Genomic DNA, 55,134 nt, shown 5'->3' on the forward strand with positions numbered 1-55,134 from the left:
AAGGGCGAGATCATCGAGGCAATCCTGCTCGACAAACGTCTGCCGCGTTCGGGCGATGCCTATCTGCGTTTCATTCCTCGCACGGAGATGGACATCGCGGTGGTAAGCGCCGGCGTGAACCTGATGCTCGATGAGCAAGGTCGCGTCAAATTCGCCCGCCTGGCGCTGGGCGCCGTGGCGCCGACGGTGATTCTGGTCGAGGAGGCCGCCGAGGTTCTCATCGGCTCCAAGCTGGACGAAGCCACGCTGGAGAGGCTCGCCAAGGTCTGCTCGGGGGCCTGTCGTCCGATCGACGACAAGCGAGGCACTATCGAATTCAGACGGAAAGTTGCGGGTGTGCTGGCCAAGCGGGCCGCCACGACCGCCTATGCACGTGCAGGAGGCAAATGATGGCTGGTGTGGCAGTATCAACGACAATCAATGGCGACAATGTCGAGTACCTTTGCCAGCCGGACGAGACGCTGCTCGATGTCCTGCGCGATCGCCTGGGGCTGACGGGCGCCAAGGAAGGCTGCGGCACCGGCGACTGCGGCGCCTGCAGCATCATCCTCGACGACCGGCTGGTGTGCTCGTGCCTGGTGCTCGGCGCGGAGGCTGAAGGGCGGCGCATCGAAACCATCGAGGGCATGGCGCATGGCGACAAGCTGCATCCGCTGCAGCAGAAATTCCTGGAACACGCCGCGCTTCAATGCGGCATCTGCACGCCGGGCTTCCTCATGGCGGCCAAGGACCTGTTGGCCAAGAACCCCGATCCGACCGAGGAGGAGATCCGCTTCGGCCTCGCCGGGAACCTCTGCCGCTGCACCGGCTATGACAAGATCGTGCGTGCCGTTCAGGACGCCGCGAGCGTGATGAAGGGAGCATGACGATGAATTTCGATCCACGTTACTCCGGACGCAATTTCACCTCTGTCGGCACGCGCCCCATCCGTCCCGACGGCGTCGACAAGGTGACGGGCCGCGCACGCTATGGCGCCGACTTCAACATGGCCGGGCAACTGGTCGGGCGCGTTCTCAGAAGCCCCCATGCGCATGCCACGATCAGGAAGATCGACACGTCGAAGGCGGAGAAGCTCGCCGGCGTCAAGGCGGTGATCACCGCGGCCGACCTGCCCGACCTCACCGACGGCGATGCCGCCATGTACGACATCCTCGACAACTGCATGGCGCGCAAGAAAGCGCTCTACGACGGCCATGCTGTGGCCGCGGTCGCTGCAGTCGATGCCCGCACGGCGAGGCAGGCACTGAAGCTGATCGAGGTCGACTACGAGGTGCTGCCGCATGTCACCGACGTCGACGAGGCGATGAAGCACTCCTCACCCGTGCTCAACGACGCCATCTTCACCGAGGGCCTTGAGCAAAAGCCCGTCAAGCCTTCCAACGTCACCAAGCGCACCCAGTACGGCCATGGCGACATCCATGAAGGTTTCGGCCAGGCCGATTTCGTCGTCGAACGCTCCTTCAAGACCGAGCAGACGCACCAGGGTTATATCGAGCCGCATGCCTGCGTCGCCAATTTCAGCTCCGACGGCACCGCCGATCTTTGGGTCTGCACGCAAGGGCATTTCGTCTATCGCCAGCACTGCGCCCAGCTGCTTGGCATGGAGGCCTCGAAGCTGCGCGTCACCTCGTCGGAGATCGGCGGTGGTTTCGGCGGCAAGACCCATGTCTGGGCCGAGCCGGTGGCGCTGGCGCTGTCGCGCAAAGCCGGCCGGCCGGTCAAGCTGGTCATGACGCGCGACGAGGTGTTCCGCGCCTCCGGCCCGACTAGCGCCACCTCGATCGACGTCAGGATCGGCGCCCGTAAGGACGGCACGATCACGGCGGCCGAGGCCACGCTGCGCTATTCCTGCGGCCCCTATGCCGGCATGTGGGCTGAGATCGGCGCCATGACCGCCTTTGCCTGCTACAAGCTCGAGAACGTCAGGACGGTCGGCTACGAAGTGCTGGTCAACCGGCCCAAGACGGCGGCCTATCGCGCGCCGTCGGCACCGATGGCGGCGTTTGCGGTGGAAAGCGCGGTCGACGAGCTGGCCAAGGAGATCGGCATGGACCCGGTCGAGTTCCGGATCAGGAACGCGGCGCAGGAAGGCACCAGATCGTCCTACGGCCCGGTATACGGCCCGATCGGCATCGGCCCAACGCTGGAGGCGGCGAAGAGCCATCCGCACATGAAGGCGCCGCTCGGCAAGAACCAGGGCCGCGGCATGGCCTGCGGCTTCTGGTTCAACTTCGGTGGCCAGACCTGCACCGACCTCAACATCGGCATGGACGGTTCGGTCTCGCTTGCCGTCGGAACCGTTGACGTGGGTGGCTCGCGCGCCTCGCTTTCGCTGGTGGCGGCAGAGGAGCTCGGTATCCCCTATGAGCAGGTCAAGGCGGTGGTCGCCGATACCTCCAGCCTCGGCTACAACGATATGACGGACGGCAGCCGCGGCACCTTCTCGTCTTCGATGGCGACGATCTCCGCCGCTCGCAACGCCATCAAGATCCTGCGGGATCGCGCCGCGCAGACGTGGGACATCCCGGTCGACGACGTGGTCTGGGAAAAGGGCCACGCGATCGCTAGGGGCGAGAAGTACGGCAACCTTGCTGCGCTGTCGCTGAAGGAGATCGCGGCCGCTTCCGGAAAGACGGGCGGACCGATCGCCGGCCACAGCGAGCTCGTCGCCGACGGCGCCGGCGTCTCCTTCGCCACCCATATCTGCGATATCGAGGTGGATCCGGAGACCGGCTTCACCAGGGTGCTGCGCTACACCGTCGTTCAGGACGCCGGCAAGGCGGTGCATCCGACCTACGTCGAGGGGCAGTACCAGGGGGGTGCCGCGCAAGGCATCGGCTGGGCGCTCAACGAAGAGTACATCTACGGCAAGGACGGGCGGCTGCAGAACCCTGGCTTCCTGGACTACCGCATCCCGGTCTGCTCGGACCTGCCGATGATCGACACACAGATCCTCGAGATCCCCAACCCTAACCATCCCTACGGGGTGCGCGGCGTCGGCGAGACCTCGATCGTGCCGCCGCTGGCGGCGATCGCCAATGCAGTCTCGAACGCGGTCGGCGTGCGCATGGCGCATATACCGATGTCGCCGCCGCGCATCCTGGCGGCGATCGAGGCGGAACGGGAAGGCTGATGGTTGAAGTAACGCTCTGGGGATCGCTCGGCGCGATCGCCGGAGGCAAGAGCAAGGTCGAGATCGAGGCGAAGGATATTCGGGAGCTGTTCAGGAAGCTGGCTGAACAGTATCCCGGCCTCGAGCCCTACATCGATCGCGGCATCGCCGTCGCCATCGACGGGACGATCTATCGCGACACCTGGTCGAAGGAACTGCCGGAAGGGGCGGAGATATTCCTGCTGCCGCGTCTTGCCGGGGGATAACTGGACAACCGTGTCCCTACCATCGACGACCAAGACTTGGCCTAGGCTCGAGAAAAACCTTGGCTATCCACGAGAATTCTTGGCCAGTTCAGCCGGCGAGTTTGGCTCCTTTTCGATGACTGCTTCTGTGTCAATCACAGACATAGAGGCGAGCGAGCTACACGTCTGCTTTGAGGCGAAAGCAGCCGCCCGCAGCGTAGAAGTCAAATGGCTTGGATCAGAACCTACCATTTACCAATGTCAGCTTCATGATTCATAGGCACAGTCTTGGGAGTCAGATGCGATGGCGGAGCGCCTCAATGATCACCGCCATCGCAGGCGAGAGCTGTCGCCTGCTCGGGTAGTAGAGGTGATAGCCCGCAAATGGCGGACTCCAGTCGTCAAGCACGAGCCTAAGGCATCCCTTGGCGATGTGGTGGCTGACGAGGTTTTCCGGGACATAGGCGATCCCGAAACCGCTTATCGCAGCCTCGATCATGGGAATGGACGAATTGAAGGTGAGCTGGCCTTCCACGCGCACACGAAGGTCGCGGCCATCCCTGGCGAATTCCCAGGCATATAATCCGCCGAACGTCGCCTGCCGCATATTAATGCAGTCATGATCGACCAGATCCTGCGGTGCGGTCGGAACCGGATGGCGGGAAAAGTACTCCGGCGAAGCCACGGCCACGAGCCTCCAATCCGGCCCGATGCGCACTGCGATCATATCCCTGTCGATGCTCTCACCAAGCCGCACGCCTGCGTCGAAGCGCTCCTCCACAATGTTCTTCATGCCGTTGTCGCTGTAGAGTTCGACGCACACGTCAGGATAGTCGCTGAGCAAGGGCTGCAGCTTCGGCCAGACGGTCGTCTGGAGCGCATGGTCGGAAAGCGTGATACGGACCGTTCCGGAGGGCTTGTCGCGAAAGGCCACCAGGCTTGCGAGGTCCGCTTCGATTTCCTCGAAGCGGGGAACAAGAGATTGGAAAAGTCGCTCGCCGGCCTCGGTCGGTGCGACGCTCCGCGTCGTACGTGTCAGCAGGCGGACGCCGAGACGAGCTTCAAGCTCCTTGATTGTCGAACTCAGGGTCGACTGCGAGGTTCCGAGCTTGGCCGCCGCCTTGGTGAAGCTCCGTTCCCGCGCGACCGCCACGAACCATAGCAGATCCTTCATGCCATCGCGCTGCATAGGGTACCTCCCGTCGGATATTTATATCATGAGCAGATAAGTCCATGCGAATTACTTAGTCTAATAGAATGGGTTCCTCTGCAATATCTTCTGGCATCGCGACGGCGTTGGCGGCTGATCCGCCCGGTCGCCCTGCAAGGATGCCAATTATGGAAACGACGTACGACACAAGGCTTGTCGGTGACCGCGCCGCATGGGGCGCGGTTTTGGCGATGGCGCTGTGTGTTTTCGTGCTCATCGCGTCGGAATTCATGCCGGTCAGCCTGCTGTCGCCGCTAGCGGCCGATCTCGGCATCACCGAGGGCCGCGCGGGACAGGCGATCTCGATTTCGGGCGTTTTCGCCGTCGTGACCAGCCTGCTGGTCGCCGGCCTCACGCGCCATATCGACCGCCGACTGGTCGTGACCGGCTTCACCCTCCTCCTCATCGTGTCCGGTTTGGCTGTCACCTTCGCGCCGAACTACGCGTTCCTCATGGTCGGCCGGGCGCTGCTCGGCATCGCGATCGGCGGGTTCTGGTCGATGTCGACCGCGATCGTCATGCGCCTCGTGCCGCAAGACATGGTTCCGAAGGGTCTCGCCATGCTGAACGCCGGCAATGCCATTGCGGCCACCATCGCCGCGCCGCTGGGCAGTTTTCTTGGCGCCTATGTCGGCTGGCGCGGCGCTTTCTTCCTCGTCGTGCCGTTTGGGCTTCTGGCGCTGGCCTGGCAGTGGACAAGCCTGCCGGCGCTGCCCCCGCGCCGGGGGAAGCGTTCAGGCAATCCACTGGCGCTCCTCGGCCGTCTTCCCGTCGCCATCGGCATGGCGTCGATCATGATGCTGTTCATGGGCCAGTTCGCGCTCTTCACCTATCTGCGGCCCTTCCTCGAGGGCGTCACCCGGCTCGACATCGCTGCTCTCTCTGCGATCCTGCTGGCGATGGGGCTGGCGGGGGTGCTCGGCACATGGTGCGTCGGCCGGCTTTTGTCCACGCGTCTGTTCAGCATCCTCATCGTCATCCCGCTGGTCATGGCGGCCTTGGCCGCTGCGCTCATCGCCCTTGGTGCCCTCCCCGTTCCCACAGCGCTGCTGCTCGTTGCCTGGGGCTTCTTCGGCACGGCCGCGCCCGTTGGCTGGGGCACGTGGCTCAGCCGGACGTTGCCGAACGACGCAGAGGCCGGCGGCGGGCTGCAGGTGGCAGTCATCCAGCTCGCCATCACCGGCGGCGCCGCGATCGGCGGCACGCTCTTCGATACGGTCGGCTGGTGGGGAGTGTTCACTCTAGGTGCAGTGCTGCTCTGCGGATCGGCGCTCGCCGCCCTTGCCGCATCGCATATGGCCCGGAGATCTTTGCCATGATCATCGAGCGTGCGCCGCTTAACCGCCGGACATTGCTCGGCGCCGCGCTCGCGGTGGCGGCCCTGCCTCGAGCAGCCGCCAGCCAAGAAGGCGAAGCCCCAGTCAGCCATGAGTCAACCAACATGAAGATCAGGATGATTTTCAACGGCCGCATCATGACCGCCACGCTCTACGACAATCCGTCGGCGCGCGATTTCTTTTCCATGCTGCCGCTCGATCTCAAGATCGAGGACTACGCGCATAACGAGAAGATCGCCTATCTGCCGCGCAAGCTGACAGAGAAGGGAAGTGGTCCGTTCGCCAACGAGCAGCCCTACGACCTCTGCTATTTCACGTCCTGGGGTAACCTGGCCATGTTCTACGCCGACTATCGCCATCCCGGGCTGATCAGGCTCGGCCGCTTCGACGAGGGCGAGCAGGCCCTGCACATTCGCGGCGAGTTCCCGCTTCGCATCGAACGCACTTGAGGACACAAAGGAGATCACCATGGACATTCTTCGCGCTGGCACGAGGCCTTCCGGCAAGGGACCACCTGACTGGTTCACCGGAACGGTGCGGATCGATCCGCTCTTCAATCCCTTCGATGCCGGGCGGGTTCAAGGCGCACAGGTGACCTTCGAGCCCGGCGCCCGCACCGCTTGGCACACGCATCCGCTCGGCCAGACGCTGATCGTCGTCTCGGGCCTGGGCCGCGTGCAGCGCGAGGCTGGCCCGGTCGAGGAAATCCGTGCCGGCGACGTCGTCTGGTTCGCGCCCGGCGAAAAGCACTGGCACGGCGCGTCGGCTCAGATTGCCATGACCCACATTGCTCTCCAGGAGGTCAAGGACGGCAAGGTCGTGGACTGGCTGGAACATGTCAGCGACGCCGACTACCGCGCTTGATCTTCTCCACTCGAAAGGAACCAAAATGCTCGCAACCGTTCTTCACAAACCGGGCGACATCCGCTGCGAGGAGATCGCTGATCCGAAAATCATGCGGCCGACGGACGCCATCATCAAGCTCTCGGCAAGCTGCATCTGCGGCTCGGATCTGTGGCCCTATCGCGGGCTGCAGCGGGTCGACGGCCCGATGCATATGGGCCACGAATATTGTGGCATCGTCGTCGAGGTCGGCGCAGAGGTGCGCACGGTGCGCCCCGGCCAGTTCGTCGTCGGCTCGTTCTGCCTCTCCGACAATACCTGCCCGCATTGCCGCTTCGGCTTCCAGTCGTCCTGTGTGCAGCGCGAGTTCATGTCGGGCGCGCAGGCGCCTTACGCCCGCGTGCCGTTGGCGGATGGCACACTGGTCGCCACCGCCGAGGTGCCGCCGGCCGAACTCATCCCTGACCTGCTGGCTGTGTCCGATGTGCTCGGCACCGGCTGGTATGCGGCCGACGCAGCCGAGGTCCGAGAAGGATCGACGGTGGTGGTGGTCGGCGACGGTGCGGTCGGCCTGATGGGCGTGCTTGCGGCCAAGGAGATGGGCGCCGAGCGCATCATCGCCATGAGCCGGCACGCCAGCCGCCAAAAACTCGCCCGCGAGTTCGGCGCGACCGACATCGTCGCCGAGCGCGGCGAGGAAGGTGTGGCCCGGATCAAAGAGCTCACCAAGGACGTCGGCGCGGACTCGGTGCTGGAATGCGTCGGCACGGCGGAATCCTTCGACCAGGCGCTGGCCTGCTCTCGCCCCGGCGGCACCATCGGCTATGTCGGCGTGCCGCACGGCGTGAACTTCGACGGCCAAAAACTGTTCTTCGGCCAGAAGCGCATGCTGGGCGGCCCGGCGCCGGTGCGCCGCTTCCTGCCCGACCTTATGGGCCGTGTGCTGCAAGGTCGGATCAAGCCCGGCAAGGTCTTCGACCTCAAGCTGCCGTTGGCCGAGGTCGCTGAAGGCTACCGCGCCATGGACGAGCGGCGCGCCATCAAGGTCATGCTTTCGGTGTGAGCGAAGATTGGGCGGACGGCCTGTCCGCACCCACAAATCAGAAAAGGAACAACGACATATGACGATGAGATTGAAGATTGCCGCCCTTGCGCTTTCGGTCGCCACGCCGGCTTTCTCGCAAGAGTCGCCGATCATCGGCGCATGGCGCATGAGGTCGCTCGAGGCCGGTGCCGAGGGAAGCCTCAAGCCCGTGCCATATTCCGGCCAGGTCATCTTCACCGAGGCCGGCACCCTGTCGGTGCAGGCGCAGAACCCCGACGCCAAGGCACCGGACACGCCTTACACAGAGAATGGCTACGAAGCCTATTACGGGCCGGTCGCTATCGACGACCAGGACAAGACCTTCGTCATCACGATCGAGTCCTCCCTGGTCCGCAACCTTGTCGGGAAGAGCATGAAACGCAAATTCGAAGTCTCGGACAACAAACTGGTCCTGACGCCGGACAATCCGGCCGAAGGCTGGCGCGTGACCTACGAACGTTACTGATCGGAACAGCCCGACTGTCAAAGTTTTATCGGTGGCCACAATGGCGCGGACTTCAGACCGAAATGGCGCGATAGCGGAACTGGTGCCAATCATGGCGGCTGTCTTCGCCGGCTTCCTCCTGATCGGCTTGGCGCTACCCGTCCTGCCGCTGCATCTTCACCAGCAGCTCGGCTTCGGCCCCTTCGCGGTCGGGCTGGTCACTGGCAGCCAGTTCGTCGCCTCGATGCTGTCGCGCATTGGGGCTGGAAACTATGCCGATGGGCGCGGCGGCAAGAGGGCCGTCGTCGTCGGCCTCATTGCCGCTGCCGTGGCAGGGCTATTTTACCTCGGCTCACTGACATTGCTCGACCGGCCGGTGGCGTCCGCATCGGCGCTGTTCGCCGGCCGGGCGGTACTGGGCGCGTCTGAGAGCTTCATCATCACCGGTGGCGTCGCCTGGGGCCTCTCCCTTGCGGGCGGACAGAACTCCGGAAAGGTCATAGCCTGGGTGGGCACGGCGATGTTCGCAGCACTCGCGCTAGGCGCGCCGATCGGATCTGCGCTTTATGCGGCGAGCGGCTTCACCGCGATCGCACTGGCGACGATCGTCCTGCCGCTTGCAACGCTGCTTGCCATCCTGCCGATGCGCGGCGCCAGCGCCGCCGCGAGCAGCGTGCCGCAGTCATGGAGGAGCGTGGCGCAAGCGGTCTGGCTTCCCGGAGTGGGAGCAGCTTTCAGCAGTCTCGGCTATGGTGCGATTCTGGCCTTCGGCGCGCTGCTCTTTGCCGAGCGGGGCTGGCAGCCGGTCTGGCTTCCCTTCACGGCCTATGCCGCGTCGCTGATCGTGGCAAGGCTATGCTTCGGCCACCTGCCTGACAGGTTAGGGGGCGCACGGGTCGCCATGATCTTCGTGGCTGTCGAGGCCGCAGGGCTGATGCTGATCTGGCTTGCGCCCGGGCCCGTTCTAGCCGCCATCGGAGCGGGCCTGACTGGCCTTGGCTACTCGCTGGTCTATCCCGGCCTCGGTGCCGAGGCCGTGAGCCGTCTTCCGCCACGCAGCCGCGGCCTGGCCATGGGACTCTACACCGTCTTCCTCGACGTGGCGCTCGGCTTCGGCAGTCCGGCGCTCGGCTTGGTCGCCGCATCGGCCGGGCTGCAATTCGTCTTCTTCGCCGTCGCGATGGCGACGCTTCCGGCGTTGGGCATCGCTCTGCTGCTGGGTCGCCGTAACGCTCCACTATAGAGCCGGATAGTCTGGGCTCGAGATGTCGCGCAACTACGATCGCTCCCGCTTCGCGGGAAGCTGAGGCATCAGCCGAACCTGCTTTTGGTGGCGATAGAGGCCGATCAGGTCGTCGGATCGATCATGGCCGGGTATGACGGCCATCGAGGGTAGATATCGCGCATCGCTACCCTGCAGTCCCATCGCCAAAAAGGGATCGGCGAGGCCCTCATCCACGAAGCGGAAAGGCGGCTCGCCGGCCTTGGTTGCATAAAGATCAACCTCCAAATTGTCGCTTCCAATTCGACGGTTCTTGGGTTCTACCGAAAGTGCGGATACGAGGTCGAGGAGCGCATAAGCATGAGCAAACTGTTATCGAAAGTTTGAGGTGCTCCGCCGATTAACTCCTCGTCGCGGCTCGACGGCTCAGGTCCATTGGAATCTTGCTGCCGATGATTATTGTGGCAGGCGAATCTCTCCGGGAATCGCGTTGCGGGACACGGCCGACAGCCGAAGCCGGGCGAAGTTCAGCCAACCGGTGGGGCACAAAACGCCCTCCATATGGTCCAATTGCTGGTGCAGTGAGAACATGCATGCAGATCGCATCCAAGCCACGCGTCCGCCTGGCAAGCCGTCAGGAACTGGATGAAATTGGCGGGCTCGTCTCCGACGCCTTCGCATCGTTACGGCCCGTTCTGGCACCGCACATCTTCGAGCCCTACGTCAAGGATGCGCGGGATGTCGCGGGGCGTTGGGCGAAAGCCAGCGTCGCGGTGCTCGAAGTCGAGGGACGCCTCGTCGGGACGGTCACCTACTACGCCGATGCCGCCTTTGACGGCATGGGCTGGCCGCCCGGGCTGGCAGGCCTCAGGACCCTCGCGGTTGCTCCCTCGGCACAGGGCCGCGGATATGGCCGCGCGCTTTGCGAATGGTGCGTCTTGCAAGCGCGTCGGCAGGGCTCGAGCGGCCTTGCGCTTCACACTGCCTCGTTCATGCCGTCTGCATGCAAGCTGTACGAGAGCCTTGGCTTCGAGAGACGCCCTGCTCACGACCTTTTCGCATCCGACATTATTGGCTTTGATCCAGCTCTCGGCGATCAGCAGATCATCGCCTACCTGCTGCCGCTCAAGCAGGTCGAGAGCAGCCACGATCGATAATGTTTGACCGCCGTTTGAACGGACGGGGGTATCATCTCGCTTCCGGACGCTGTCCTCAGCTTCCGCCGTTTGTCTCGATGCGAGCAGATCCTAGTCTTTCGTATAGTCAGGCCCAAAACGGGTCGGCAGGTTGTCGGCGAGTTTCAACCAAGCGAGCTTCTCCTCAAAGGCGACATGCAGCGTAGGTGCAAATTTTTCTGGCTCCTCCATCGCTGCCGCAAAAAAATGCATGACATCAGACATGTTCTTTGAGCGGAAGGACAGCGGCGTGCCACAGTGATCGCAAAATGTTCTTTCCACACCGGGAGAAGAGTTGAATACCTTCGGTAGCTTGCTCAGCCATCGCCATTGGCCGTTCAAGACGCCAATATAGGAGGTCATCGGCGCAGAACATTGCCGCCGACAACTTTCACAATGACAGACCACGCAGGCCTGTGCCGGGCCATCGACTTCAAAAGCAATAGCGCCACATAAGCAATGACCACGCATGCAAATTCTCCTTGAGTCAACAAGGACAGCTTCATGCCTGGGCGTGAGGGAGGCGCCATGAAATGCGTCGAGCTGGCGCCCAATTCCGACATTCGGCGCCAGCGATTGTCCTAGCGTGCGCTAGGCGTTCCTTCACTACCGCCTTTGCGGCATATTGAAAGTTCGTAAAGTTTCTTCGCCGGGCCGCTGAATTCACGGCCTAGCAGGTCTATCGCAACCCGAACACTACAGTGGAATTGCGGTCACTTCTTTGGCCGTTCGGATCACGAACATCGTTTGGTATCGCGCGACGTTGCTTCGGTCTCGGAACAGTCGCTCGCATAGCGCATCGAACTCTTCCATATCCGTCAGGCGGAGCATAAGGACGGCGTCGGTTTCGCCGCTCACGCTGTAGGCCTGAGTGACGGCCGGTTCCTGAGCGGCCAACTCGAGAAAGTCCCGCATATACTGCTCGCCATGACGCTCCAGTTCGACGGTGACGATCGCTTTCAAGCCCCGGCCAGCCTTTGCAGGTGCGAGAAGCGCGACAACGCGGCTGATGACGCCGCTTTTCTTCAGTCGTCGTATGCGGCGCAGGCAGCTCGAAGGGGAAAGCCCGACTAACCCCGCCAGTTTGGCGTTCGTTCGTGAGGCATCATCCTGGAGCAGGTTGAGAAGCCTTCTGTCGATCTTGTCCATCTCGGTCGCGCTCATCGTCGGTGTATTGCAATTTTATTGCACGAAATCGCAAACTTTGACCACAAATGCGAAGCGTCTCAGGTTACGCAGATGGCTCCAGGGATGATGGAGCAGCATGATGGCAATTTGCGCCGCCTTCTATCGCAAGACATTGGAAACGCTTGAAATCTATTGGGAACTGGTTCGCGTGATCGTTCCGGTTGCGATAGCCACGCGGCTCCTGCAGGACCTTGGCGTCATCCAGGCGATTTCTCCGTTCTTCTCCCCGCTCATGTTGCAGGTGGGGTTGCCACCTGAACTCGCCTTTGCCTGGCTGACGGGATTGCTGGTCGGGATCTGGGGCGCGCTTGTGATCGTATTCACCTTGGTCCCGGTTTCGGCGCTCAGCACTGCCGAGATGACGGTTCTTTCGGCTCTCTTGCTGTTTGCACATGCCATTCCGATCGAGCAACGCATCATTCAGAGGGCCGGGCCGAGCTTCCTGGTCACCGCGGCGCTTCGTATTGGCGGGGGTTTGGTCTTTGCTATCCTTCTGCATCAGATATTCGCCATGACCGGATGGCTGTCAGGACCGGTGGCGCCGGCGTGGATGCCGACGAATGAAAGCACCGACTGGGGCGGCTTTCTCCTGGGCACAGTCAAAACCCTGGGCATCATGCTCATCGTTTTGCTTGCGCTAAGCTGGGTTATCGAGCTTCTCAAGATGGCGGGCATTTTGGAGTGGATGAACAGAGGACTTGCACCGCTCTTTCGGCTCGCCGGCATCGAAAAGCAGACGGTACCTTTCGCCGCTGTCGGCCTGTTTCTCGGGATTTCCTATGGCGCAGGACTGCTGATCCGCGAGGCGCGCACGCCTAGCGCGGAGCCGCGTCAGATATTCCTCGCCTGCGTGTTCATGGGTTTTGCCCATAGCCTCATTGAGGACACGTTGGTCGTTGTCGCACTTGGCGCCGATGTCACGAGCGTGCTTCTCGGTCGCCTAGCGTTTGCCGTGCTCGCGACCGCCGTGATCGCAAAAGTAATCAATGCGGTTCCCGACGCTCTTTTCTTCAAGACACTCTTCCACAAGGAAGAAGGCAGTTCGCGCAATCGGATTTCTGAGCCGGCGATTAGCGGACCGTTGACGTGAGCCGTCCTTACGCAGCAGCCGACATGTGTGTCGCATCACTATCGCGAGAGGACGCGAATCCGGCTCTGGAACTCACCACGATCGACATAGCATCCGCGCAGATGTCGCCGCCCGGTGTTCGGGTTGAACGATTGGCGGCCATGCAACACCCGGCGATTGTCGAAGACCGCCATTTCGCCGGCCTTCAGGCGGTAGGCTATTTGGAAACGCGGCCCGCGGATCATCATCATCAGCTTGCGATAAGCCGCATAAAAGGGCGCGCATAGGTCGGAGGGAAGGTCGATGACATCGACAAGATGGGCGTTGAACCGCAACTCCGTCACTTCCCCGTCGCGTTGCGTTACAATCACAGGAAACCGACCGCGCAGATCGTAGTTTTCATCGTGAAAACGATAGGGGATCTCGATCTCGCACAATAGGCGGTAGGCTTCCGGATCTTCCGCCTGTAGCGCGGCGACGACCGCAAACCCGTCGGCAAAGATCGATCCACCGCCCTCAGCGTCATTGGCGATACAATGCAGGAACTGGTAGCCGGGCGGCACCTCCTGGTTCGCGAGATCGGTGTGTAGCGGCAAGGCGACCGGCGTATAGGCCAGATTGTTCGGGTTCGGCATCGACACGACTTCGAACATCGTGCCGAAATTTGTCTGGCGCAGGAAACCAATCCGCTCGGCCGAACGCCGCCCCGCATCGGGATCATCGTCAAGCCCATCGACGATGGAGAGCCCGTATGCAGCCGTTGCCTTCAGCCAGGCGAGCAGATCGGCATCGCTTTGCAAGATGTCCCCGGCGGCGTGACGCGGCATGGTTTCAAGATTGATTGAGGCGTCCCAGAGTTTCGGAGCGATGTCGGCCGGATCGTCCCGCTTTCTGCCGGGACGGTAGGACTCAAAGAACTGGCTCGGGAATTCCTCCTCAGCCTGGTCGTTCTGCCAGACAATGCCCACAGCGCTGCCCCTGTCCCGCACGCTGATGGGTCTGAGCGAGGGGTCTACGCTGGTCAGGTCGAAAGTTCGTTCTTCGGTCTGCGGGTGAAACGCCGATGGTGCATTGTCCTTTAGCCAAAGCCAGGGGTAGCAGACTGTTTCGCCCGACACGAAAGTCACGGCAAGCGCGGTCTCCCGGGCCTCCACGGAAAGCAGGGTATTCATGATGATGTCTCTCTGAACACAGAATTTGATTTTCAGCTTGGATCAGGCCCGCAGGCCGTCAACCCAACGGTGGTGGCCACCACAAGCTCGGCTTCCCATAGCGATGGGATCCGGGATTTCTGTTCGGTTCTTCGAGCACGCCATCTCCAGGCGGAATCTGGCTCCAGATGAAATCTGGTTCAAAGCCACCGCGATGGTAGCGGTCATTCGCCGGCGGTGTCCAGCTAAATGCAGCGGGATCGCCATCCCCTCTCGGCTACCCCTCGCCCGACAGATCGCGCCGCGCCTTGTCGAGTTCCTCGGCATAGCGGCGCATCAGGTGGCCTTCGGTCAGCAAACCGACCACCTTGCGGTCGGTGAAATCCTCAACCACTGCCAATTCCTCGGCGCCGGCGCGCTGGAAGGTCTCGGCCGCCGACTGCACGTTCATGCTCGGCACCAGCACCGCATCCCTAAATTTGGCGAAGGACAGCACCGGCATCTCGTCATCCGACAAATGGCTGTGCAATTCGGCGACGATCAGCACGCCGACATAGTGCAGTTCGGCATCCACCGCGATGACGCGCTGCGAGGCACCGAGCGGCACCTGCTTGCGGAATGTTGCAAGCGTCGTTGAGGCGTCGATGGTGCGGACATCCTTGCGCATCATCGAGCCGACCGTCAGGCTGCGCATCCAGCCTACATCATGGGCGCTGCGGATGGTTTCGCCGCGCAGGTGAAAGCGCCATGTCGAGAAGGAATAGCCAAACGTTTCTCGCACCAGGATCGCCGCCATGAGCGAGGCGGCCAGCACCACGCCGGTCAGCGTCAGGTCGCGGGTCGATTCCAGCGCCAGGAAGGTCATCGTCAACGGGCCACCGACGACGCCGACGGCGAGCGAGGTCATGCCGACGACGGCGGCGACGGCGGGGTCGATGCCGGTCGCCGGCGAGACGAACGCCATCGCGCCGGCGAACATCTTGCCGAGCAGGGCACCGAGGAACAAAGAGGCAAAGAACAGCCCGCCGCGGAAGCCGGAGCCGAGCGAGATCGCCGACGCCGACAGCTTCAGCACGAAGACGCTGGCCACCACGGCCAGCCCGTAATTCATCGCGAATTCGCGGTGCAGCGCGCCATGGCCGCTGGACAGGACCTGCGGCGTGATCAGCCCCAGCAGCCCGACCATCACGCCGCCGATGGCTGGGCGCAACGAGGCGTCGATCGACAGCCGCGCAAAGATGCGCTCGATCAGGCTCACCAGATGCATGATGGCGATCGAAGCACCGCCACCCAAAAGCCCGAGCAGCATGAACGGCAAATACTGGCTGACGGTGAGCGCCGGCAGACCCGCGAGCTCCAGCGGAAACGGCACGCCGCCGAACATTTCGGCGGTCAGCGAGGCCGAGATCGCGGCGGCCATCACCGGCGCGACATTGGCGACCGAATAGATGCCGATGACCAGCTCGAAACCGTAGAAGGCGCCGGTCAGCGGCGCATCGAAGGCGGCGGCGATCGCGCCGGCTGCACCGCAGCCGACGAGGATGCGGACATCGTTGCGGCGCAGCCTGAACAAGCGCGCCAGCCGCGACGCCACGCCGGAACCCACCTGCGTGTAGCCGGCCTCGAGCCCGACCGAAGCGCCGAAGCCGCTCGAGATCATCGTCTGCCCGGCGATGATGAAAGTGTCGGTCAGCGACATGCGGCCGCCGTAAAGGGCGTTGGCTTCGATCGGATCGACCGGCGTGCGGAACTTCCGCTTTCTCAGCCAGATCACCGTCAGCCCGAGCAGGATGCCGCCGATCGCCGGTATCAGCGCTTGCTCCGGCCTTTGCAGCGAAAACATCGCCGAAAGCCGACCACCGGGCTGAACGCCGAACATAAGCCCATGCAGGACCTGCACCAGTTCGCTCATGCCGGTGACCAGCGCACCCGCTATCACCCCGACCAAAGCCGCCAGAATGACGACGGCGATGCCGCGCGCCTCGAGCAGCGGGATCGATCGGATCAGCACCGCGCGCAGTCGGCGGGCATAGACTTGCGGTTCGTTTCTGGAAAGCACCGGGGCGGCTCGCCGATATCAAAAGGGGAGTGGTGCCTGATACGCCCGGCGGCTTTGCATGGCAACAATGCCGGCCGCCAAGGTGTCATGCCCGCGTGATGCTGCGGCGATAAAGCCCATCTTCAGCTCGGGGAACCGCGTTGACGTAAACGTCAACCCGAAGCTATATGCGCCGACCGTGGCTGTAAAACCAGGCAAGCGGCTTCGGCCGGGTCGAAGCGCCAAGGCGCGACAAACGCAACCAGACGAGGAGAACCGCCATGAGCGTTCAGGAGATTGCCGACAAGATCAGGTCGCGCGTGGCGAGCGCCGGGTTCGATCGCTCCGTGAAATTCGACACCGGCAGCGACGGCGTCATCGTCATCGACGGCGCCGATGTCTCGACCACCGATGCACCGGCAGATTGCACCATACAGCTGTCGCTCGACGATTTGGACTCGCTGATATCAGGCGATCTCAACCCGACCATGGCCTTCATGTCCGGCAAGATAAAGGTCGAAGGCGACATGAGCGTCGCCATGGCGCTCAGCCAGCTGATCGGCTGATCGCTTAAGGTGAGACAAGCCGCCGCGCGCGACGACGGCGGCTTCGAACCATCAGGCAGCGAGCGACAGCCGCTGCGCCTTCAGCTTGCGCCCGGCCGCCTTCAACGTGCCCTGCGCGCCGTCGAGCGCGCCGACCACCAGTTCCCGCGCCAGCAGGCGGTGCCGCTCGTAAGGCCCCGGCATGGCCAGCGAGCCGGTCTTTGCGGCCGAAAACCCGAAGCGCTCGTAATAGGGTGCGTCGCCGACCAGCAGGATCGCCGCATGGCCAAGCCGCTCGGCCTCAGTCACTGCATGGCGCATCAGCGCCGAGCCGATGCCGGCATTTTTCAGCGCCGGGTCGACCGCAAGCGGGCCGAGCAGCAGCGCTGCCTTGCCGCCCTCGCCCAGCACCACGTCCCACAGCCGCACGGTGCCGGCAACAGCGCCCGACGCATCGCGCGCGACAAAGGCAAGGCCCTCCGAAGGCCGGCGGCCGCGCCGCAGCTTTTCCGACGACTTCTTCCGGCGCTTCGGTCCCATGGCGCGATCGAGCAAAGCCTCGCGCGCACCGATATCGGCAGCGGTTTCGGCAGTGATGACAAAAGCGCCGGCATTCTCCCCCCTCGAGGGGGACATCCCCGCGGCGCCTTCAACAATGAAATCCAAAACGTCCATTTCCGCGATCCTTCACGAGCGGATTGTTCCACAGGCGAGCCCGGGCGGGCGACAGGCGCCCACCTCGGGATGATCTGATCGGTTCTTTCGAACCGTCAGATCACGTAGGATCGGAGAGGCTCGAAGCCGTTGAAGGCAACCGACGCGTAGGTCGTCGTGTAGGCACCGGTGCCCTCGATCAGCACCTCGTCGCCGATGGTCAGCGACAAGGGCAGCGGATACGGCGTCTTCTCGTACATCACGTCGGCCGAATCGCAGGTCGGGCCGGCGAGCACGCAAGGCGCGGTCTCGGTGCCGTCATGCGCGGTGACGATCGGGTAGCGGATCGCCTCGTCCATCGTCTCGGCGAGACCGCCGAACTTGCCGATGTCGAGGAACACCCAGCGCACATTGTCGTTGTCGGCCTTCTTCGAGATCAGCACGACCTCCGACTTGATGACGCCGGCATTGCCGACCATGCCGCGGCCCGGCTCGATGATCGTCTCGGGGATCGCGTTGCCGAAGTGCTTCCTGAGCGCCGAGAAGATCGCCTGGCCATAGGCCTGCGCCACCGGCACATCCCTGAGATAGCGGGTCGGGAAGCCGCCGCCCATATTGACCATCTTCAGCACGATGCCTTCGTCGGCGAGCGTCGCGAACACCTTCTTGGCGTCGCCCAGCGCGCGGTCCCAGGCGGTCAGGTCGGTCTGCTGCGAGCCGACATGGAACGACACACCATAAGCATCGAGGCCGAGCGCCCTGGCATGGCGCAGCACGTCGACCGCCATCGCCGGCACACAGCCGAACTTGCGCGACAGCGGCCATTCGGCGCCCTCGCCGTCGGTCAGGACGCGGCAGAACACGCGAGCGCCGGGAGCGACACGGGCGATCTTCTCGACCTCCTCGACGCAGTCCACCGCAAACAGCTTAATGCCGAGCTGGTAGGCGCGCTGGATGTCGCGCTCCTTCTTGATGGTGTTGCCGAAGGAGATGCGGTCCGCCGGCGCACCGGCGTCCATCGCCATCTCGACTTCGGCAACGGAAGCGGTGTCGAAGGACGAGCCCATCGCAGCAAGCAGGCGCAGGATTTCCGGCGCCGGGTTTGCTTTCACCGCATAGTAGATCTTGGAATCGGGAAGCGCCTTCTCGAAGGCGCGGAAATTGTCGCGCACGACATCGAGGTCGACGACGAGGCACGGGCCGTTCGGACGTCGGGTAGCGAGGAAATCAAGGATGCGCTGGGTAGCCATCGGGGTCTCTCCATCAGCGCCTTTCGGCGCGCACAAAGGCTTGCGGACGCGGGCTCTCGGCCTCGCGAACACGCGGTGGACAAAGGCGGGACGGAAATCCAAGGAACCAGCCGGTGGAGACCCCGGAACCATGAAGCGCCGTCTCGCGGCGGTGAACCTTGGCCTTGCCCGGCCTCGGTTCGCTTTGTCTGCCTTGGCTTGGATGGGAGACCCCGTCCGCACTGCCGGCAATGAAGGTGTGCCTCTTCAGTAACCCCGGTCTTTGGACGACCGGCAGAACACCAGAAAGGCCCGCACCGTCGTTGCTTCAAGGTGTCCTCGGTTGGCGGTTGGCCGCTAAACCGACTGGAGGGGTTGGCTCCAGTTACCTTACCGATTGCCCTCACCATTCGAGGATCGGCGGACACCCACAGGCACGTGCGACTTTGGGCAAGCGCGATATAAGAGCGAAAGATTTCACAATCAATAAAAATCGTATGGCAGGTTGTAAAATTTGTGGCATCGAACAATGCTGCGGCAACCAGAAGAACAATGCTGCGGCAAGCACATCCGGATATCGAACGCATGACAGGCACTCGCGGCCCGCTGAACGCTTTTCTCGACCTTGATCAAGCCCCTGTTACCAATGCGCAATCCGGCCCGCTTGTCGGCTTGCGGCTGGCCGTCAAGGATATCTTCGACGTCGCCGGCTACCGCACCGGCTGCGGCAATCCGCAGAAATACCGGGAAGCTTCACCGGCCACGGCGACCGCGCCGGCCGTCCAGGCGCTGCTTGATTCGGGCGCACGCTTCGTCGGCAAGACGCAGACCGACGAACTCGCCTTTTCCCTGCTGGGGCTGAACGCGCATTTCCCGTCGCCGATCAATCCGGCGGCACCCGACCGCGTCACCGGCGGCTCATCCTCCGGTTCTGCCGCGGCGGTAGCCGGCGGGCTCGCCGACATCGCCACCGGGTCCGACACCGGCGGCTCGATCCGTGCGCCGGCAAGCTTCTGCGGCCTGATCGGCCTCAGGACGACGCATGGCCGCATCCCGCTCGACGGCACCATGCCGCTGGCGCCTTCGCTGGACACGTTCGGCTGGTTCGCCAGGGATATCGTCACTTACGAAAAGGTCGGCACGGTGCTGCTCGGCGACGATCCGCATCGCCACGAACTGGTACGCCCTTTTGCCCTCGACGCGCTGGACAGCCTCGTGCTCGGCCCGCTGGAGGCGGATGAATATCGCGCCATGGTCCGCAGTGTCGCGTCGGTGCTGGGCGCGCCGCGCAGCGTTGGCCCGCTGTCGCATTCAATCGACGATCTTTATTGGTGCTTCCGTAAGCTGCAGGGCTATGAAGCCTGGCAAAGCCACGGCGCCTGGATCGCCGGCGGCGACCGCATGCTCGGCCCCGGCGTCAGGGAGCGCTTCGAGCATGGCGCGACCATCAGCGCGACAACCGCGCAGCACGAAACGGAACGTCGCGTTTCGTTTCGCCTCGAACTTGCCGGCCTGCTTGGCGACGACGCCGTTCTTGTGCTTCCCACCGCTCCGGGTGCCGCGCCGCTCAAGGCCGCGACATTCGACGATTTGCAGACCTATCGCGAGCGCGCGCTGAGACTGCTATGCCTTTCCGGCCTGTCCGGTTTTCCGCAAATCACGCTGCCGCTCGGCAAGACCGGCGGGGCGCCGTTCGGCCTTTCGCTGCTCGGCCCGAAGAACAGCGACCGGCAGCTGATTGCGCTGGCCGCCCGCATCCTTTCAGCCCGCCAAGGAGGCGCATGACATGGATACGCTGACCCGCATGCGTGCCTTCATCGACGTGGTCGAGGCCGAAGGCTTTTCGGCGGCGGCGCGCAAGATCGGTCGCTCGAAGGCGTTATTGTCGAAATATGTGCGCGAGCTCGAGGACGAACTCGGCGCGCTGCTGCTCAACCGGACCACCAGGCAGTTCTCCCTGACCGAGGCCGGCCACACCTATTACCGGCGCGCCTCGGAGATCGTGCGCGAGGTCGACAGCCTTGCCGATGCGGTGCGCGAATCCTCCGGCGACGTGCGCGGCAGGATCAAGCTGTCGGCGCCGCGTACTTTCGCCGACGCGCCGATCGGCCAATCGCTGATCGACTTCGCCAAGCAGCATCCCGACATCGTCCTCGACATTCATCTCGACGATCGCTTCGTCGATCTGGTCGAAGAGGGTTTCGATCTGGCGGTGCGCATTTCGCGGCTGGAGAATTCCTCGCTGATCGCCAGGCGCCTGGCGCCATTTTCGGTACGGCTTTGCGCGTCTCCCGAACTGATCGCCAAGCACGGCATGCCGGTCAGGGCGCAAGACCTTGCCCGCGTGCCTTGCATCATCGACACCAATGGCCGCTGGCTCACCAACTGGCCGTTCAAGGGCGACAGCGGCGATACCGTGAGCGTTTCGGTTTCCGGCCCGATCGAGGTCAACAGCCCGATGGCGGCAAGGGCCGCTGCCGTGGCTGGGTTGGGATTTTCCATCCTGCCGGATTTCATCGCCGCGCCCGACATCGAAAGCGGCAAGCTGGTGACTGCGCTGGATGACCGCATCCTGCCCGGCGGCGGCATCTTCGCCGTCTACCCGCACCGGCGCTATCTGCCTGCAAAAGTTCGCGTATTCGTCGACTTCCTGGTGCAGTGGTTCAAGGCGCTGGACACCGCATGAGCTTTCAGCCGCCCTGCGGTCCCATTTTCGCCCCCTTTCTGGTAACTGTCGGCAATTCACCGAAGCCAATTGAATTGCGACCGAGAATGCACCTGAAACAGCAAGCAATCATGCTGGCTTCGGCCTTGACCGCGACGCTTGCCGCCGTCGGACCGGCTGAGGTGCATCCCCACGTCTTCGCCGAGGCCCGGCTCGAAGTGGTCCTCGGGCCGGATCACCAAACTGTGAAGGCATTGCGCCATGTCTGGCGCTTCGACGACTTGTTTTCGAGCACGGTGATGATGGAGTTCGACAAGAATTCCGACCTGAAGCTCGACGACAAGGAGCTGAAGGATGTTGCCGACACCGTCCATGCCTCGCTTGCCGAATTCAACTACTTCCAGCTCGTCACCGTCGACGGCAAGGACGTGGCAATGACCCCGCCGCCGCAGCTGATGGCCAATTTCGACAACGACCAGTTGATCATCCTGTTCGAATCTGAACCGAAGGCGCCGATCAAGCTCAGCGGCAAGATCGACATCGGGGTGTACGACCCGACCTTCTACACCGCGATCGATTTCACCGAGGATGCCCATCTGCAGGTCGATGGCCTGCCGCCGACCTGCACCAGCAAGGTTGTCCGCCCGAATCCGGATGAGGCGATCGCCCAGAACCAGAAGACCCTGACCGACGCGTTCTTCAACGATCCGACGGGCACCGACATGAGCAAGATCTTTGCCACCAAGCTTGAACTGACCTGTCAGCCGGAAGGATAGATCCAGTGACGAAACCGTCCCTGCGTTTGGCAGTCGGTCTTCTGGCCGCCGCCTTTGTGATGACGCACTTTCTCGGCTCCGCCCACGCCCAGAGCTCGCTCGGCATCGGCACCAATGACGGCATGGCTCCAACCGCCACCGGCCCGTTCGCCCACATCCTGATGTGGATCAATCTGCGCCAGCAGGAATTCTATCATGCGCTTGCCGGCGCGATGAAGGCGATGCGCCAGGACGGCAGCAAGATGTGGCTGCTCATCGGCCTGTCCTTTGCCTATGGCATTTTCCACGCTGCCGGCCCCGGTCACGGCAAGGCGGTGATCTCATCCTACATGGTGGCCAATGAAGTGGCGCTCCGGCGCGGCATCATGCTGTCCTTCGTCTCGGCCCTGCTGCAGGCGCTGACCGCGATCGTGGTGATGCTGCTCGCCTATTTCGTGCTGCGCGGCACCGCGATATCGATGACCGACGCCGCATGGTTCCTCGAAATCATGAGCTATGTCTTCGTCACCCTGTTCGGCGCCTGGCTGCTGTGGCGCAAGGCTGGCCCGGCCATCCTGCGCCTGTTCGGCGCAAATCCCGGCTACAGCCTCTCGGCTGCCCATGCCGGCCATTCACATGCCGGCCATTCACATTCCGCGCATGCCCATGCGGCACATTCCCACGCGCTTCATGCGCATGACGATCACGACCATGCGCATGACCATCATGACCACGGCGCACACGACCACGCCCATGCTGCGCACGATCACCACAGCCATGCGGCGGGGGAGGTCTGCGAGACCTGCGGGCACTCGCATGCGCCCGACCCGGCGCTGCTTTCCGGCGATCGCTTCGACTGGCGCACGGCTTGGTCGGCGGTGGCTGCCGTCGGTATCCGCCCCTGTTCCGGCGCGCTGATCGTGCTGAGCTTCGCCTTGCTAAATGGGCTGTGGTTCGGCGGTATCCTGTCGGTGCTGGCCATGGCGTTAGGCACCGCAATCACCGTCTCGGCTCTGGCGACGCTTGCGGTCACCGCGAAGAACTGGGCGGTGTATTTCGCCGGCGACGGCCGCATGGGCAACCGCATCCATTCCTTCGTCGAAATCGGCGGTGCCGCCTTCGTCTTCCTGTTCGGTCTGCTGCTGCTATCGGCCAGCCTGACTGGCGCCTGACCTCGTTGCGCCCGATCGGGGTGCTTTAACTAGGGATCCTGCCGCCCAACTCGTCCTCGATATGGACGCGTATGATCTCGTCGAAGCTCGTTTCGGCAGCGAAGCCAAGCTCCCTCGAGCGCCGCGCCTCGAAGCGTGTCGGCCAACCCTTCACGATCGCCCAGATCGTCTCGTCGGGCTCCTCGCGGATCAGTTTGACCGCCTTGGCGCCGGCAACACGTTCCAGCGCTTCGATCTGTTCGCCGACACTGACGGCGACGCCCGGCATCGTCAGGTTGCGGCGCGGCCCGACTGCAGCGCCGTCAATTCCAGCCGCATGGATCAAAAAATTCACCGCCGAACGCGGGCTGGCGTGTGTGTGGACGACCGAGCGCGGCACCGGCAGGATCGCTTCATGGCCGCTCAGCGGCTCGCGGATGATGCCGGAGAAGAAACCCGAGGCCGCCTTGTTCGGCTTTCCCGGCCTGACGCAGATGGTCGGCAGCCTGATGCCGATGCCGTCGAAGAAGCCACGCCTGGTATAGTCGGCAAGCAGCGCCTCGCCCATCAGCTTCTGCGTGCCGTAAGAGGTCAGCGGCGTCGGGTGGAACTCGTCCGGAATGATTTCGGGAAACGGCGCGCCGAACACGGCGATCGATGAGGTGAAGACGAGGCGCGGCGCAAATGCCGCCAGCCGGACGGCATCGAATAGCGCCCTTGTGCCATCGAGATTGACGCGGTAGCCGAGATCGAAATTGGCCTCCGCTTCACCCGACACCACGCCGGCGAGATGGAAGATCACGTCGGGCCGCGGCGCGACCAGATTTGTCGTCGCGCCCGGCGCGGCAAGGTCGCCGGTGTGGACGCTGATGCTGACGCCTTCGAGGGCGGGCGCCTGCGGTGGCACGATGTCGTGAAGGTCGAGCGCGGCGATCTTGCGGCCGCCGAGTGTCCCGTCCTTGGCCAGCCGGGCAATGAGCTTGCGGCCGACCATGCCTGCCGCGCCGGTAATCAGAATGCGCATGTCACTTTCCCTTTTTGCGCTGGCTGCGGCTACGCAGCCAGAACACGACGAAGATTGCCACCATGAAGATCGCGGCGACGACGCCGGCAAGAACCGTCGAGACGTTGCCGACCGCCAGCATCACGGTTGGAAGATAATAGGCTGCGATGCCGAACAGCAGCAAAATCCAGGCGGCGCCGATTGCCGCATTGCGGGTGTCGCGGTCCATCACGCGGCCCCAGGGTAGCGGGCGTTCATGTCGATCGTTGCCAATACCAGGAACTCCCGAAATCAGTGATAGTGGCCACGGTGCGGTGCCGCATCATGCGCGTGATCGTGCTCGCCATCATGCTCATGGCTGTCGGCACATTGGCCGAATTCCGGTTCGACGGTGGCATGGGCTATGCCATGCTCCTGCGCAAGCCGTTTCTTGATCGCGCTGACCGCCATATGCGCGTCGACGCCGTCATTGAGGCAGGCATGCAACGTCGCCATGTTGCTGGAACCGTCGATCGACCAGACATGCATGTGATGCACCTCGCGCACGCCCTTGATCGAGCCTTCGATGTCCCTCGCGATCAGGTCGCGGTCGAGGCTTGCCGGCACGCCTTCGAGCAGGACGTGGGCAGCCTCGCGCATCAGCGACCATGCCGTGGACAGGATCAGCAGCGCGACAAGGACCGATAGGATCGGATCAATAGGCGTCCAGCCCGTCGCCAGGATTATCAGCGCCGCGATGATCGCCGCGGCCGAGCCAAGCAGGTCGCCGAGCACGTGCAGGATGGCGCCGCGCATGTTCAAGCTGTCACGGTCGCCGCCATGCAGCACGAAGAAAGAGCCGATATTGACCGCAAGGCCGGCGATCGCAACGACCAGCATCGGCCCACCGAGCACGGGCTCAGGCGTCAGCAAACGCCCCCAGGCCTCATAGACGATCCACAGCGCAATGGCGAAGATGGCGATGCCGTTGGTGTAGGCGACCAGTGTCTTGACCCGGCCGAAGCCGTAGGTGAGGCGCACGGTCCCCGGTCGGCTCGCAAGATGAAAGGCATACCAGGCAAGGCCGAGCGCAATGCAGTCGGCAAGCATGTGGCCGGCATCCGCCAGCAGCGCCAGCGATCCCGTCAGGAGACCGCCAAGCGCTTCGACGACCATGAAGCCGGCGGTCAGGCAAGCCGCGATCAGCACGCGCTTCTTGTCGGTCGAGCCATGCACATGCCCGGCACCGTGACTGTGGTCGTGGCCCTGCGCGGCATGGTCGTGGGTATGCGCCATCTATGAGCTCCTGCTACGCGCCAAACTCGGCGCGGAAATCCTCGAGCCGCCGCTTCTGCTGGCCATCGCTGTCGAAATTGGCCGGATCGAGCCACGCCTCATAGGCTCTGCGCAGATCAGGCCATTCCTTATCGATGATCGAATACCACGCGGTATCTCGGTTTTCGCCCTTGACCACAAGATGCTGACGGAAAACGCCCTCGAACTTGAAGCCGAAACGTTCCGCCGCGCGCTTCGACGGCTCGTTGCGATTGTTGCATTTCCATTCGTAGCGGCGGTAGCCAAGCTCGTCGAAGACGTACTTCATGAACAGGAACTGCGCTTCCGTCGCCGCCGGCTTGCGCGAGATCAGCGGTCCCCAATAGATGTTGCCGATCTCGATCACGCCATAGGCCGGATCGATGCGCATCAGCGTCTGGCGCCCGGCGACCTTGCCGCTGGCCTTGTCGATGACCGTGAAGAACAGCGGGTCATCGCTGGCTTCGGCCTTGTCCAGCCATGGCTGGAAGGCGGCGCGGGTCTGCGGCGGGTCGTCGAACAGCCAGGCGAAGCGGCCGCCGGCATCGACCACTGACGAGGCCTCGAACAGGCCGTCGCCGTGCTTTTCGGCGTTGAGCGGCTCCAGCCTGACAGTGCGCCCCTCCAGCAACTTGCGTTCGGGCCGCGGGCGCGGTTGCCAATTCTTGAGATTTTCCGACACCGAAAACTCCAATCCGTTTGACTTTTGCGGGCGGACGCTCACAAAAACGCACGCTCGCTGAAAGAACCACACGGACGGGAAAAATGCTCCACACGATTTCGGCCTTCGACCGCCTCGGCGAGGAAAATGCGTTCGCAGTGCTGGCGCGTGCCACTGCACTTGCCCACCAGGGCCGCGACATTGTCAATCTCGGCATCGGCCAGCCCGACTTCAAGACGCCGCAGCATATCGTCGAGGCCGCGATCAAGGCGCTACGCGATGGCCATCACGGCTATACGCCGGCCAACGGCCTGCTGGCGACGCGCGAAGCGGTGGTACGCCGCACGCTGGCCACCACCGGCGTCGAAGTCTCGCCGGAAGCGGTGATGATCCTGCCCGGCGGCAAGCCGACCATGTTCGCGGCGATCCTGATGTTTGGCGAGCCGGGTGCCGAAATTCTCTATCCCGATCCCGGCTTTCCGATCTACCGCTCGATGATCGAGTTCACCGGTGCTGCCCCCATCCCGGTGCCGATGCGCGAGGAGAACGGCTTTGCCTTTTCGGCCGCGGAGACCTTGGCGCTGATCACGCCGAAGACCAGGCTGCTGATCCTCAACTCGCCGGCCAATCCGACCGGCGGCGTCACACCGCGCGCCGAGATCGAGAAGCTGGTCAAGGGCCTGCAAGCGCACCCGGATGTCGCCATCCTTTCCGACGAGATCTACGACGTGATGACCTATGACGGCGAGACGCATTGTTCGCTGCTCGCTTTCCCCGAAATCCGCGACCGGCTGATCGTGCTCAACGGCTGGTCGAAGACCTGGGCAATGACCGGCTGGCGCATGGGCTGGTCGATCTGGCCGAACGGCGACAAGGGCGCGCATCTCTACGATAAGGTGCGCAAGCTGGCGGTCAATTGCTGGTCCTGCGTCAACGCGCCGAGCCAGTATGCCGGCATAGCCGCCATCGACGGCCCGCAGGACGATGTCGACACGATGATGCGCGCCTTCGACCGCCGCAGAAAGGTCGTGGTCGAGGGGTTGAATGCCTTGCCCGGTGTTTCCTGCATTACGCCGAAAGGCGCCTTCTATGCCTTCCCCAATGTTTCCAAGACCGGCTGGAAGGCCAAGAAGCTCGCCTCGGCGCTGCTCGAGGATGCCGGCGTGGCGCTGATCGGCGGCCCCGATTTCGGTATTCTCGGCGAAGGCTATGTCAGGCTATCCTACGCCAATTCCGAAGAGAACATCCTGCGCGCGCTGGAGCGGATCGAGACGTTTCTGACGAAGTGAGGCCACGATCGACGAAAGGAGACGCCAGATGTTCTATGCCATTCTAGCCTATCACGAGGAAGAAGCGATTACGGCGCTGACGCCGGAGCAGGATTCGGCGCTGATGACCGATCTTCTCCAGATCAACGATCGGCTTTACCGGCAAGGCACCCTCGGACCGGCGGCGCGGCTCGGCGCGACACAAGACGCCTGCACCTTGCGCGGGCCAGGCACCGGAATGGTTGTTGACGGCCCCTTCGCCGAGACCAAGGAACAATTGCTGGGACTCTATGTTGTCGACTGCGCCAACCGTGACGCCGCTGTCGACATTGCGCGCGACCTTCGCCGCGTCAATCCGACCGCCGTCTACGAAATCCGCCCGATTTCGCTGTATCTTCCCGGCGTGCCGCTTCCCGTCACGCGGCCCTAATGCATGTCGCGCAAAAGTGTGCAGCGGTTTGTGATAACGACATGCATAAACAAGAACCTAAAGCGCGTCGCATGAGGCCGGTCGAACGCGACCGGGCTGAGACTAGCCGCGGCCGACAAACGGCATCTTGGTCGCCATCACGGTCATGAACAGCACGTTGGCGTCGAGCGGCAGGCTGGCCATGTGAAGGACGGCATCGGCGACGCGCTCGACATCCATCACCGCTTCGGCGGCAATGGTGCCGTTGGCTTGCGGCACGCCGACCGTCATCGCTTGCGCCATGTCGGTCAGCGCGTTGCCGATGTCGATTTGACCGCAAGCAATGTCGAAGGGCCTGCCGTCCAGCGCCAGCGTCTTGGTCAGCCCGGTGATGGCGTGCTTGGTCGCCGTATAGGGCACCGAGCCCGGCCGTGGCGCATAGGCCGATACCGAGCCGTTGTTGATGATGCGGCCGCCCATCGGCTGCTGCCTGCGCATGGCGCCGAACGCGCCGCGAGCACACAGGAACGAGCCGGTGAGATTGACCCCGACGATGTCGTTCCACACCTCGACCGGGATATCGTCGATCAATGTCGATTTGTAGCTCGTGCCGGCATTGTTGAAGAGCAGGTCGACGCGCCCGAAGGCCGCTGCCACCGTCTCGAACAGATCGTCGACCTGATCGGCCTTGCTGATGTCGCAGGCGACCGCCAATGCCTTGGCCTGTGTCGGCCCGGCGGCGGCGATCGCATCCTCCAGCACCGGCTTGCGGCGACCGCAGAAGACCGTATTCCAGCCGGCCTTGAGCAGCGCCGTGGCGACGCTTTTGCCGATGCCCGTACCGGCGCCGGTGACGATGGCGGTTTTATAGTCGCTCATGGCTGTACTCCCTGAAAGGGATGAGGCATCGCAAATGACGGGAACCATGGCAAGCCGGCCCAAGGCCTGTGCTCGCAAAAAGGGCGGCCATTGGCGACCGCCCCTGATCCGAACCGGGCTTGGGAGGAGGAAAGCCGATCCGACTGCCTGAAATCATGCGCTCACCGGATTAACGAGAGCTAACGCGAATGCCGCCGAGCGCTCCGAGGCTCTCCCCTTCAAGCTACCAGCGCGAACCGGTCACCGGCTTGGCCGTGCTGCCCGCTGCCGGCACCTTCGCCGCCGTCACCGTCGCCTCGACATGGTCGACCAGCGCGTCCGGCAGGCCGAGGCGGCCAGCAAGCAGGTCGAGATAGCCGCGTTCGGCCCGCGTGTCCGGATCGATGGCAAGACGCGAGGCGGTGTAGAGTTCCAGCTTTTGCGCATCGGTCTTGGCGCCGGCGATCAGCACATCCAGATCGAGCGGCGCGTCCAGTTCCGACATCAGGAATTTCTCCGCTTCGGCGCCGACGCCGGCGAGGCTGAGCTTGCCGGCGATCTTCTGCCGCTCTTCGTCATCGACATGACCGTCGGCCTTCGCCGCCGAGATCATCGCCCTGACCAGCGTCAGCGTGAATTCGTCTTCGCCCTGCGGCGCTTGCGACGGATGGAAGGCGGTATCGGCCGGCGGCGGCAGCAATTCCGGTTCACCGGCGGCTTGCGTTTCGGCCGGCGCGTTGCCGCTCTTGTAGTTCTGGTAAGCCTTGTAGGCGAGGCCGCCGATCGCGGCCAGGCCGCCGAGCTTCACCGCCGCACCGGTGACCTGACGGCCTGGGCCGGTTCCGAGCAGCACCGCGGCCAGCGCACCGGCGGCAAGCGGATTGTCCTTGGCCATCTGCACCGCCTGCCCCGCCTTGTCACGGACGGTCGATCCGGTACCGGGAACTTGCGAGCCGAGCAGGTCGTCGAGGAGCTTCTTGGGATCGAACATCTATGCCTCCAGAATTGGCCCGGCCGAAGGTGCGCGGGCAGGTTTGCACGTCGAAGACCTAGGTCCCGCAGTTTGACATTACAATGACGCGGTGCATCCTTTTGCCCGCTGCCACGCGTGACCTCGCACCGACATCTGCTGGGATTTCACACGGAAATCAAACTGCTTCAGCCTCCTTCCGCACCCTAAAAACATGCAGTGCTGTGGACCTTGGAAGTGTCGAAACCAGCCCCGACTTCGAGTAATGTCGCGGCATGTCGCTTGCGAGGAGCCTGGCATGACCGATGAGACTGACCGCCAGCCGGCACGCGATCCCCAGGAACTGGAGCGCCTGCTGATTTCACGGCAATGGGTCGGAGACATTGACGGCATGGCCGCGCTTTTTGAGCCGCATGCAGTCATCGACAGCGGTGGCGGACAACTGACGTTCGGCCGCGAAGCCATCCAAACGCTGTTCGCGGAGATCACCGCAACCGGCCGAAAATTTCAGTCCGGAGATCAGCGTCCGGCTGTCATCAATGGCGACCTCGCGCTCACCTCGACCCGGCTTCCCGACGGCACGATCACCACCGAGGTCGCACGCCGGCAGAACGACGGGACATGGCTGTGGGTCATCGATCGCTTCTCTGTTGCTTAACGTGAAGTTGCTTGACGTGAAGCTAACTTCCGATGTGACGATCGCCGCGCGCTTGCGCCAGCTCGACCTGGCGCTGGCGCTCGGCATAGCGGGCGCGATCCTCCTCCGAGCGGGCATCGAAGCAATGCGGGCATGAAACGCCGGTTGCATATTCCAGCGACAGCCGGTCTTCTGCGGCTAGCGGATGCCGGCAGGCGCGGCAGAGTTCGGCCTCGCCTTCGACCAACCCGTGCGATACCGAAACGCGCTCGTCGAACACGAAGCATTCGCCTTGCCAGAGGCTCTGTTCGGCGGGCACGTCTTCGAGATACTTCAGAATGCCGCCCTTGAGGTGGAAAACATCCTCGAAGCCAAGCGACTTCACATAGGCCGTCGCCTTCTCGCAGCGTATGCCGCCGGTGCAGAACATGGCGACCTTGCGCCCCTCGAGCTCATGCCGATGCTGCTCGACCCAGGCCGGGAATTCGCGAAAGCTGGCAGTGGCGGGATCGACAGCGCCCTTGAAGGTGCCGAGCGATACCTCGTAGGCGTTGCGCGTATCGATGACGATGGTGCCTGCATCCGAGATCAATGCGTTCCAGTCGGCCGGCGCGACATAGGTGCCTGCACCTGCCGCCGGGTCGATATTGTCCACGCCCATGGTGACGATCTCGCGCTTCAACCGCACCTTCATGCGGTGGAACGGCATCGCTGCGGCGCTGCTGTATTTGATCTCGAGGCCGGCGAGACCTTCGATGGATTCGAGATGACCGATGAGCGCCGCGATTGCCGCTTCACTGCCGGCGACCGTGCCGTTGATGCCCTCACGCGCCAAAAGCAGCGTGCCTTTGATGCCGCGTGCGCAGCAGAAGGCGGCGAGCGGCGCGCGCAGCGCCTCGAAGGTGTCGAGCCGGGCGAAGCGGTAAAGCGCGGCAACACGGAAGGCTTGGCCGGACAGTGTCATCTCCAAGCCACTAAACGCTCACGACAGCCGGATCAAGGCAGAGCCGGGAGCGGTCTGCCCGCGACGGGTTTCGAACACCACGCGTGACATCGCGACACGCCGCGTTTCGTGGACAGAAAAACCGCCTTCTGCTAACCGGTCGACTTGATCAACAGAGGAGAGACGACGAATGCCCAGCACGACCGAAAAGCTCCTGTCGCTCCTCAACGGCCAGCCGGTCATACCGGTGCTGAAGATCGCCAATCCCGCCGACGCGGTGCCGCTGGCCCGGGCGTTGGCCCGCGGCGGCCTGCCGGCGATCGAGATTACGCTGCGCACCGCCGACGCGCTGGAGGCGATCCGCCGGGTGGCGGGCGAGGTCGAAGACGCCGTCGTCGGCGCCGGCACCATCCTGGACGCCCGCCAGTTCGGCGAGGCGGCGGCCGCCGGTTCGAAGTTCATCGTCAGCCCCGGCATCACCCGCGAGCTTCTCGCGGCAGCCAAGGACAGCGAAGTGCCGTTGCTGCCCGGTGCCATCACGCCGGGAGAGGTCATGGCCGCGCGCGAAGCCGGCCTGCGCTTTCTGAAATTCTTCCCGGCCGAACAGTCGGGCGGCATCGCCTCGCTCAAGGCCTTCGCCTCGCCGCTCGCCGACGTGAAATTCTGCCCGACCGGCGGTATCACCGGCCAGAATGCCGCCGACTATCTCAGCCTGCCCAACGTCATCTGCGTCGGCGGTTCCTGGGTGGCGCCGGACGATCTGGTCAAGGCCGGCAAATGGGACGAGATCGAAGCCTTGGCGCGCGCCGCGAGCAAGCTCGGGCGCTAGCATCGCCGCCGATCTGGCCTGCTGCCGATCTGGTTCGCCGGCTGGTTCCCGCTCATGGGCTCGAACCACGATTCACGCCTTCAAAGGGCGCTGTCCTACCATTAGACGAAGCGGGAGAATGCTGACCTTGGTTAGCATCCCGGCACGAAGGAAGCCAGTGCCGGCGGTGGCGGCAGCCGCGCCGGTTGCCAGCGCGGCCTCTACGATATTTGCCCAGCTGTTATTCGGTCTGGAAGCGGGCCACCGACATGAACTTGACGGCCTTGCCGGTGAACCGGTTGGCGTCGGCCATCTCGTTGCCCGGCTGGAAGCCGACGGTATAGACCTCGCTCGGTGCCGTACGGACGAAGTCGTAAGCATAGCGCGGCGCCGTTGTCGCGTCTGAAACGGTCGCGACATACTCGCCGCTGTGCAGCGCCCAACGGGCAGCCTGCGGCGCGGCAGCGACCACCACCGGCTTGGGGCCTGGTTTCAGGTCGCGGGCGGTGGCCCTGGGTTCCTTGCGTGTGGTCTTCACGCCCGCGCCGATGACGGCCGTCGGGTCGGAGCCGGCCGGGCGGGCAACGATGGCCTTGCGCGGCGACGCCCCGTCGCTCGATGCGTCGTCACTCGCCGGTTCCTCGAACACCGATGCTTGCTCGGAAAGCGAAGCGACTTTGTATTCGTCGGTCGCGCTGACCCGTTCCAGAACGGCCTTGACCTCGTCGGGCTGCGAACTGTCGGGCCGCGCCGACGGCAATACCGAGAATGCATCGGTGGCGGTGTTGCTCCGCTCGGCCGCACTCGCGAGCGCCAGCAATACTTGCTTGTCCTGCGGCGCAAGACCAGCCGACGAAAGATCGGCCGGCAGCGAATGATCGGGCCGCCAACTCGGCACGGGAATGTTGTTTGTCGCGACCTGCACCGGGCCGGCCGTAGCCGACGCGTCTGCCATGCCGAACGGAACACTTGCCGACGCCACACTTGCCGGCGCTTGCGCGGTTGCCACCGCCTGTTCGGTGGATGCAGTCGCATCCGCCACGCCGAACGGAACGTTTTCAGGCGGCTGGGCACCGATGTCGGCCTTCGGGCGCGGAGCAAAATCCGGCAGCGGAATGCTGCGCGCCGGCAATGCCGCGATGATCGTCTCCGGCGTGTCGTTCTCCGGTTCAGGCGCAGGCGCCGGAGCATCGGCGACTTCCGGAATCTCGGCACGCTTGGCATCCCGAGGCGCCACGATGGCGATGCCAGGCAGATTGCTGCTCTTGGCCGACGGCGCTGGCTTCACGTTACGGGGCTTTGGCGCTGGCTCGGCCATCGCCACATCGGCGCTGTCGTCCGCCTCGTCGTCGCCGCCGCCGAAGAAGGCTGCCAGGAAGCCGCGGGATTTTTTTCCACCGCCGCTTGCGCTGGCCAGTTCGATGGCCGGCGCGCCGGCGCCCTTACGGGCCTTGTAGGAGGCGAGCGCCTGTTGATAACCGGGCAGCGGCTTGCCGTCGCTCGGCACATGCAGCGTCTTGCCGTTGGGGAACACGCGCGCCAGTTCCTGGCGGCTGATGCCGGGCCAGTGGCGCACATTGCCGACATCCATATGCACGAAGGGCGAGCCGGAGCTGGGATAATAGCCGACGCCGCCGCCCTGCATCCTGAGGCCGATGTCGCGCAGCTTCTTCAGCGGCACACCGGGAATGTAGAAATCCATCGCCCTGCCGAGCATGTGCTGGCTCTTCTCGGCGACGCCCCTACTGCGGCTGCGCAGCATCGAATTCGTCGACGGCGAACGATAACCGCAGACGACCTGGATATAGTCAGTGGCGCCGCTCTCCCGATAGGCTTCCCAGACCAGGTCCAGCAGGCGCGGATCCATCTTGGTCGGCTCGTTGCGACGCCAGTCGCGCAGGATGATGTTGATCTTTCGCAAGCCCGCTTGATCGTAGCGGCCGTTGCGCTTGTAGACGATCTCCGCCTTTTCATGCGTGTGGAGATGATAGAGCTTCAGCGAACGTGTCTCGGCGCCGGCGCCGGTTGCCGCCGTTGCAAGGAACCCGACGGCAACAATCACCGCTGCCAGCCATCTCGGCCAGACGCTCATGTGATAATGCCGCCCGTTTTTGTGTCGTTCGATTCTGTTCAAATCAAAAGGCCTTGCAGGCTGCCGTTTTGTCCCCGGATTTGACCAAACGGATGCGTTAGATGTGCATCCGAATATCGATCCTAATGGTTAATCATCGCTTATTGAAGCCGAAATGCGGTAACACCGTGGCGATATCCCGCCAAAAATATTGCGCAGGATATCTTGGTAAACCGCTGGTTTAGATCATGTTTTGGCGCCAGCTCGAAACACGATCTGTTACCGTCCGCCTTAATACGTGAACATTGCGGCGAACACGTCATTACGAGACTCAGTTGCCTGGAATGATGTCCGGATGAGAACCGGCTTGGCCCTGTGACTCAGGAAGCGAGCCTCTCGACACGGCCGGTCTCCGGGTCGATGCCGTATTCCTTGAGCTTGCGGTAGAGCGTCGACCGGCCGATGCCGAGGCGGCGGGCGACCTCGCTCATCTGGCCGTTGTAGTGGTCGATGGCGAGCTTGATCATTTCGAGCTCGACATCGGCCAGCGCACGCACATTGCCGCGCTCGTCGAGCGCCCGCAGCGTGCCGAAGCGGGGTCTGGCCGGCGCGTTGGGCTCGGCCGCGGCGGCGCCGACGGCGGCCGGGATGTTATCACGCGGCAGGCTGCCCGAAGCCAATCCGGAAGCTGGCCACCCTGAAGCTGGCCCCCCTGACTCTGGCGAGGCGATATCCGCATCGAGATTGACCGTGCCCTCGACCTGCGCCCGGATCTGCGGGAACTCTTCTTCGGTCAGCATGTCGCCCTCGGCGAGCACCGAAGCCCGGAAGACGGCATTTTCGAGCTGCCTTATATTGCCCGGCCAGTCATAGGCCTGCAGCATGGCGAGCGCCGCAGCCGAGATGCCTCGCAGACGGTGGCGCGGATCGGCGGGCGCCATCTTCTCCATGAAGTGCTCGACCAGATGGGGAATGTCGTCGCGACGGTCGCGCAATGGCGGCACGAAGATCGGATAGACGTTCAGACGATAGAACAGATCCTCGCGGAACTTGCCGTCCTTTACCTGCTGCAGCAGGTTGCGATGGGTTGCCGAGATCAGCCTGATGTCGACCCTGACGGTCGAGCGCCCGCCTACCGGATCGACCTCGCCGTCCTGTACGGCGCGCAACAGCTTGACCTGCACGTCGAGCGGCAGGTCGCCGATTTCGTCGAGGAACAGCGTGCCCGAATGCGCTTCGACGAACTTGCCGGTGTGTTTTTCGGTGGCGCCGGTGAACGAGCCCTTTTCGTGACCGAACAGGATCGATTCGACCAGATTGTCGGGGATGGCGCCGCAATTGACGGTGACGAAGGGTTTCGAGCGGCGGTCGCCGCTGCCCTGGATGGCGCGCGCCACCAGTTCCTTGCCGACGCCGGATTCACCCTCGATCAGGATCGGAATGTTGGACGCCGCCGCCTTGCGGCCGAGCCGGATCACCCGATCCATCGCCGGACTGTGAGTGATCATGTCCTTGAACGTCAGATGGCCGCCGCGCTGCCGTGACGAGCGCTTCACTTCGCCTTCGAGCGCTTCGACCTTGAGGGCATTGCCGATCGACGCCTGCAGCCTGTCGGGAGAGGCCGGCTTGACGACGAAGTCGAAGGCGCCGTGACGCATTGCCGAAACGACGGTTTCGATGCCGCCCTGGGCGGTCTGCACGATGACGGGAATGTGGATGCCGCGCTCGCGCATTGCCTTCAGCACGCCGATGCCATCGAGGCCCGGCATCATCAGGTCGAGGATGACCACCGAGACGTCGCGCGCATTAGGCCCGTCGACAACATCGAGACCGGCCTCGCCGCCATCGGCGACGATCGCGGTGTGGCCGAATTTCGTCACCGCCGCCTCGAGCAGCCTGCGCTGCACCGGATCGTCATCGACTATGAGTATGGAAGCTGCCATGACTGATCCGACCGTGCCCGCCCGAGAATGCGCCCTATGGATCATCTTGGCACAGGGTTCTAAATAAGCTTTCAAAAAACCCGGTGAATGAATTCCTTAGGATTTGACCGGCTTCTCGTTTCCTCGAATTTTCGTGTCTGGAAGGATCGGCAATGCGCATGGTTTTTGCTCGAAAGCTGGCGGCGGCGTCCGGTCAGGGCGTGGCGGAGCTTGGCGACCTGCCGGAATGGAATCTGGCCGATCTCTATTCGGGCATGGAAGCGCCCGAGTTGAAGCGCGACATCGCCAAGGCCGCCGCCGATGCCATCGCCTTCGAGAGCCGTTGGAAACGCACGCTCGCCGCCGAGGCCGGGCGTGGCAGCGCCGGCAGGCTGGGCGAGGCGCTCCAGGCCTATGAAGCGCTGGAGGAGCTGATCGGCCGGATCGTCTCCTATGCCGGGCTTGTCTATGCCGGCAACACGTCGGATCCGCAGCGCGCCAAGCTCTATGGCGACATCCAGGAAAAGATGACCGATGCCAGCGCGCACCTGCTGTTTTTCGCGCTCGAGCTGAACCTCATCGACGATGGCGCGATCGAAAACGCACTCGCCGCCGATCCGGCCTTCGCCCACTACCGGCCCTGGGTGCTCGATCTGCGCAAGGACAAGCCATATCAGCTCGAAGACCGCATCGAGCAACTCTTCCACGAAAAGTCGATCACCGGGCGCGGGGCCTGGAACCGCCTGTTCGACGAGACGATGACCGATTTGCGCTTCGGCCTCGACGGCGAGGAGTTGACGCTTGAGCCGGCGCTCAATCGCCTGCAGGACGCCGACGGCGAGGTGCGCCGCCGGGCGTCCGAAGCGCTGGCCGCAACTTTCCGCAAGAATTTGCGCGTCTTCACGCTGATTACCAACACGCTGGCCAAGGACAAGGAGATCTCCGACCGCTGGCGGGGCTTCGAGGACATTGCCGATTCCCGCCATCTCGCCAACCGCGTCGAACGCAGCGTGGTGGACGCACTCGCCGCGGCGGTTCGCGACGCCTATCCGCGCCTGTCGCATCGCTATTATGCGATGAAGGCGCGCTGGCTCGGCATGGACGTGATGAACCATTGGGACCGAAACGCGCCCCTGCCGGAGACCCCGCAGGCGGTCATCGGCTGGGACGAGGCCAAGAACACCGTGCTTTCCGCCTATCAGCGCTTTTCACCCGACATGGCGGAGATCGCCAGAACTTTCTTCGACCGCAACTGGATCGATGCACCGGTGAGACCCGGCAAGTCGCCTGGTGCCTTCGCCCATCCGACCGTGCCTTCGGCGCATCCTTATGTGTTGCTCAACTACATGGGCAAGCCGCGCGACGTGATGACGCTGGCGCACGAGCTCGGCCACGGCGTGCACCAGGTGCTGGCCGGCGGCCAGGGCGCCCTGATGGCGTCGACGCCGCTGACGCTGGCCGAAACCGCATCGGTGTTCGGCGAAATGCTGACCTTTCGCTCGTTGCTCGAGCAGACCACCGACAAGCGCGAACGCAAGGCCATGCTCGCCCAGAAGGTCGAGGACATGATCAACACGGTCGTGCGCCAGGTCGCCTTCTACGAGTTCGAGCGCAAGGTGCATGCCGAGCGCAAGAGCGGCGAATTGACCTCCGACAAGCTCGGCCAATTCTGGCTGGAAGTGCAGGCGGAAAGCCTCGGGCCGGCGATCAAGCTACGCGAGGGGTACGAGGTTTTCTGGACCTATATCCCGCACTTCATCCACTCGCCTTTCTACGTCTATGCCTATGCATTCGGCGATTGCCTGGTGAACTCGCTCTACGCGGTCTACCAGAACGCCGAGCGCGGCTTTCAGGAGAAATATTTTGCCATGCTGCGCGCCGGCGGCACCAAGCATCATTCCGAGCTTCTGGCGCCGTTCGGCCTTGACGCGGCGGACCCTGCCTTCTGGCAGATCGGGCTTGGTGTGATCAGCGGACTGATCGACGAGCTGGAAGCACTGGACAAGTGATGCGCAACACTGGGTGATGCGCAACACCGGGTGACCGGGTTTTCCAGAACAGTTTAGCTGCAATGCATATTGACGATGGTTCTATTCTTGTCTTGGATATTTGTTCTTAAATAACTTTCCATGGAAGTTTTCCGTTAGATTCCCGTAAGCTGTATGATAGCGTCCGCCCTCAAGCTCAGCCGGGCACGAATGGATCCGGTCGGAAAGTCCCGACCGGTCATGGCGCGTCGGCGGATGCGACAACGGTTGTTGGCCAGGGGCAAACCGGTCGCCGACAGCTCGATCGAAGCCGGCTGTTCTGCAAATTGCGGAACCACCATCGAATGGTCCTTCGCCGAGGTCATGGCTCCACAGGCCAGGGCGGACGGATCGGACTGGAGAGAGAAAGACAATGGGCACTTTTTTCTACATGCTCCTGGCGTTCCTGGTAGGTGTGTTGGTTGGCTGGTTCATTTGGGGACGCCTGCGTGGCGAACTCGACAGTTTGCGCGGCGATCTCGACCGCACGCGCAGCGAACGCGACAGATTGCGGGCCGATAGCGACCGTCTGACCGGTGAGTTGGATGCATGCGGCCGCGCCCGCGCCGACCTCGAGCGGCGGCTGGGCGAGGCGCCGGCCGCCAAGGCGCCAACCGCGAAGGGGGCAACAGCCAAGGCGCCAGCCGCCAAGGCCGGCGCGACCAAGGCGGCGATGCAGGCACCGTCAACCCTGATGTCGACATCCGCGCCGGCCAAACCGGCGCCGAAGAAATCTGCAACGGCCAAGGCTGCGACCGCGCCACGCACAAGTGCGGCGAAAACGGCAACGCCGAAGCCGGCTGCATCGAAAGCGAGCGCCGCACCCAAGACTGCGCCAGCGGCAAAAAAGCCTGCGCCAGCGGCAAGCAAGGCTGCGCCGGCGGCAAAGAAAGCCGCGACCGGCAACGCAACGACCGCAGCGGCGGGCAAAGCCAACGATCTGCGTCGCCTGATCGGCATCGGCCCGACCAACGAGCGGCTGCTCAAAGGGCTTGGGGTCACGACCTATGCCCAGATCGCCGCCTGGACGCCCGACGATGTCAGGCGGATCGAGGCGACGTTGAATTTCGACGGCCGCATCGAACGTGAACGCTGGATCGAGCAGGCGAAACTGCTTGCCGCCGGCGACGAAAAGGAATTTGCGCGCCGCTTCCCGACCGCGGGGGAAGCCAGCAACACCTGATCCATCGCAAGGCGGCATTTGGAACAAGGCGGCGCTCTCGGGCGCCGCTTTTGTTTTTGCCCCGCCGCGCCTTTGCGTCTTGAGACGCCGTTCCCTCGATTGCGCACGGTCGAGCCCCCATATAGATCGATCGCTGGTGACCGCAGCATCCGAGCCTTATGTCCCTGCCCCTGCCCTTTGCAATTTTCCGGAACGACGAGACCGCGCGTCAGCTCGTTTTCGACCGGCCGGCCGAGATCATCTCGGCGCATGGCGAGGCGGACTTCCTGCCGGCGCTTGAAGCCGCGCAGGCTGCACATGATGGGGGCAAATGGCTGGCCGGCTATTTCTCCTACGAGGCCGGCTACCTGCTCGAGCCCAAGCTCGTTCCGCTGCTGCCAGCCGGCCGCCGCGCCCCGCTTTTCTGCCTCGGCGTGTTCGACCCGCCGGTCGAAGAGACGGTCGCGCCAGGCGATCTGCCGGCTAGCAACGGCCCAATCTTCGACCCCAAGGCAGCCTGGTCCTCGGACGACTACGCCAAACGCTTTGCCAGGCTGCATGACCACATCCGCAAGGGCGACTGCTACCAGGGCAATCTGACCTTTCCGGTCCACGCGCAATGGTCGGGCGATCCGCTGGACGCCTTCAACGCGCTGACCGAACGCCAGCCGGTGAAGTATGGGGCGCTGGTCGCGCTTGGCGATCCGATCGTCTTGTCGCGTTCGCCGGAACTGTTCTTCGAGGTCGACGCGGAAGGCATGATCGAGACGCATCCGATGAAAGGCACTGCGCCGCGCGGCGCCACCAAGGCGGAGGACGATCGCCTGAAAGCGTTCTTGCGCAACGACGAGAAGAACCAGGCCGAGAACCGGATGATCGTCGATCTCCTGCGCAACGACATCTCACTGATCAGCGAGGTTGGCACGCTCGAGGTGCCGGAGCTTTTCCGCATCGAGAGCTACCCGACGGTCCACCAGATGGTGAGTCGCGTGCGGGCGAAACTTTTGCCCGGCCTCGCCATCCGCCAGATTTTCGCCGCGCTGTTCCCCTGCGGTTCGATCACCGGCGCGCCGAAGATCCGTGCCATGGAGATCCTGCGCGAGCTGGAAGGTGGCCCGCGCGATGTCTATTGCGGCGCCATAGGCTGGATCGCCCCCGGCGGCCGGATGCGCTTTTCGGTGGCGATCCGCACCATCTCGCTCTTTGCCAATGGCGAGGCAGTCTACAATGTCGGCGGTGGCGTCGTCTTCGATTCGACAGCCGAAGAGGAGTACCAGGAGTGTCTGCTGAAAGCCCGTTTCGCGACGGGAACACTGCCGATTTCGAACTGATCGAAACAATGCGCTGGGAACCCGGCTCGGGTTTCCTCCGTTTCGACCGCCATCTCGCGCGGCTTTACGGCTCGGCAGACGAACTCGGCTTCGGCTGCGACCCGCAACGGGTCGGTGAAGCGCTGATGAATGCGGTCGGCCGCCAGCACATTGCGTTGCGCACTCGCCTCGTCCTGTCGCGCAAGGGCGATGTAGCGGTTTCGGTGCAGCCCTACGCGCCGCTCGCCGCAGACAAGGTCTGGACCGTGCAGCTGGCGCGCGTGCGGCTTGATTCGAGCGATATGCTGCTGCGCCACAAGACCAGCCGCCGACAAATCTATACGCGCGCCCGCGCCGAATATCTCGCCGGCCGGGCCGACGAGGTGCTGCTCGCCAATGAGCGCGGCGAAATCTGCGAGGGCACGATCACCAATGTCTTTGCCGAATTCGGCGACGGCGTGCTGGCCACGCCGCGGCTCGATTGCGGCCTGCTGCCTGGCGTCCTGCGCGGCGAACTGCTGGATCAAGGCCGCGCCCGCGAAGCAATCTACACATGGAGCGAACTGAAATCGGCCAAGGCGCTGTTCGTCGGCAACTCGCTGCGCGGATTGATCCCGGCGCGGCTGGGCTGAAGCATCGGGAGACAACAATGTTCGTGGTTTCGCTGAAGTATACGGTGCCGCTGACCGAGATCGACAGCCTGCAGCAAGCGCATGTCGAGTGGCTGAAGGCCTGTTATGCGGAAGGCATTTTTGTCGCCTCCGGGCCGAAGCGGCCGAGGACCGGCGGCATCATCATCGCGCGCGGTCCACGCGACGTGCTCGATGCCAGACTGGCGGACGATCCCTTCGCCAAGGCAGGCGCCGCCGATTACGAAATCACCGAATTCACGGCGAGAATGGCCGCTGCCGCACTGGAAGCCTACAAAGAAGCATGAGTTTCCGCCCACCAACCCACACACCCTATGACGGCTCGTCGAAACTGTTCACCATCGGGCTGAAGCCGCTCAATCTAGATAGATGGATCGAGATCGACGAATATCTGCTGCCCTATCTTGCCGAGAAACGCCGGCTTTATGCCGAAATTCCAGACAAGGTTTTTGTCGAGGAGCAAGCCACACGCGACGCCCAACGCGAAGTGCTCGATCTGCTCGGTGCGCATCTGGCGGCGAACTTTCCTGGGACCCACAGGCGTACCGACAACGGGATCGTGGTGATCGGCGGCACCGACAGTCTTGTAGGCTCAGGCACCGCAGCTTCTTTCAGCGATGCGCCGCTTGTCGCGGCCTCGTTGCTCGTCCAGGAGGATTTGATCCTGATGCGCCGCGACGAGAGCGGCTGGCGTCTGGCGGCCGGCTCGCTCTGCTTCCCCTCGTCATGGTCGCTGACCGAAAAATTCGGCAAGCCGCTGCAGCAGATCCACGCGCCGGTACCGGGTTTCGGTCCAGGCACACGCCCGGCCGATCTCATCAACCGCATGTTCGACGGCCTCCAGGGCCAAGCCGTCGAGCGCTACAACTGGTCGATCCAGGCGGGCGACGCGCTCTACCATCCGCTCTCCAATGTCGAACGCATCGACCGCGCCAGCAGTCGCCCGTCGAGATTCCCGGACGGTGACATCGACGCCCATGCCTTTATCCGCGTCGAGCGGCAGACGCTGAGAAAGCTCCCCGTTTCGGGCGACGTACTCTTCACCATCCGCATCCATCTCGACCCGCTCGCCGTGCTGGAGCGCCACCGCGACCGTGCGGCGCTCGCAGCGTCCTTGGCCGAACAACTTCTGGCGCTGGACGAGGCCCAGCTCGACTACAAGGGGATGACCGCCGATCGTGACCGGCTGGTCGCGTGGCTTAGGGCGCTGGCGCTGTCCTAGAGCAGTTCATCGTTTCACGGAAACGCCGAACCGCTCCACCTCTTTGTTCTTGCGCAATTCCGGACGGAAAACCGTCTCACACTTTTCCCGGAATTGCCCTAAATCGCAGCCAGGCCCAGCAGCAGGATCGCCGACATCGCGGTAAAGACGGTGACGTTGACATCCCACCGCCAGCCCGCCGGTCCAAACGGCGGCCGGAACGGCGGGTAGCCGTTCTCGTCATACAGCACGCCACCATAGATCGACCGCGAGAGCATGGCCGCGAAGAATGCCCCATACATGGCCGCGGCCAATCCGCCGGCGAGATAGAGCCGCTCGGCTTCGAGTTGCCCCTTGATCCAGATGAGTCCGAGGGCAATCAGCGCCACCCCGGTATAGCTCAGCACCTGCCAGACGACGTGAAACCGGGCATGGGGAGTCCACAGTGGATTGGTGGCGTGGGTGGCGTTCAAGTCGGCTTTGATCGTCGCTACACCGTAACCCACGGTCGCGACGCTCAGCAGAATTCGAGCAAGCAGATGACTGTCATAAGCGAGTTCCATCGCATTTTCCTCCCCTCACGCCGGAACGGCTTGAATGGCGCCCTGAGCACAGAAGAGCTGCCCATCGGCCAGCCGCGCATAATTATGGACGATCCGGTTCTCGTGATCCTGCAACTGCACAATGAAGTTGCCGCTCTGCTCCGTCCAACTCGCGAGCACGAGATTCGGACGCACGCTGGTCAGGCCGACCTTGACCACCTCGTCGATTTCAGTGGTCCCGATCGACGCCTGGATATGCAATTCCTGCGGCGAAAGAAACGTCAGCCGCGGTACGAAGGGGCCGAAAACGCAGTCGAACGTCTTGCCTACGAGCGAGGCTGGAAAAGCATCGGTTTCTGCCATCATCCTCTCCTTGGGCATTGGCCGCTGCGACCATGCCATGTGACGATTCTCGGTGTCTCAGTCGCAGAAACACCCTCAGTATATGCTCTTGGAGCGCTCCAAGGAGCACGATCCCCCTATTTTGGTTTTGAGTCAATAAAATTCTTGGAGCGCTCCAAAAAATGGTCTACCTCAGGGAAAACGAGTGAATCGCCAATGCCCACCCTAGCCGATGTCGGCAAGGCTGCCGGAGTTTCCCGGGGGACTGTCTCCAATGTCTTCAACCGGCCGGAGCTGGTCAGGCCCGAATTGCGCGAGCGCGTCGAAGCGGCCGCGCGAGCGCTCGGGTTTGGCGGCCCCGATCCGAAAGGACGATTGCTGCGGGACGGCAAGTTCAATGCCATCGGGTTCATGCCGCCTGGCGCCTACGCCATCTCCGAAGTGATGAGAAGCCCATACGGCCGCGAGCTGGTGCTCGGCGTTTCGCTCGCCTGCGACGAGGCTGGAACGACGCTCAGCCTTGTAAACGGCACCGACAACACGCGCTTCGCCAGCATCCGCGATGCCCTGGTTGACGGCTTTATCCTTGGTCACAGCGCCGACATTGGTCTCATAATTTCGGTCCAGAGACGCCGTCTGCCCTTCGTCATTCTCGAAAGCGACGCAGGTCCCGACATCAATTCGATAAAGATCGACGGCAGGAGTGGCGCGGTTGCTGCCGTCCGGCACTTGACCGGGCTGGGGCACCGGCATTTTGCCATCCTTTCGGTGCGCCGGTCTCCCGGCCCGCCGATTGTCCACATGCCCGGAAAGGCAACGCGCCCGCTTCTGGCCGGCTTCCCGCTCGACGATGAAAGGCTCGACGGTTTCAAACAGGGTTTGGCGGAGGCGAATTTGTCGATCGACGATGCCCCGATCATCGAGACGATCCCGGGCGAGCCATCTGCCGGAGCAGTGGTGTTCGACAGGGCGCCTGAAGCAACCGCGATCCTGACCATGTCGGACTGGCAGGCGATCACGATCCTGGACGAGGCGGTTCGCCGCGGCATAGACGTGCCGGGCCACGTGTCGGTCGTCGGCTTCGATGGCACCGCTGAATCCGCACGCACCACGCCTCCGATGACCACTGTCGCACAAGACGTGATCGGAAAAGGCCGGCTTGCCGCCCGAATGGTCCTTGACAATGAAGCCCCCCGCCAAGTCGTTCTGCCGGTAGAACTGGTGGTTCGAGCCTCCACAGCCGCGCCGAGGACAAAAACCCGCTGAAACGGGCGGATGCGCCATCCGCACCAGGGGCGGCGCTCGCCGCGTCTTTTCGCTGAGCAGCCTCAGGTGCGGGACGAGGCACAACTTGACTATAAGGGCCTGACAGCCGACCGTGACTGCTGGCGCAAGACAGCTGTAACTTGCGGCTTGGGGGAAAAATGATCCAGCATCTTAGCAGGCCGGTCACGTTAATGGCCGCGATCCTGGTACTGTCGACAGCAGCCGAGGCGGAGCCGGTGACTTATGCCGGCAAGCTTGGAAAGAGCGATATCGTCGTCGAATTCACCGGCGACCCCGCCGCGCCCGGCGGCCCGCTGGCCGGCCGCTATTTCTACCGCTCGAAGGGCGTCGACATCCCGCTGCAGGCCCGGTCTCAAAAGGGCAGCAAGTTCGAACTGGCCGAGGAGGAGGCATGCGGCGCCGACAATTGCGATGACGGAAAGGCTGCGCCGATTGCCGCCGTCTGGCGCCTGGCCTCATCCAGTAACGGCAAAACCCTTGAAGGCAGCTGGAACGGAAAGAGCGCGCTGCCGCTCAGATTGGAACGGGTCGCAAGTCGGCAGGTGACCGAGAACGAGCCCAGCAGCCCGCTCGATCTCTACGATTTCAGCTTCATGAAGTTCTTCGGCAATGACACGCCGCTCACCATGGAAACGTCCCCTTATGACTATCTGCGGGTGGACACTCAGCTCGATAACGGCAAGACGACTGGTTGGCCGGACGCAACCTACCGCTATGTCGTCGACCCCCGCACCAAATTTGCCACGCCGCGCATTGTCGAACTGTCCGGCGACGTTCCAATCGAGGCCGCGAACGCTCTGCTGCAAGACAGGCACTGGCGCGCCAACATCGGCGCACTGGGCTGCGTGGCGGCGCAATATGCCGGTTTCAACGAAGGCGGGCCGATTGACGGTGTGAACGGCGGCACACTCGGCGGCTATGAGGACAGCACATTCGAAGTGACCTCGCTGACTCCGCGGCTGATGAGCTGGCGGGAGTCCGGCAGCATCTTCTGCGGCGGAGCGCATCCGACCAACTATTCGGACGCCTACATCATGGATGTGCGGCGCGGCGTCCTGCTCGGCCTTCAGGACATTTTCTTGGATACGATAGATGGCAAGCCCGGTCCTTCCCTCGCCTCCTTCGTCAAGCAGCGGCGCAAGAAACCGAGCGATCAGACCGATATTGATCACGAAGCCGAATGCGGCATCGACGATCTGATCGACGAAAATTTGGCTGCCAGCCTCTGGCGCGAGGGCGACAAGCAGGTTCTGGTGTTCGGGCTCCAGACCCTGCCGCATGCCATCCAGGCCTGCGCCGACGATCTGCTGGAACTGCCGGTCTCCGAGGCACGTGCCCTCTTCAAGCCGGAGTTTGCAAGTCTGGTCGAGCCGTAGCCGGGATGGCGCGGCGTAACGCCGGCCGTCCGATTTTCGCTTTATTGTGACAATGATCTATGGTTTGTCGCGCCGCGGCCAAGCCGCTGTTCCGAAGCGTTTTTTGAGGGAGTAATCGATAAATGGTGAATGAAAACTGGCCCGTTTACGGTGAGATCACCGGCCCTGTGGTGATGATCGGCTTCGGCTCGATCGGACGGGGAACGCTGCCGCTGATCGAGCGCCATTTCAAATTCGACAAGTCGCGCATGACGGTCATCGACCCGCGCGACACCGACCGCAAATTGCTCGACGAGCGCGGCATCACCTTCATGCAGGACGCGGTGACCAAGAAGAACTACAAGAAGCTGCTGACACCGCTTTTGACCAATGGCGGCGGCCGGGGCTTTTGCGTCAACCTGTCGGTCGACACTTCCTCGCTCGAACTCATGAAGCTCTGCCGCAAGCTTGGCGTCCTCTATATCGACACGGTGGTCGAGCCCTGGCTCGGCTTTTATTTCGACGAAAAGGCCGACAATGCCTCACGCACCAACTATGCGCTGCGCGAGACGGTGCGTACTGAAATCGCGAAGAACCCAGGCGGCACCACGGCGATCTCGTGCTGCGGCGCCAATCCGGGCATGGTCTCGTGGTTCGTCAAGCAGGCGCTGGTCAACCTCGCCACAGATCTTGGCCTCGATTTCTCGGAGCCCGCGCAGCACGATCGCGAAGGCTGGGCCAGGCTGATGAAGAAAGCCGGCGTCAAGGGCATCCATATCGCCGAGCGCGACACCCAGCGCACCAAGAAACCCAAGCCGATGAACGTGTTCTGGAACACCTGGTCGGTCGAAGGCTTCATTTCGGAAGGCCTGCAGCCGGCCGAACTCGGTTGGGGCACGCATGAGACGTGGATGCCGAAGAACGCCAAAAAACACAAGAACGGCTCGAAGGCCGCGATCTTTCTGGAGCAGCCCGGCGCCAACACGCGCGTGCGCACATGGTGCCCGACGCCCGGTCAGCAATACGGCTTCCTGGTGACGCATAATGAGGCGATTTCAATTGCCGATTTCTTCACCTTGCGCGGCAAGAAGGGCAAGGTGCAGTACCGGCCGACCTGCCATTACGCCTATCATCCCTGCAACGACGCCGTGCTGTCACTGCACGAGATGTTCGGTGCCGCCGGCGAGGCTCAGCCCGTGCATCACGTGCTCGACGAAAACGAACTGGTCGATGGCATCGACGAACTCGGCGTGCTGCTCTACGGTCACGCCAAGAACGCCTACTGGTACGGCTCGCAGTTGTCGCTGGCCGAGGCGCGCAAGCTGGCGCCCTACCAGAACGCCACCGGCATGCAGGTCACGTCGGCGGTGCTGGCCGGCATGGTTTGGGCGCTGGAAAATCCCGAGGCCGGCATCGTCGAAGCCGACGAGATGGATTACAAGCGCTGCCTCGACGTGCAGAACCCATATCTCGGGCCGGTCAGGAGCTATTATACCGACTGGACACCGCTCGACAATCGACCTGGTCTGTTTTCCGAGGACCTCGACACCAAAGACCCGTGGCAATTCCGCAACATCCTCGTTCGATAGCAGCGTTGCGTCGACACTCCGCCAGCTTGCAATCGCCCGGAAATCGGGCGATTGAAGAGGAGCGGCCTAGAGCGACGTGCGTCCATTTGGACGCACAAAGTACGCTCTAGCACTTTGAATGTGAGCATCGTGCTTTCCGAAAATCGGATCGATTTTCGGGCCGATGCGAGAGGAGAGGATTTTGAAGATGACGATCGCGCAAAGACTGCTTTCGGCTGGCATTGCCGCGGCCGCTACGGTCGCGTTGGCGGCCTGCACCACAACCGGCCCAGGCGAGCCGCCGGTGATCACGGCCAAAGGGGTTGAAGGCTCCTGGATCGACGCGCAGGGCACGGGCTTGTCCACCTTCAAGGGCGGCAGCTTCGCGACCGTCGCAACCGACACCGGCCAGAAGCTTGCCGATGGCAGCTACACCATGACCGGCGGCACCTCGGTCGAGATCCATGGCACTTCGCTGATCCGCCAGACGCCGATCAGCTTCAACTGCCTGATGGTCTCCACAAGCCAGCTCAATTGCACCAGCGCGAGCGGGCAGAATTTTGTGCTGACCAGGCGCACCTGAAATCCGATTCCGAATTGACTTTGCAAAAGGGCGGCGGCTTGAAGCCGCCGCTTTTTACGCCGGAAAAGCCTTTTTACGCCGGCAAAGCTGATGCCGATTTCCGCTTGCATCGACTGAAACGCGATGTGAACATGGCCCGAGAGGGCTGTTACATCCCAGTCAAACAAGAGCTTTAAACGCGTCTGCGCATGACCCCGAAAATCGGAGTCGATTTTCGGAAAGGATCATGCGCAAAATAAAATTGGTACTTTGCGCGTCCCAAATGACGCGCGGCGCTGTACTCAAGTTATCCGGGAGACGAGAATGAAGAAGATCGCTGCCATCGCCGCGCTGTCGGCATCGGCGCTTGGCCTGTCGGCAGGCGTATCCTTTGCCGACTACACGCTGAACATCCTGCACATCAACGACTGGCACAGCCGCATCGAGAGCAACAACAAGTATGAATCGACCTGCTCGGCCGAGGAGGAGACCAAGGGCGAATGCGTCGGCGGCGCCGGCCGCCTGGTCACCGCGATCGCGCAGGAGCGCAAGAAGCTGCAAGGCCAGAACGTGCTGCTGCTCAGCGCCGGCGACAATTTCCAGGGCTCGCTCTTCTACACGACCTACAAGGGCAAGACCGAAGGCGAATTCCTCAACCAGATGAAATTCGATGCCGAGGTGGTCGGCAACCATGAGTTCGACGATGGCGAGTCGGCGCTGGCGCCGTTCCTCGACATGATCCAGTTTCCGGTGCTCGGCGCCAATGTGAAGGCCAATGCGCAATCCAAGCTCGGCGACCGCGTCAAGCCGTCGATCGTGGTCGAGGTCGGCGGCCAGAAGATCGGCATCGTCGGCGCGGTCACCAACGACACGCCGGAGCTTGCCACGCCTGGCCCGAACATCGCCATCGAGGACGACGTCAAGTCGATCACCGCCGAGGTCGAGAAACTGAAGCGAGAGGGCGTCAACAAGATCATCGCGGTCACCCATATCGGCTACAAGCGAGAACGCGACGTGATCGCCAAGATCCCGGGCGTCGACGTGGTGGTCGGCGGCCACAGCCACTCGCTGCTGTCCAACACCGACCCCAAGGCGGAAGGCCCTTATCCGACGATGGTCGACAATCCGGACGGCTACAAAGTGCCGGTCGTGCAGGCGGCGTCCTATTCGAAATATCTCGGCGAGTTCAAGGTCGTCTTCGACGACAATGGCGTCGTCAAAGAGGCAAGCGGCGATCCCATTCATCTCGACAAATCGATCACGCCCGACCCCGCCGTGCTTGCCCGCATCAAGGAACTCGGCGCCCCGATCGAGGCTTTGAAGAACAAGGAAGTCGCCGAGACCACCAAGGCGATCGACGGCAGCCGCGAAAACTGCCGCGCCCGCGAATGCGAGATGGGCAATCTGGTCTCCGACGCCGTCCTCGACCGGGTCAAGGGCCAAGGTGTCGAGATCGTCATCTCGAATGGCGGCGGCTTGCGCGCCTCGATCGACCAAGGCACCGTCACCATGGGCGAGGTTCTCACTGTGCTGCCGTTTCAGAACACGCTGGCGACCTTCCAGATCACCGGCAAGGATCTGGTTGCCGGCCTGGAAAGCGGCCTCAGTCAGGTCGAGGACGGCGCCGGGCGCTTCCCGCAGGTTGCCGGCCTGAAATATGCGTTCGACAAATCGGCGCCGCCTAATGGACGCGTCAAATCGGTCGAGGTCATGGAAGGCGGCGCCTGGACGCCGATCAAACCGGACAAGGACTATCTGGTCGCCACCAACAACTATGTCCGCCAGGGCGGTGACGGCTACAAGGTATTCGCCGAGAAGGCCAAGAACGCCTATGATTACGGCCCGGGGCTGGAACAGGTCGTCGCCGATTACCTCGGCGCGCACCGGCCCTATACGCCGAAGCTCGACGGCCGCATCACCGAGATCGCCGCGACCGGAGCCCCGGCCGCGGAACCAGCCAACCCGGCCGAACCGCCAAAACCTGCTGAGGCAGCGCCGATAAAGCCTGCTGAGCCGGCAATGCCCGAAATGCCGGCCGGCTCCGGCGACATTTCCAAAACACCACCGGCCGTCCCGGCTGAAACCGCGCCGGCGGCCCCCGCACCCGCCGAGCCGGCCCAGCCGGCGGCACCTGCGGCTCCGGCCACACCGGCTCCGGCCACCCCTGCTCCGGCTGTACCGGCCAAACCGGCCGAGACGGCGCCTGCCCCGAGTCAGCCGGCCCCGAGTGAACCGGCCCCAAGTGAGCCGGCAAAACCTGCCGAGCCCGCCAAGCCGGCTGAGCCGGCACCGGCCGAAAGCAGCCATGTAATCGTCGCCGGCGATACCTATTGGGATCTCGCGGTGAAGGCCTATGGCGACGGTACCAAATGGAAAATGATCTTCGATGCCAACAAAGCCTACGAGCCACGCCGGCTGCCGGTCGGCGCAACCTTGACTATCCCGGCGGCCTCGAAGTAATCCGGCCGCAGGAACGCAATGCACCCGCCCGGCAAACCGGGCGGGTGCTGCATTTCTGGGATAAGGTGCGGCCAGACGCTGCATTTGAAAACCGGCGCGGCATCGCTACCTTCGCCGCGGCACCGCTGGTTTCGCGGTGTTGGAGAACCCCATGACGCTTGCCAACCCTGCTGAAAGCAAAGCCGAAACGACCGCCGGCGCGCTCCCGGCAGGACACCCTCCGGTCGGGACAGGCAAGGTCGGTGTCATGCTGATCAATCTCGGCACCCCGGACGGCACCGACTTCAAGCCCATGTGGCGCTATCTCAGGGAATTTCTGTCCGATCCGCGCGTCATCGAACTCAACAAGGCGGTCTGGTATCCGATCCTCTACGGCCTGGTCCTCACCACCCGGCCGAAGAAGTCGGGCGCCAACTATGCCAGGATATGGAACCGGGAGCGCAACGAGTCCCCGCTGCGCACCTATACCCGTGCCCAGTCCGAGAAACTCGGGCTTGCGCTCGGCGATTTATCCCATGTGATCGTCGATTGGGCGATGCGCTACGGCAACCCTTCGACCGAGAGCGTGGCCAACAGACTGGTCGAGCAAGGCTGCGACCGCATCCTGTCTTTCCCGCTCTATCCGCAATATTCGGCGACGACGACTGCGACCGCCAACGACCAGTTGTTTCGCGCGCTGATGAAGATGCGCCGCGTCCCGGCCATTCGCAGCGTGCCCCCCTATTACAACGAGCCGGCCTATATCGAGGGGCTCGCCCGTTCGATCGAAGGGCATCTGGCGAGCCTCGACTTCGATCCGGAAATCGTCATCGCCTCCTATCACGGTATTCCGAAATCCTACTCCGACAAGGGCGATCCCTACCAGGCGCATTGCCTGGAGACGACGCGGCTGCTGCGCGAAAAGCTCGGCTGGGATGAGAACAAGCTGATCACCACCTTCCAGTCGCGCTTCGGCGCGCAGGAATGGCTGCAACCCTACACCGACAAGACAGTCGAAAGACTGGGGCGCGAAGGCGTGAAATCGGTCGCCATCGTCAATCCGGGCTTTTCCGTCGATTGCATCGAGACGCTGGACGAGATCGGCAGGGAAGCGGCCGAGACCTTCCACCATGCCGGCGGCGAAAAGTTCGCGCACATCCCTTGCCTCAACGACAGTGCAGAGGGCATGGCGGTGATCGAGGCAATGGTGCGGCGCGAGCTGTCCGGCTGGGCTTGAATGGATCCCGCCGTCCATGCACCCGCAATCCGTGATCACCTGATTGTAACATTGCTGAAACACACTTAAGTGTTTGGTGGAATCGGCCGCGTGGCAATGTCCAACATGGCCTTTGAGGGGAGAGCCAAAATGGGTTTCAGTGGTTTCGATATTGCGCTTCTTGTTCTTGTCGCCCTTGTCGTGCTGGTGCTTTTCAAGGGCATCCGGACAATTCCGCAAGGCTACAATTATACCGTCGAACGCTTTGGCCGTTACACCAAGACATTGAGCCCGGGCCTCAACCTCATCGTGCCCTTCGTCGACCGTATCGGCGCCAAGATGAACATGATGGAGCAGGTGCTCGACGTTCCGACCCAGGAGATCATCACCCGCGACAACGCCACCGTGGCCGTCGACGGCGTTGCCTTCTATCAGGTGCTCAACGCGGCGCAGGCCGCCTACCAGGTCGCCGGCCTGCAGAACGCTATCCTCAATTTGACGATGACCAACATCCGCACCGTGATGGGCTCGATGGACCTCGACGAGCTGTTGTCAAACCGTGATGCCATCAACGAGCGCCTGCTGCGCGTCGTTGATGAGGCCGCGCACCCCTGGGGTATCAAGATCACCCGTGTCGAGATCAAGGACATCAATCCACCGGCCAATCTCGTCGAATCGATGGGCCGCCAGATGATGGCCGAGCGCAACAAGCGCGCCCAGATCCTCGCCGCCGAAGGCCTCAAGCAATCGCAGATCCTGGAGGCCGAGGGCCGCAAGGAAGCCGCCTTCCGCGATGCCGAGGCGCGCGAGCGCTCGGCCGAGGCTGAAGCACGCGCCACGCAGGTGGTATCGGAGGCGATTTCCAAGGGTGACGTGCAGGCGCTCAACTACTTTGTCGCGCTGAAATACACCGAAGCGCTGACCAGGATCGGTGCAGCGACAAACAGCAAACTCGTGCTGATGCCGATAGAGGCTTCCTCACTGATCGGCACGCTCGGCGGCATTGGTGAAATCGCCAGGGAAGTTTTCAAGGGCGAAGGCACCGCCAGTCCAGCACGACAGGCCCGCCCGCCCGTGGTTCGTCCCAGCGAGACCTGAGGCCATGTTCGATCGCATCATTTCCGAACTCGGTCCGTGGAACTGGATGGTCCTCGGCTTCGTCCTGCTGGTGATGGAGGTCGTCGCGCCGGGCATTTTCATGCTGTGGATCGGCATTGCCGCGCTGTTGATCGGCGTCGTCTCGCTGCTCATCTGGGACGCCGGTTTCTGGAGCTGGCAGGTCCAGGTCCTCGCCTTCCTCGCGCTGTCGCTGGTCTCGGCCTATGTCGGCAAGCGGCTGGTGGGCGGGCGGCATGAGGAAACCGACCAGCCGCTGCTCAACCGGCGCGGCGCGCAGATGGTCGGCCGGACGGCGACCCTTGCCGAGCCGATCAAGGATGGGCGCGGCCGCATCAAGCTCGGCGACACGTTGTGGCGCGTCTCCGGCCCTGACCTGCCGGCCGGCACGCAGGTGCGCGTGACCGGTGCCGCCGACACCGACCTGGAACTGACGGTCGAGGCAGTCTAGAAGCCCGCTAGGCAGCACCGATGCGCAGCAGGTCGTGCAGATGGACGAGCCCGATCGGCCGTCTGCCTTCGACCACCATCAGGCTGGTAATGGCAGAATCGTTGATCGTCTGCAGCGCCGTCGCAACCAGTGTGTCGGGCGCCGCCATTTTTGGCTCTCTGGTCATCACCTGATCCACGCTCATGGCCAGAAGATCGCTGCCGATATGGCGCCTGATGTCGCCATCGGTGATGATGCCGATCAGCTTGCCGTCCGCCGAAGTGACCGCCACGCAGCCAAACCCCTTGCGCGACAATTCGAGGATCGCCTCGCGCATGCCGGTGCCGGACGACACCAGAGGCAGCCTGTCGCCGACATGCATGATCTCGCGGATCTGCGTCAGGTTGGCTCCGAGCTGGCCGCCGGGATGGAACGTTCGGAAATGGTCCGGGGTGAAGCCGCGCGCCTCGAGCAACGCGATGGCCAGCGCATCGCCCATCACCATTTGCAGCAGCGTCGAGGTCGTCGGCGCAAGGCCGTGCGGACAGGCTTCCGGGGCTCGCGGCAGCAGAAGCACCACGTCGGCCGCACGCGCCAGAGCCGATTTTTCGCCGGCGGTGACCGCGACCAGCGGGATCGAGAAGCGCCTGGAATAGGCGATGATGCCCTTGAGCTCGAGGCTTTCCCCCGACCACGACAGGGCGATGATGGCGTCGTTCCGAGCGATCATGCCGAGGTCGCCGTGATTGGCTTCGGCAGGGTGGACGAAGAAGGCCGGCGTGCCGGTCGAAGCGAGCGTTGCGGCGATCTTCGAGCCGATATGGCCGCTTTTGCCGACCCCGGTGACGATGACGCGGCCATCGATCTGCGACACCATGTCGACTGCCCGTGCGAACGGCTCGGCCAGCCCGTTTTCGAGCGCGTCTGCCAGTGCCGCGACGCCGGCCTGCTCTGTCGCCACCGTTCTCAGCGCCGAGGCAATCGCGGCCTGCTCGTCGAGCGGCTTCCTGTCTGGGGATTTCACGTCCATGGACGATGCGATTAGCGCTTCGGCGCGCGCCTGTCCAACGGAATTGCCGCCCAGAACACCTTGGCGGGCGATCCCTCAACGCTCCGTTAACCATCCCCATTTACGGTTTCGTAAGTATGGCGCGCGTGCGCCGCGCAAGCAGTGGTGCCGATGTCCGGGTTTCAGCCTCAAAACAAAATAGGACGAAAGGGCAAGGCGGTTTGCGCTTTGCTGCTGGCAACCAGTGTCCTTGCGTTGTCGCGTCCGGCACTGCTTTGCGCCCAGGAAATCGAGCTGCGCGGTGAGGTTTCGGAATCGACAATCCTGGACGACCAGCAGTACAGGATCAGGCAGTTGGGCATGGCTGCTGCAACCGCCAACGACGATACGCCGCTGCCTACCTATCGTCCGGCCAGCCCGGGGGCCTTGCCTGACGACGGCACGGGCGAGGCGGCGGCCACAACCGGCGGCACTTTCGATCCACCAGCGGCCAGCGACGACCCGTTTGCCGACCCTGCTCCGCCGCCACGACGGCGGCCGAGCGCAACGCAACGCGCCGTCGAAGAAGGCAAGGCCAAAGATGAGGCCGTGGACAACAAGAAGAGCAAGAGAGGCGCCACTGCGACTGCAGCGACGCCGACGACCGACGACACCGACACCGCCGCCATAGACGAGCAGGATACGGCCAACCGCCGTGCGGTGACCATCGATTCCGCCGAAAGGCTCAAGCTCGACCCCGGCGCCGAGCGCACCGAAGCCATCGAAGGCCAGGACAAGAAGAACGAGGACGACCCGTTCGCCGCCACCGGCATCCAGCTCGGCTCCTTCGTGATCCGGCCGACGCTCGAGCAAGGCCTGACGTATTCAACAAACGCCGATTCGAGCAGCCTCGGCAAGCCGGCATTGCTGTCGGAAACGACGCTGCGCTTCAACGCCGTCTCCGACTGGCGGGAGAAT

Annotated in this window: 57 protein-coding genes and 1 tRNA gene (2 of these 58 only partly in view); 37 read left to right on the forward strand and 21 right to left on the reverse strand. The window is 63.3% G+C overall.

Annotated features, from left to right (window positions below; all coding sequences use genetic code 11):
* The 4 genes in view from NKH05_RS12280 to NKH05_RS12295 are tightly spaced (at most 2 nt apart) and all read left to right on the forward strand, a layout consistent with a single transcriptional unit that may run on beyond the window.
* Positions 1-390 carry the final stretch of an FAD binding domain-containing protein gene (locus NKH05_RS12280; RefSeq protein ID WP_352494731.1) on the forward strand. Its footprint begins 471 nt before the window's first position, so the window shows 390 of its 861 coding nt (coding positions 472-861); its start codon lies beyond the left edge, outside the window; it ends in the stop codon at positions 388-390.
* Positions 390-866: a (2Fe-2S)-binding protein gene (locus tag NKH05_RS12285; protein ID WP_023720228.1), complete on the forward strand. Its 477-nt coding sequence runs from the start codon at positions 390-392 to the stop codon at positions 864-866. The genes NKH05_RS12280 and NKH05_RS12285 overlap by 1 nt, the downstream gene beginning before the upstream one ends.
* Before the next feature lie 2 nt (positions 867-868).
* Entirely contained in the window at positions 869-3,133 is a 2,265-nt protein-coding gene (locus NKH05_RS12290; protein WP_352494729.1) for a xanthine dehydrogenase family protein molybdopterin-binding subunit, read from the forward strand.
* Complete coding sequence (locus tag NKH05_RS12295; RefSeq protein ID WP_023675441.1) at positions 3,133-3,378, forward strand: MoaD/ThiS family protein; 246 nt, start codon at positions 3,133-3,135, stop codon at positions 3,376-3,378. Before NKH05_RS12290 ends, NKH05_RS12295 begins: the two co-directional genes overlap by 1 nt.
* 274 nt (positions 3,379-3,652) lie before the next feature.
* Here the strand turns inward: NKH05_RS12295 and NKH05_RS12300 are convergent, their stop codons facing one another.
* A complete protein-coding gene (locus tag NKH05_RS12300) occupies positions 3,653-4,546 on the reverse strand; it encodes a LysR family transcriptional regulator (RefSeq protein ID WP_023720226.1) in 894 nt (297 codons plus the stop codon).
* A gap of 149 nt (positions 4,547-4,695) precedes the next feature.
* Here NKH05_RS12300 and NKH05_RS12305 point away from each other — a divergent pair, with 149 nt between their 5' ends.
* The 6 genes from NKH05_RS12305 to NKH05_RS12330 are packed head-to-tail and all read left to right on the forward strand — an operon-like array spanning position 4,696 to position 9,519.
* The gene (locus NKH05_RS12305) at positions 4,696-5,886 is read left to right on the forward strand and encodes an MFS transporter (protein ID WP_353025468.1); all 1,191 of its coding nucleotides are present in this window, start codon (positions 4,696-4,698) and stop codon (positions 5,884-5,886) included.
* Entirely contained in the window at positions 5,883-6,353 is a 471-nt protein-coding gene (locus NKH05_RS12310; RefSeq protein ID WP_023720225.1) for a cyclophilin-like fold protein, read from the forward strand. Before NKH05_RS12305 ends, NKH05_RS12310 begins: the two co-directional genes overlap by 4 nt.
* 19 nt (positions 6,354-6,372) lie before the next feature.
* A complete protein-coding gene (locus NKH05_RS12315) occupies positions 6,373-6,768 on the forward strand; it encodes a (R)-mandelonitrile lyase (RefSeq protein WP_352481974.1) in 396 nt (131 codons plus the stop codon).
* A 25-nt stretch (positions 6,769-6,793) separates the two neighbouring features.
* Positions 6,794-7,810 carry a zinc-dependent alcohol dehydrogenase family protein gene (locus tag NKH05_RS12320; protein ID WP_352494728.1) on the forward strand — a complete coding sequence of 339 codons (1,017 nt, stop codon included), beginning with the start codon at positions 6,794-6,796 and terminating at the stop codon, positions 7,808-7,810.
* 58 nt (positions 7,811-7,868) lie between these two features.
* Positions 7,869-8,297 carry a lipocalin-like domain-containing protein gene (locus tag NKH05_RS12325; RefSeq protein ID WP_352481972.1) on the forward strand — a complete coding sequence of 143 codons (429 nt, stop codon included), beginning with the start codon at positions 7,869-7,871 and terminating at the stop codon, positions 8,295-8,297.
* Positions 8,298-8,337: 40 nt separating this feature from the next.
* Positions 8,338-9,519 carry an arabinose transporter gene (locus NKH05_RS12330; RefSeq protein WP_031194356.1) on the forward strand — a complete coding sequence of 394 codons (1,182 nt, stop codon included), beginning with the start codon at positions 8,338-8,340 and terminating at the stop codon, positions 9,517-9,519.
* A 33-nt stretch (positions 9,520-9,552) separates the two neighbouring features.
* Here NKH05_RS12330 and NKH05_RS12335 read toward each other — a convergent pair whose 3' ends face one another.
* Positions 9,553-9,786, reverse strand: a complete 234-nt coding sequence (locus NKH05_RS12335) for a hypothetical protein (protein WP_352515698.1) — start codon at positions 9,784-9,786, stop codon at positions 9,553-9,555.
* Between NKH05_RS12335 and NKH05_RS12340 the strand changes: the two genes are divergently transcribed.
* Together NKH05_RS12340 and NKH05_RS12345 are read left to right on the forward strand one after the other, a co-directional pair.
* Entirely contained in the window at positions 9,730-9,885 is a 156-nt protein-coding gene (locus tag NKH05_RS12340; RefSeq protein ID WP_353025517.1) for a GNAT family N-acetyltransferase, read from the forward strand. The two genes, NKH05_RS12335 and NKH05_RS12340, sit on opposite strands and share 57 nt — an antisense overlap.
* A gap of 206 nt (positions 9,886-10,091) precedes the next feature.
* Positions 10,092-10,655: a GNAT family N-acetyltransferase gene (locus NKH05_RS12345; protein ID WP_352856811.1), complete on the forward strand. Its 564-nt coding sequence runs from the start codon at positions 10,092-10,094 to the stop codon at positions 10,653-10,655.
* Between the two features lie 90 nt (positions 10,656-10,745).
* Here NKH05_RS12345 and NKH05_RS12350 read toward each other — a convergent pair whose 3' ends face one another.
* Positions 10,746-11,144: a GFA family protein gene (locus NKH05_RS12350; protein WP_352856813.1), complete on the reverse strand. Its 399-nt coding sequence runs from the start codon at positions 11,142-11,144 to the stop codon at positions 10,746-10,748.
* A 225-nt stretch (positions 11,145-11,369) separates the two neighbouring features.
* Positions 11,370-11,822: an Lrp/AsnC family transcriptional regulator gene (locus tag NKH05_RS12355; RefSeq protein WP_023720217.1), complete on the reverse strand. Its 453-nt coding sequence runs from the start codon at positions 11,820-11,822 to the stop codon at positions 11,370-11,372.
* A 118-nt stretch (positions 11,823-11,940) separates the two neighbouring features.
* On the opposite strand from NKH05_RS12355, the gene NKH05_RS12360 reads away from it, so the two are divergent.
* Positions 11,941-12,951: a nucleoside recognition domain-containing protein gene (locus tag NKH05_RS12360; protein WP_352856815.1), complete on the forward strand. Its 1,011-nt coding sequence runs from the start codon at positions 11,941-11,943 to the stop codon at positions 12,949-12,951.
* A gap of 38 nt (positions 12,952-12,989) precedes the next feature.
* Here the strand turns inward: NKH05_RS12360 and NKH05_RS12365 are convergent, their stop codons facing one another.
* Together NKH05_RS12365 and NKH05_RS12370 are read right to left on the reverse strand one after the other, a co-directional pair.
* Positions 12,990-14,102: a TauD/TfdA family dioxygenase gene (locus NKH05_RS12365; protein WP_023720215.1), complete on the reverse strand. Its 1,113-nt coding sequence runs from the start codon at positions 14,100-14,102 to the stop codon at positions 12,990-12,992.
* A gap of 256 nt (positions 14,103-14,358) precedes the next feature.
* The gene (locus NKH05_RS12370; protein WP_353025470.1) at positions 14,359-16,140 is read right to left on the reverse strand and encodes a chloride channel protein; all 1,782 of its coding nucleotides are present in this window, start codon (positions 16,138-16,140) and stop codon (positions 14,359-14,361) included.
* 260 nt (positions 16,141-16,400) lie between these two features.
* Here NKH05_RS12370 and NKH05_RS12375 point away from each other — a divergent pair, with 260 nt between their 5' ends.
* Entirely contained in the window at positions 16,401-16,685 is a 285-nt protein-coding gene (locus tag NKH05_RS12375; RefSeq protein ID WP_023720213.1) for an SCP2 sterol-binding domain-containing protein, read from the forward strand.
* 51 nt (positions 16,686-16,736) lie between these two features.
* On the opposite strand, the gene NKH05_RS12380 is transcribed toward NKH05_RS12375, so the two are convergent.
* The gene (locus NKH05_RS12380; protein ID WP_352494790.1) at positions 16,737-17,300 is read right to left on the reverse strand and encodes a GNAT family N-acetyltransferase; all 564 of its coding nucleotides are present in this window, start codon (positions 17,298-17,300) and stop codon (positions 16,737-16,739) included.
* A gap of 134 nt (positions 17,301-17,434) precedes the next feature.
* Positions 17,435-18,568 (reverse strand): ornithine/lysine decarboxylase, encoded by a 1,134-nt coding sequence (gene odc2, locus NKH05_RS12385; protein ID WP_352857376.1) that lies wholly within the window; start codon positions 18,566-18,568, stop codon positions 17,435-17,437.
* Positions 18,569-19,132: 564 nt separating this feature from the next.
* Between odc2 and NKH05_RS12390 the strand changes: the two genes are divergently transcribed.
* From NKH05_RS12390 to NKH05_RS12405, 4 genes are all read left to right on the forward strand, one after another.
* The gene (locus NKH05_RS12390; RefSeq protein WP_352857378.1) at positions 19,133-20,332 is read left to right on the forward strand and encodes an amidase; all 1,200 of its coding nucleotides are present in this window, start codon (positions 19,133-19,135) and stop codon (positions 20,330-20,332) included.
* A 1-nt stretch (position 20,333) separates the two neighbouring features.
* Positions 20,334-21,233, forward strand: a complete 900-nt coding sequence (locus tag NKH05_RS12395) for a LysR family transcriptional regulator (protein WP_023720210.1) — start codon at positions 20,334-20,336, stop codon at positions 21,231-21,233.
* Positions 21,234-21,319: 86 nt separating this feature from the next.
* A complete protein-coding gene (locus NKH05_RS12400; protein ID WP_352857380.1) occupies positions 21,320-21,988 on the forward strand; it encodes a DUF1007 family protein in 669 nt (222 codons plus the stop codon).
* Positions 21,985-23,139: a nickel/cobalt transporter gene (locus NKH05_RS12405; protein ID WP_352482093.1), complete on the forward strand. Its 1,155-nt coding sequence runs from the start codon at positions 21,985-21,987 to the stop codon at positions 23,137-23,139. The genes NKH05_RS12400 and NKH05_RS12405 overlap by 4 nt, the downstream gene beginning before the upstream one ends.
* Positions 23,140-23,164: 25 nt before the next feature.
* On the opposite strand, the gene denD is transcribed toward NKH05_RS12405, so the two are convergent.
* The 4 genes from denD to NKH05_RS12425 all read right to left on the reverse strand — a co-directional run bounded on the left by denD (position 23,165) and on the right by NKH05_RS12425 (position 26,096).
* The gene (gene denD, locus NKH05_RS12410; RefSeq protein ID WP_352590598.1) at positions 23,165-24,142 is read right to left on the reverse strand and encodes a D-erythronate dehydrogenase; all 978 of its coding nucleotides are present in this window, start codon (positions 24,140-24,142) and stop codon (positions 23,165-23,167) included.
* Between the two features lies 1 nt (position 24,143).
* Positions 24,144-24,350, reverse strand: a complete 207-nt coding sequence (locus NKH05_RS12415; protein ID WP_031194351.1) for a hypothetical protein — start codon at positions 24,348-24,350, stop codon at positions 24,144-24,146.
* A 62-nt stretch (positions 24,351-24,412) separates the two neighbouring features.
* On the reverse strand, positions 24,413-25,396 hold the full coding sequence (locus NKH05_RS12420) for a cation diffusion facilitator family transporter (RefSeq protein WP_023720205.1): 984 nt from the start codon (positions 25,394-25,396) through the stop codon (positions 24,413-24,415).
* 13 nt (positions 25,397-25,409) lie between these two features.
* Entirely contained in the window at positions 25,410-26,096 is a 687-nt protein-coding gene (locus NKH05_RS12425) for a GNAT family N-acetyltransferase (RefSeq protein ID WP_023720204.1), read from the reverse strand.
* Between the two features lie 83 nt (positions 26,097-26,179).
* Here NKH05_RS12425 and NKH05_RS12430 point away from each other — a divergent pair, with 83 nt between their 5' ends.
* Positions 26,180-27,364 (forward strand): pyridoxal phosphate-dependent aminotransferase, encoded by a 1,185-nt coding sequence (locus NKH05_RS12430; protein WP_352909160.1) that lies wholly within the window; start codon positions 26,180-26,182, stop codon positions 27,362-27,364.
* Positions 27,365-27,392: 28 nt separating this feature from the next.
* Positions 27,393-27,773 carry a YciI family protein gene (locus NKH05_RS12435; RefSeq protein ID WP_023720202.1) on the forward strand — a complete coding sequence of 127 codons (381 nt, stop codon included), beginning with the start codon at positions 27,393-27,395 and terminating at the stop codon, positions 27,771-27,773.
* Positions 27,774-27,875: 102 nt separating this feature from the next.
* Here the strand turns inward: NKH05_RS12435 and NKH05_RS12440 are convergent, their stop codons facing one another.
* Both NKH05_RS12440 and NKH05_RS12445 read right to left on the reverse strand, forming a co-directional pair.
* A complete protein-coding gene (locus NKH05_RS12440; RefSeq protein ID WP_352845592.1) occupies positions 27,876-28,631 on the reverse strand; it encodes an SDR family oxidoreductase in 756 nt (251 codons plus the stop codon).
* A gap of 223 nt (positions 28,632-28,854) precedes the next feature.
* Positions 28,855-29,601, reverse strand: coding sequence for a tellurite resistance TerB family protein (locus NKH05_RS12445; RefSeq protein WP_023720200.1), 747 nt, complete (start codon positions 29,599-29,601; stop codon positions 28,855-28,857).
* A gap of 277 nt (positions 29,602-29,878) precedes the next feature.
* Between NKH05_RS12445 and NKH05_RS12450 the strand changes: the two genes are divergently transcribed.
* Positions 29,879-30,238, forward strand: coding sequence for a YybH family protein (locus NKH05_RS12450; protein ID WP_023720199.1), 360 nt, complete (start codon positions 29,879-29,881; stop codon positions 30,236-30,238).
* Positions 30,239-30,260: 22 nt separating this feature from the next.
* Here the strand turns inward: NKH05_RS12450 and trhO are convergent, their stop codons facing one another.
* On the reverse strand, positions 30,261-31,181 hold the full coding sequence (gene trhO / locus NKH05_RS12455; protein ID WP_352481954.1) for an oxygen-dependent tRNA uridine(34) hydroxylase TrhO: 921 nt from the start codon (positions 31,179-31,181) through the stop codon (positions 30,261-30,263).
* A 169-nt stretch (positions 31,182-31,350) separates the two neighbouring features.
* Here trhO and NKH05_RS12460 point away from each other — a divergent pair, with 169 nt between their 5' ends.
* Complete coding sequence (locus tag NKH05_RS12460; protein ID WP_352481952.1) at positions 31,351-31,989, forward strand: 2-dehydro-3-deoxy-phosphogluconate aldolase; 639 nt, start codon at positions 31,351-31,353, stop codon at positions 31,987-31,989.
* A 42-nt stretch (positions 31,990-32,031) separates the two neighbouring features.
* Here the strand turns inward: NKH05_RS12460 and NKH05_RS12465 are convergent.
* From NKH05_RS12465 to NKH05_RS12475, 3 genes are all read right to left on the reverse strand, one after another.
* Positions 32,032-32,105, reverse strand: a tRNA-Gln gene (locus NKH05_RS12465).
* Positions 32,106-32,209: 104 nt separating this feature from the next.
* Positions 32,210-34,060 (reverse strand): peptidoglycan L,D-endopeptidase MepK, encoded by a 1,851-nt coding sequence (locus NKH05_RS12470; RefSeq protein ID WP_352963683.1) that lies wholly within the window; start codon positions 34,058-34,060, stop codon positions 32,210-32,212.
* 359 nt (positions 34,061-34,419) lie between these two features.
* The gene (locus NKH05_RS12475; RefSeq protein WP_352640198.1) at positions 34,420-35,982 is read right to left on the reverse strand and encodes a sigma-54-dependent transcriptional regulator; all 1,563 of its coding nucleotides are present in this window, start codon (positions 35,980-35,982) and stop codon (positions 34,420-34,422) included.
* Positions 35,983-36,134: 152 nt separating this feature from the next.
* On the opposite strand from NKH05_RS12475, the gene NKH05_RS12480 reads away from it, so the two are divergent.
* The 6 genes from NKH05_RS12480 to NKH05_RS12505 all read left to right on the forward strand — a co-directional run bounded on the left by NKH05_RS12480 (position 36,135) and on the right by NKH05_RS12505 (position 42,332).
* Positions 36,135-37,970 (forward strand): M3 family oligoendopeptidase, encoded by a 1,836-nt coding sequence (locus tag NKH05_RS12480; RefSeq protein ID WP_352640197.1) that lies wholly within the window; start codon positions 36,135-36,137, stop codon positions 37,968-37,970.
* Between the two features lie 391 nt (positions 37,971-38,361).
* A complete protein-coding gene (locus NKH05_RS12485) occupies positions 38,362-39,171 on the forward strand; it encodes a helix-hairpin-helix domain-containing protein (RefSeq protein WP_353025474.1) in 810 nt (269 codons plus the stop codon).
* Between the two features lie 158 nt (positions 39,172-39,329).
* Positions 39,330-40,481, forward strand: a complete 1,152-nt coding sequence (locus NKH05_RS12490; protein ID WP_352640196.1) for an aminodeoxychorismate synthase component I — start codon at positions 39,330-39,332, stop codon at positions 40,479-40,481.
* A complete protein-coding gene (locus tag NKH05_RS12495) occupies positions 40,430-41,092 on the forward strand; it encodes an aminotransferase class IV family protein (protein ID WP_031194348.1) in 663 nt (220 codons plus the stop codon). Before NKH05_RS12490 ends, NKH05_RS12495 begins: the two co-directional genes overlap by 52 nt.
* Before the next feature lie 17 nt (positions 41,093-41,109).
* Positions 41,110-41,397, forward strand: a complete 288-nt coding sequence (locus tag NKH05_RS12500; protein WP_023720190.1) for a YciI family protein — start codon at positions 41,110-41,112, stop codon at positions 41,395-41,397.
* Positions 41,394-42,332: a heme-dependent oxidative N-demethylase family protein gene (locus tag NKH05_RS12505; protein WP_352481946.1), complete on the forward strand. Its 939-nt coding sequence runs from the start codon at positions 41,394-41,396 to the stop codon at positions 42,330-42,332. Before NKH05_RS12500 ends, NKH05_RS12505 begins: the two co-directional genes overlap by 4 nt.
* Before the next feature lie 98 nt (positions 42,333-42,430).
* Here NKH05_RS12505 and NKH05_RS12510 read toward each other — a convergent pair whose 3' ends face one another.
* Both NKH05_RS12510 and NKH05_RS12515 read right to left on the reverse strand, forming a co-directional pair.
* Positions 42,431-42,874, reverse strand: coding sequence for a DUF6640 family protein (locus tag NKH05_RS12510; RefSeq protein ID WP_352481944.1), 444 nt, complete (start codon positions 42,872-42,874; stop codon positions 42,431-42,433).
* Between the two features lie 15 nt (positions 42,875-42,889).
* Positions 42,890-43,216 carry a MoaF-related domain-containing protein gene (locus NKH05_RS12515; protein WP_156948115.1) on the reverse strand — a complete coding sequence of 109 codons (327 nt, stop codon included), beginning with the start codon at positions 43,214-43,216 and terminating at the stop codon, positions 42,890-42,892.
* Between the two features lie 195 nt (positions 43,217-43,411).
* Here NKH05_RS12515 and NKH05_RS12520 point away from each other — a divergent pair, with 195 nt between their 5' ends.
* From NKH05_RS12520 to NKH05_RS12555, 8 genes are all read left to right on the forward strand, one after another.
* Positions 43,412-44,461, forward strand: a complete 1,050-nt coding sequence (locus NKH05_RS12520; protein WP_352481942.1) for a LacI family DNA-binding transcriptional regulator — start codon at positions 43,412-43,414, stop codon at positions 44,459-44,461.
* Positions 44,462-44,619: 158 nt separating this feature from the next.
* Complete coding sequence (locus NKH05_RS12525) at positions 44,620-45,858, forward strand: hypothetical protein (RefSeq protein WP_352481941.1); 1,239 nt, start codon at positions 44,620-44,622, stop codon at positions 45,856-45,858.
* 122 nt (positions 45,859-45,980) lie between these two features.
* Positions 45,981-47,426 (forward strand): homospermidine synthase, encoded by a 1,446-nt coding sequence (locus NKH05_RS12530; protein ID WP_352481939.1) that lies wholly within the window; start codon positions 45,981-45,983, stop codon positions 47,424-47,426.
* Positions 47,427-47,613: 187 nt separating this feature from the next.
* Positions 47,614-47,988, forward strand: a complete 375-nt coding sequence (gene omp10, locus NKH05_RS12535; protein WP_023720183.1) for an outer membrane lipoprotein Omp10 — start codon at positions 47,614-47,616, stop codon at positions 47,986-47,988.
* A 303-nt stretch (positions 47,989-48,291) separates the two neighbouring features.
* The gene (locus NKH05_RS12540; RefSeq protein ID WP_352590577.1) at positions 48,292-50,427 is read left to right on the forward strand and encodes a 5'-nucleotidase C-terminal domain-containing protein; all 2,136 of its coding nucleotides are present in this window, start codon (positions 48,292-48,294) and stop codon (positions 50,425-50,427) included.
* A gap of 151 nt (positions 50,428-50,578) precedes the next feature.
* Complete coding sequence (gene hemH, locus NKH05_RS12545; RefSeq protein WP_353025475.1) at positions 50,579-51,643, forward strand: ferrochelatase; 1,065 nt, start codon at positions 50,579-50,581, stop codon at positions 51,641-51,643.
* Between the two features lie 129 nt (positions 51,644-51,772).
* Entirely contained in the window at positions 51,773-52,720 is a 948-nt protein-coding gene (locus NKH05_RS12550) for an SPFH domain-containing protein (RefSeq protein ID WP_023719098.1), read from the forward strand.
* Positions 52,721-52,724: 4 nt separating this feature from the next.
* Entirely contained in the window at positions 52,725-53,189 is a 465-nt protein-coding gene (locus NKH05_RS12555) for an NfeD family protein (protein WP_352640192.1), read from the forward strand.
* A gap of 7 nt (positions 53,190-53,196) precedes the next feature.
* Here NKH05_RS12555 and NKH05_RS12560 read toward each other — a convergent pair whose 3' ends face one another.
* On the reverse strand, positions 53,197-54,198 hold the full coding sequence (locus NKH05_RS12560; protein WP_023719096.1) for a KpsF/GutQ family sugar-phosphate isomerase: 1,002 nt from the start codon (positions 54,196-54,198) through the stop codon (positions 53,197-53,199).
* 150 nt (positions 54,199-54,348) lie between these two features.
* Here NKH05_RS12560 and NKH05_RS12565 point away from each other — a divergent pair, with 150 nt between their 5' ends.
* Positions 54,349-55,134: the beginning of an outer membrane beta-barrel protein gene (locus tag NKH05_RS12565; RefSeq protein WP_353025478.1), read on the forward strand. 966 nt of this gene lie beyond the right edge of the window; the window shows 786 of its 1,752 coding nt (coding positions 1-786); its start codon is at positions 54,349-54,351; its stop codon lies off the right edge, out of view.

Source organism: Mesorhizobium sp. M1399 (genome assembly GCF_040317735.1).
GTDB lineage: Bacteria > Pseudomonadota > Alphaproteobacteria > Rhizobiales > Rhizobiaceae > Mesorhizobium.

Excerpts from the sequence above, each read along its gene's own strand:
- NKH05_RS12430 (WP_352909160.1), top strand. The coding sequence starts at position 26,180 with ATGCTCCACACGATTTCGGCCTTCGACCGCCTCGGCGAGGAAAATGCG.
- NKH05_RS12550 (WP_023719098.1), top strand. The coding sequence starts at position 51,773 with ATGGGTTTCAGTGGTTTCGATATTGCGCTTCTTGTTCTTGTCGCCCTT.
- NKH05_RS12345 (WP_352856811.1), top strand. The coding sequence starts at position 10,092 with ATGCAGATCGCATCCAAGCCACGCGTCCGCCTGGCAAGCCGTCAGGAA.
- NKH05_RS12310 (WP_023720225.1), top strand. The coding sequence starts at position 5,883 with ATGATCATCGAGCGTGCGCCGCTTAACCGCCGGACATTGCTCGGCGCC.
- NKH05_RS12480 (WP_352640197.1), top strand. The coding sequence starts at position 36,135 with ATGCGCATGGTTTTTGCTCGAAAGCTGGCGGCGGCGTCCGGTCAGGGC.
- NKH05_RS12380 (WP_352494790.1), bottom strand. The coding sequence starts at position 17,300 with ATGTCCCCCTCGAGGGGGGAGAATGCCGGCGCTTTTGTCATCACTGCC.
- NKH05_RS12470 (WP_352963683.1), bottom strand. The coding sequence starts at position 34,060 with ATGAGCGTCTGGCCGAGATGGCTGGCAGCGGTGATTGTTGCCGTCGGG.
- NKH05_RS12485 (WP_353025474.1), top strand. The coding sequence starts at position 38,362 with ATGGGCACTTTTTTCTACATGCTCCTGGCGTTCCTGGTAGGTGTGTTG.
- NKH05_RS12325 (WP_352481972.1), top strand. The coding sequence starts at position 7,869 with ATGACGATGAGATTGAAGATTGCCGCCCTTGCGCTTTCGGTCGCCACG.
- NKH05_RS12420 (WP_023720205.1), bottom strand. The coding sequence starts at position 25,396 with ATGGCGCATACCCACGACCATGCCGCGCAGGGCCACGACCACAGTCAC.
- NKH05_RS12395 (WP_023720210.1), top strand. The coding sequence starts at position 20,334 with ATGGATACGCTGACCCGCATGCGTGCCTTCATCGACGTGGTCGAGGCC.
- NKH05_RS12515 (WP_156948115.1), bottom strand. The coding sequence starts at position 43,216 with ATGGCAGAAACCGATGCTTTTCCAGCCTCGCTCGTAGGCAAGACGTTC.
- NKH05_RS12365 (WP_023720215.1), bottom strand. The coding sequence starts at position 14,102 with ATGAATACCCTGCTTTCCGTGGAGGCCCGGGAGACCGCGCTTGCCGTG.
- NKH05_RS12560 (WP_023719096.1), bottom strand. The coding sequence starts at position 54,198 with ATGGACGTGAAATCCCCAGACAGGAAGCCGCTCGACGAGCAGGCCGCG.
- NKH05_RS12490 (WP_352640196.1), top strand. The coding sequence starts at position 39,330 with ATGTCCCTGCCCCTGCCCTTTGCAATTTTCCGGAACGACGAGACCGCG.
- omp10 (WP_023720183.1), top strand. The coding sequence starts at position 47,614 with ATGACGATCGCGCAAAGACTGCTTTCGGCTGGCATTGCCGCGGCCGCT.
- NKH05_RS12360 (WP_352856815.1), top strand. The coding sequence starts at position 11,941 with ATGGCAATTTGCGCCGCCTTCTATCGCAAGACATTGGAAACGCTTGAA.
- NKH05_RS12520 (WP_352481942.1), top strand. The coding sequence starts at position 43,412 with ATGCCCACCCTAGCCGATGTCGGCAAGGCTGCCGGAGTTTCCCGGGGG.
- NKH05_RS12300 (WP_023720226.1), bottom strand. The coding sequence starts at position 4,546 with ATGCAGCGCGATGGCATGAAGGATCTGCTATGGTTCGTGGCGGTCGCG.
- NKH05_RS12320 (WP_352494728.1), top strand. The coding sequence starts at position 6,794 with ATGCTCGCAACCGTTCTTCACAAACCGGGCGACATCCGCTGCGAGGAG.
- NKH05_RS12445 (WP_023720200.1), bottom strand. The coding sequence starts at position 29,601 with ATGTTCGATCCCAAGAAGCTCCTCGACGACCTGCTCGGCTCGCAAGTT.
- NKH05_RS12435 (WP_023720202.1), top strand. The coding sequence starts at position 27,393 with ATGTTCTATGCCATTCTAGCCTATCACGAGGAAGAAGCGATTACGGCG.
- NKH05_RS12460 (WP_352481952.1), top strand. The coding sequence starts at position 31,351 with ATGCCCAGCACGACCGAAAAGCTCCTGTCGCTCCTCAACGGCCAGCCG.
- denD (WP_352590598.1), bottom strand. The coding sequence starts at position 24,142 with ATGCGCATTCTGATTACCGGCGCGGCAGGCATGGTCGGCCGCAAGCTC.
- NKH05_RS12390 (WP_352857378.1), top strand. The coding sequence starts at position 19,133 with ATGACAGGCACTCGCGGCCCGCTGAACGCTTTTCTCGACCTTGATCAA.
- NKH05_RS12290 (WP_352494729.1), top strand. The coding sequence starts at position 869 with ATGAATTTCGATCCACGTTACTCCGGACGCAATTTCACCTCTGTCGGC.
- NKH05_RS12330 (WP_031194356.1), top strand. The coding sequence starts at position 8,338 with ATGGCGCGGACTTCAGACCGAAATGGCGCGATAGCGGAACTGGTGCCA.
- NKH05_RS12295 (WP_023675441.1), top strand. The coding sequence starts at position 3,133 with ATGGTTGAAGTAACGCTCTGGGGATCGCTCGGCGCGATCGCCGGAGGC.
- NKH05_RS12555 (WP_352640192.1), top strand. The coding sequence starts at position 52,725 with ATGTTCGATCGCATCATTTCCGAACTCGGTCCGTGGAACTGGATGGTC.
- NKH05_RS12525 (WP_352481941.1), top strand. The coding sequence starts at position 44,620 with ATGATCCAGCATCTTAGCAGGCCGGTCACGTTAATGGCCGCGATCCTG.
- NKH05_RS12450 (WP_023720199.1), top strand. The coding sequence starts at position 29,879 with ATGACCGATGAGACTGACCGCCAGCCGGCACGCGATCCCCAGGAACTG.
- trhO (WP_352481954.1), bottom strand. The coding sequence starts at position 31,181 with ATGACACTGTCCGGCCAAGCCTTCCGTGTTGCCGCGCTTTACCGCTTC.
- NKH05_RS12530 (WP_352481939.1), top strand. The coding sequence starts at position 45,981 with ATGGTGAATGAAAACTGGCCCGTTTACGGTGAGATCACCGGCCCTGTG.
- NKH05_RS12505 (WP_352481946.1), top strand. The coding sequence starts at position 41,394 with ATGAGTTTCCGCCCACCAACCCACACACCCTATGACGGCTCGTCGAAA.
- odc2 (WP_352857376.1), bottom strand. The coding sequence starts at position 18,568 with ATGGCTACCCAGCGCATCCTTGATTTCCTCGCTACCCGACGTCCGAAC.
- NKH05_RS12415 (WP_031194351.1), bottom strand. The coding sequence starts at position 24,350 with ATGGACCGCGACACCCGCAATGCGGCAATCGGCGCCGCCTGGATTTTG.
- NKH05_RS12440 (WP_352845592.1), bottom strand. The coding sequence starts at position 28,631 with ATGAGCGACTATAAAACCGCCATCGTCACCGGCGCCGGTACGGGCATC.
- NKH05_RS12540 (WP_352590577.1), top strand. The coding sequence starts at position 48,292 with ATGAAGAAGATCGCTGCCATCGCCGCGCTGTCGGCATCGGCGCTTGGC.
- NKH05_RS12285 (WP_023720228.1), top strand. The coding sequence starts at position 390 with ATGGCTGGTGTGGCAGTATCAACGACAATCAATGGCGACAATGTCGAG.
- NKH05_RS12315 (WP_352481974.1), top strand. The coding sequence starts at position 6,373 with ATGGACATTCTTCGCGCTGGCACGAGGCCTTCCGGCAAGGGACCACCT.
- NKH05_RS12375 (WP_023720213.1), top strand. The coding sequence starts at position 16,401 with ATGAGCGTTCAGGAGATTGCCGACAAGATCAGGTCGCGCGTGGCGAGC.
- NKH05_RS12510 (WP_352481944.1), bottom strand. The coding sequence starts at position 42,874 with ATGGAACTCGCTTATGACAGTCATCTGCTTGCTCGAATTCTGCTGAGC.
- NKH05_RS12400 (WP_352857380.1), top strand. The coding sequence starts at position 21,320 with ATGCACCTGAAACAGCAAGCAATCATGCTGGCTTCGGCCTTGACCGCG.
- NKH05_RS12305 (WP_353025468.1), top strand. The coding sequence starts at position 4,696 with ATGGAAACGACGTACGACACAAGGCTTGTCGGTGACCGCGCCGCATGG.
- NKH05_RS12355 (WP_023720217.1), bottom strand. The coding sequence starts at position 11,822 with ATGGACAAGATCGACAGAAGGCTTCTCAACCTGCTCCAGGATGATGCC.
- hemH (WP_353025475.1), top strand. The coding sequence starts at position 50,579 with ATGACGCTTGCCAACCCTGCTGAAAGCAAAGCCGAAACGACCGCCGGC.
- NKH05_RS12475 (WP_352640198.1), bottom strand. The coding sequence starts at position 35,982 with ATGGCAGCTTCCATACTCATAGTCGATGACGATCCGGTGCAGCGCAGG.
- NKH05_RS12350 (WP_352856813.1), bottom strand. The coding sequence starts at position 11,144 with ATGCGTGGTCATTGCTTATGTGGCGCTATTGCTTTTGAAGTCGATGGC.
- NKH05_RS12500 (WP_023720190.1), top strand. The coding sequence starts at position 41,110 with ATGTTCGTGGTTTCGCTGAAGTATACGGTGCCGCTGACCGAGATCGAC.